This window comes from Synechococcus sp. L2F, from assembly GCF_024345695.1.
Classification (GTDB): Bacteria; Cyanobacteriota; Cyanobacteriia; order PCC-6307; family Cyanobiaceae; genus MW101C3.
In genome coordinates this window covers 1-55,386 of sequence record NZ_JAGQBP010000001.1, presented here as the reverse complement: position 1 = coordinate 55,386, position 55,386 = coordinate 1, and the positions used below count along the sequence as shown (strand labels likewise).

Genomic DNA, 55,386 nt, shown 5'->3' with positions numbered 1-55,386 from the left:
AGGCTGGATCAGATCCGCGACGGCTTCGCCGAAGCGATGCAGCAGGAGCTCGAGGCGATGTGGGCCAGCAAGCTCGGCCTGATCTCCTACGACACCACGTTGGTGAACGAGCTGCTGCAACTGATGGTGCACTCCAAGGTCGACTACACGATCTTTTTCCGCAGGCTGTCTGCCATTCCCGAGCAACTCTCCGCTCTGAATGAGAGCTTCTACCTGCCGAATTCAGATGAGCTCGATGCGCAATGGACGCAGTGGTTGCAACGTTGGCGTGCACAAGTCACGGCCAATGGCAACCTCAACGAGACATCTGCAGCGATGAAGCGTGTGAACCCTGCAGTGACCTGGCGTGAATGGCTGATCGCACCGGCTTATCAACAGGCTGCCGAAGGCGACACCACAGCGATCCAGGAGTTGCAGGCGGTGTTCCGCCATCCCTACGCAGAGTTGAGCCCGGAACTGGCGGCCACCTACGACCGCCTCAAGCCCAGGGAGTTCTTCAACGCCGGAGGAGTGTCCCACTACAGCTGCTCGTCCTGAGCCGAACCTGTCCACACCCAGCCGTGTGTCCATGCGGGGCAACAGCGAGTCCGTGCGCGTTCCCGCGGAGCTTCGCCAAGGTGATGCTGAGCTTCGATCAGGACTCAATCTCCTGCTCAAGCATTCCCTTCTCGGTCGTGTAGGCCAAGCCGTCTGTGCCGAGGCGCCGGTGGCGGGCGAAGCGGCGGGCGAAGGATCGTTTGCGATCGAGGCGCCCTGTGGGGGAGCTGGCGCTGCGCGCCCAGCCGGTGCGAAGGCTGTTGCGTTCCTCAATGGGCCGGTTGCGCCAGCGCAGGGCCGCCAGCCGCAGCAGCGGGATCGCGATCAGCAGAAGGGCGTAACCGATGCTGAACCAGGCCAGGCCCGCCAGCAGGGGCGGCGTGGGCCGAAGGATATCGAACAGCATCGGGGCGAGCAGAAGCAGGGCGCCGCTGAGCACGGCGTAGGCCCAGCGCACGTCCGAGCCTGCACGGCTGAAGACACACCGCCGCTCCCTCAGCGGTGGTGAGGGGCGATCCGCAGCAAGGGCCTGGCCACGGTCGTGTGCAGGCTTGGCGAGCCCGGAGCACACCTGCAGGCTTGGGAAGTGATAGGCAAACTCGCCCTGTTCACTCACCTCCGGGCGGCCATCGAAGCGCAGCAGCACCGGCAGCATCGCGGCATCGGCGATCTCACCGGCCCGTTCACCGTCGGCGGGCCGGCGGGGCAGATCCAGCAGAGGGGCCAGATCCTCGGCAATCACGGCTCCACCACGATGGGCGATGAAGCAGCCGATGCGGCGCCAACGCCGCTGCTCCAGGTTGCGGTTGGGATCGCCATCGCCGAAGAGCACCGAAAACAGCGACTCCAGAAGCTCCAGGTCGTCCTGGATGGCTTTCTGCCGTTGCAAGGCGACCGGATCATCATCCTGACGGCGGCGGCCCCTGGCGAGGCCGGCCACGCTGTCGCCCACGCCCAGCACAACGTGCAGCAGCAGACCAGCCATGGCTTTGAGGAACTCCGCGGAGGCCGGAATCCGGCCGGTCACCATCAGGCCAGTGACCAGCAGCAACGCCAGCAACGTCAGGAGCGTGCCGATCACAAGGCGAACCAGCCGGCTGGACTGCAGCCAGAGCCAGCCGAGCGTGACCCCCAACCGCAACCGCCAGGAACGCGCCAGCAACCTTCGCCAAAGATGGCGTGGGAAGTGATAAGCCACGCTGCCGTCGTCGCTCACCCGCAGAGTGGCCCCAACGGCTACCGCCAGCTCCAGCAGCTGGCGCTCCATCAGCTCCAGGGAGAGGCCCGTGCGGGATGCCGCCTCTCCAGCGGTGAGCGCCCCACCGCGCTCCCCCAGCAACCGCAATAGCTCAGGTTGAGCCGCAGTGAGACGGATCATCGAGGTTGTGGCAGTGGAGGATGGAACCGAGTATCAGCACCGCCGCGGAGTTCGGGTGGGAACGATGCTGCCCGGCGCGCGCCCAATCCCACGGGCCAACAAACAGGAAAGACAGCAACACCACCCCCAGCTGCAAGCAGGGCGGCAGCCACACGGGGGTTATCGCTGAGATGGTTGATGTCCGCGGTTGGTTGATGCGGTTCGTGAACACCTTGGTGGCGAGGGAGGACACCTGAACCAAGCTGCTGGTCTGGATCTGGATTCAGCGTTGGGCCCTTCACTGATGCTCCCACTCTGCACACGGCACCTGGGGATGATGACACTGGCCTTCTTTCTCGCTGGCTGTGAGCATCTCCTGAAGCCGAAGCCCTTTCTGCTGCGTTGCCAGCTCGAGGAAGGTTCGCTGAAGACCGTCCGCGTCAATCCCCGCCAGCAACAAGTACAGGAACTGGATCCCCGTACGTTGGACAGGACGAACACCTTCTGGAACTCCGACATCCCAGATCCGGCTGCGCGAGGTCTGGTGGATGAGATGCTCGTGAGGATCACCTCGCAGGAGGTTCACTGGGAGGTGAAACGGTATCGCCCCCAGATGGAGTGGGAGACCAACACCGTCGATCTCCAAAACCTCAGCTACAAGGGTGAAACCGGTTCGTTCACGGATCTTGAACCCGCCAAGTGGAACTCAAAGGGTGTCTGCCAGAAGCTCGATGATGTTCCTGACGCTTCTACCGGGGCTGAGTAGGGTCTACACCTTTTCGGCGACCAAGGCGTTGGCGGGTGGCCAAGCGGCCGTTCACCCTCGTGGCTCTCATCGCGGGCAAATCCCAGACACCGGAACGGCTCGGTGACACCCCCGGCCCGGCCGGCCTCGCGCCGGTGTTCTGGCTCTGCCAATGGAACCGAGAGGGGCCAAGGGCCAGGTCGCAGGTGCGGGTGGTGGGGGAGAAGAGGGCTTAGCTTTTGCGCAGGGTGATGAACAGTAGGTCGGTCGCGCAGGTCCGGTGCCAGATCACGCCTTCGCGGTGGATGCACAGGGCGTCGGCGGTGAGAGTGGCAATGGCTAAGTGGTGGGAGGATCCTTGTCCAACGCTGCCAAGAGAGAGCATCTCAGGCCAGGCAGGTCATTCTGGATCGAATCCCAGAGAATCAGCTGATCCACGGCTTCGTACACATAGATGATTCTGTTCCGTGTTCCAACGATGCGACGTACATCTGGAATGATCACGAGCACACTGGGATCGCCTTCAAGGGCCCGCTTGAGAGCCTCTCCGATGATTTCAAATTTGCGCTCCACAGCTGATTGGATCAGCTCATCGTCAAGGTAGTGGTTAAGCGTGCAGTTCTGGATGAAGCGTTCAATCGCCTCAATGGCCTCAAAGGCGTCAAGCAGGCGTTTCAGCGCCTCCCTTCGCATTTCAGAGTTCCAGGAGAAGCCGGCGTGAAGCGTCCACGTCGTTCCGGAAATAGGGATTGTGGATCATGGCTTCCGTCAAGAGATCTACCGGACGGCCGAAGAGGGCTTCCAATTCATCAGCGAAGGAACAGAAGCGCCGGGCGTAGCCCGGTTCCCGTTGGCCCGTCATCTGCACGATGAAGTCCAGGTCACTGCTGGCAGGGTCGAACAGGCCCTTCGCCGCCGAGCCGAACACTTCGAGACGATCCACGCCGTAACGGTTGCACAGGTGCCTGAGCGGCTCCAGCCGATCGGCCAGCAAGGGCAGCAGCGGGGCAACCGTTTCCATCGGGTCAGGCTAATGGGGCCCGGGTTTCCTTCACACCGCCAACGCCAACTCCGGCACAAACGCCGCCGGAATCGCCCTCTGCAGCCGCCAGCGAATCGCCATCGGCCGCTCGCCCTCATGGCTCACGTAATCCGCGAACCCCAGGCCCAGAAACGGCAGCGTCACCCCGCCGCGCTTGTTCTCCTCGCGCACGAACAGCATCACCCGACTGCCGCGCTCGTGGTGGTGGATGTATCTCTGCCCGGTGGCGGACGCTTCCCGGGTGAGGCTCTGGCTCTCCCAATGGAACTCCCACGGCGAGATGGCGACGTCGTTGTAGCGGGTGGTGGGGGAGAACAGGCGCTCGGATTTCTTGAGGGTGATGAAGAAGACGTCGCACTGGGTGGCTTCGTCAAAGAACACCCCCTCCCGGCCGGGAAAAGGGCGGGCCTCTTTCAGCAACCCAAACGCGGCGAACACCTCGGCGCGGGAGTAGCGACCGTGGAGTTTGAGGGGGATAGGGGGCGGATCGGCGCGGCCCCAGTCGAGCGGCGCCACCAGGTGGTCGGTGCGCTCGAGCAGCAGCGCGAACAGCTCCACCAGTTCGGCGCGGAGGTCGGCGGCGGCCCAGAGCCGGACGAGGGCCTCGGCCAGGGGCAGGTGCTGGCGGCCGCTGCCCCACAGCTGGGCCATCAGCATGCGCCAGCTGCGTTCCGTCTCCGGTTCGAAGCCCGCCGGATGGGGCGCGATGGCCCGCTGCAGCTGATCCACCAGCCAGCGCAACCGCTCCGGGTCATCGAGATGAAGCAGGCCGCTGGCAATCCCCCGCCCCAGCCGCTCCTCATCGCCGGTGGTCGCCCCCGCCGCCAACCACCCCAACTCCCGCTGCAGCAACGCCCAGGAGCCCGCCACCTTGTAGAACTCCCCCAGTTCCATCCCAAGCCCCTCCAGCAACCCGGCCAGCGAACAGCGCCTGAGGCGGCGGGCTTCGGCGAGCAGCTGCGGCCGGCGCGTGGGCAGCGACTCGCGCAGATTGGCCAGCACCCGCTCGCTCGACACCCGATCGAGCTGCAGGCTGCAGCCGGCCGGCAGGAAGGGAAAGCCCTCCTTGATCTGCTGTTCCAGCTGGTCGCGGGTGCCGCCGAGCAGGGCGCTGTAGCGCAGGTCGAAGCGGAAGCTCCGGTGGGCCTGACCGATGAAATCCAGCACCGTGAGGCAGCTCTTGCCCCGGCAGAGGCGCAGCCCGCGGCCGAGCTGCTGCAGGAACACGATCGCGCTCTCGGTGGGCCGCAGGAACAGCACCGTGTCGATCTCTGGGATGTCGAGGCCTTCGTTGAACAGTGGCTGTTTGCAGAAAAACCATCGCGAAGAGGATCTGCAGCTCGCCGCAGCGCAGGCGGCGGATCTGCTCGGCGCGTTGCTCCCGGTGGCTGGAAGCATCCAGGGCAGCGGCGCGCAGGCCGGCGGCCACGAACTTGCGGGCCATCCAATGGGCGTGCTCCACGCTCACGCAGAAGCCCAGGGCCCGCATCGAATCCAGGTTGGTGACCTTGTCTGCCAGTTCGCGCAGGACCAGGCGCAGGCGGGCATCGTCGGCTGTGTAGAGGTTGGTGAGAGCTTCGCTGGCGTAGCCATTGCGGCGCCACTCGATCTGCGACAGGTCGGTGCCGTCGTGGAGGCCGAAGTAGTGGAACGGGCACAGCAGGCCCTGCTCCAACGCGCTCCAGAGGCGCAGTTCGGCGGCGATGCGGCCGTCAAACCAATGGAGGATGTCCTCGCCGCCGGTGCGCTCGGGGGTGGCGGTGAGGCCCAGCAGCAGGGACGGCCTCAGGTGGGCCGGCCAGCGCTCGTAGCTGGCGGAGGCGGCGTGGTGGAACTCATCGACGATCACCACGTCGAACGTGCCCGGCGCCAGGTCCGCCGGATCCAGCCCAGCGAGCGACTGCACCGAGGCGAACACATGGCGCCACTGGCTGGGGCGCTGGCCATCCACCAGCAGTTCGCCGAAGGAGCCATCGCGCAGCACCTGCTGCAGGATCTCCTTGCGGTGGGCGATGAACAGCAGCCGGGGAGGTTCGGGGATGGGGAACTGCTCGGGGCACTAAGGGAAGGGGCGGCGGCCAGCTGAAGGTGAGTGATCCAGTCTCTTAACGGACGTCGGTAGATGTATTTAACGCTGAGGGTGAGCCCTTTCCGGCTGCCATGGACTGCCAGAATGAGCCCAGTAGGCGCCAGGGGAGCCAGAACCGCGTCTATTTGGGCAAATAGACGCGTTAGGACTTGACGGAGGCGTCTCCAGGGGCCACAATGGGGAGAATGCCGCTCCCAAACATGAAAAGCAGCCCAAAAGAAGCCACAAACGCAGAAAAATTCGTAATTCTTGCCGAAAAGCGTGTGCAAAAAGCCCTAGATGCCATTGAAAGCATTGGGAGGCTGAGCAACCGCTCTAATTATTCTTATAATGATGATCAGGTGAAAAAAATAAAAGCAGCCCTTACTGGGCAAGTCAACTCCGTGATGGCGCGCTTCGCGCCATCTGCTCCGGCATCCTCTGGCTTTTCTTTAAAATGAAGCAGTTCTCGCATCATATACTAGAAAGACAAATTGGGCTTTCGAGTGGTAATAGTGCTTCAAAGTCTTTATTGTCTCAGGGCTCAACTGCGCCGCTGTCCAGCAATGATAAGTTTGTACGCGAAACACTACAGAACTCTTGTGATGCGCAACTTCCAGGCTCACCGCAAGTGTTAATGGTGTACAGGTATTGCACTATTGATGTTCAGCACAGTCAGCTGATTCATAGCATTCTTGGATTTAATTCTGAAATACTGCCACGCATTATAGACGCAATTCCTGGTCTTGAAGAGACCACTAGTATTGATAGGATACTCTATATTGAAGACTATGGGACGACAGGCCTTGAGGAGCACTCTGAGAGCGGCAACATTCTAGATTCTAAGTTCGGAAGATTCTTTTATGGAGTAGGAGATAATGACGAGTCATCTGATAGCGGAGGCTCGTTTGGATATGGCAAGGCTGTCTATACAGACAAAAGCAAAATCAGAACCATTGTAGCCTACTCTTGTTATCAAGACCAAGAAGGAAACTCTCATAAACTGCTTTTTGGGGTTACAAGAAATAAGTCATTCACTTTCAAAGGCATTAAGTATCCCGGCTTCATTTTTCTATGCAGCAAAGAAGTTGGCCTGGCGTATGAAATGACCCCCTTTTGTGATAATGAAGCAGATGAGCTTGCAAGTAAGCTGGGCTTTGAAGTACGAACAGCTGAACAGACTGGTACTTCTGTTGCAATTTTTGGACCCCGCGAGACAGGTGATTGTGATCTAGATGAGATTAAAGCATCAGCAGAGAACTATTGGTGGAAGAAGATCATTGATGGTGAGCTTACCGTTTCAGTGTCTGATGATGGATTTGATGAAGCCTACGCTGATCCAACGTCAGCAAACCACTTAAAGCCATTTATTGATTGCTACCATATTGCCAGTGGTCGAAGAGATCCGCAAGAACCGATGGAGAAGAAAAAGATTTTAAAGGCTAGCTCTGCAACAGGGCTTTCTCCGGGAGTTTTTGCATACAAGCAAATAGATGTTAGCTCAGCTGATGAATGGACAAATGACTGCCTGTATACCAACAGTGTGGCGTTGATTCGAGCATCAGGAATGGTTGTCGAATACTGGAAGCCTCCATCTAGTGGAAGTTTTTTGAGCCCAGTCGCAGGTGTATTTTTTGCGAATAAAGAGCTAAACAAGTTGCTTCGATCCTCTGAGCCTGCTAGCCATTGGGGCTGGGACTCAAAGAGTGATCGCATTGAAGAGCAAGAGGAGTACCTTTATCTTCCCAAACCTGTTACACTTGAAGACGCGAGAAAAGAGATAGAGAGTATCGTCCGTCGAATTAATACTCATTTCCGGGAGTTTGCTGATGCATGTGCTCCAGCAAAAAAGGTGTCTAATGAAGATTTCAGGAAGATTGGCAAGCTATTAACCGAAATATTTGGAAGGGGCCTAAAACGGACCACATCTACCGCTAGTAGATTATGCAGTATTCAATATCCAGGACCCGCCGTAGGGGAAAACCCTCTTGGTGATCCACAGATGCCTTATTATGAAGAAACGGTCAGGGTATCGCTTAGTCCAAAGGTAAGTGACAGCGAGAGGGTGCTGTTGGTCTAACACTGGCTTGATGTGATGGGCGATGATAACGGGAGGCATAAGGTAGAAAAGCATTTAAGTGCCTTGATCAGTACAACTGCAGACACTGTTTCAGATGGTGATACAGTGATGTTCCGAATCACCAAGGATCCTGTAACCTTTGTGTTTCGCACAACAAGTGTTCCTTCCAGATTTAATCGCGAGACTCGAACGGAGGTACTTGAGCCTTGAAAACTTCCTTTATCGGCAGTGAAACAGGATCAGTTCTCTTTGCTGATGGAGCACAAGAGAAGTATCAACTCTTTAGTCCCTCCTACATTAAGCAGGATGCAGAGTCTTTAGTTGACCCTGCTCAGCTGCAGTTTGATGTAGCACCAGAGGACTTCTTTTCGAACGCGCCAAGACTAGTAGTCAGTTATGATATTTCAGTCTTGAACAAATTGCTTGCCCAGAATTCGGGATGCATAGACATGGCGATTATACTTAAGGAGCAACTATCCAGAAGGGCTACGTGCATTCATGAGCAGACTATAGACAGTAGTAGCTTAGAGACCGGCAATCTTGAGATTGACTTTGTTGAGGATCATTTTGGAGCCTTTAGCTTGACTGGCGATGTTTATGTGGATATTGTCGCTACAGTTGCGGATGAGGCATGGGTGAAGAGGCTAATCGGTTTTAAACGATTTAATCTTATGTTTGGCATTGGGAAGGGCTTGTTTACCCCAATTCCCAAGCCTCCTGACTTCTTTGAACAAAATGGGGCAGGTAAGGATACATTATGGCTTGTCAGTCTAGTGGCTACAGGGCCCTCATCCTTCACGGATATTATGGCAAGTGACATAATTCAAGTTTTCATAAACGAAGATTCCGCAGTCAAGTTTGGGAGGCTCTGTAATGCTGGTGTCGCAGGAGACCTATTGGCCCGTCTATTTGTAGTTGACGTAGTCTCTGAAGCAGTAAGTGCACTCTTCAGTTTCTGCACAGACTTGCCAACAGAAGTCATAAGTGGTTCAATCTGTTCAAAGCTATTAACACGGATGGGTCTAGATAAACCAGAAGACTACATGGAGTTTCGGAACCGATGGATTAATAATCCTTCCATCGTAAGGGCTAGGGTTCAAGACATGTGCACCTTGTCAAGTACTGCACGAACAACTACACGCTAGACTATGTACTCCATCATCCCATCTGAGAATGTTGATCACGCTTTCTCTCGTCTTGTCGCTGATCCGGGTTCCTTCAGGGTTGAAGAGTTTGCCGTTTCAGCAGTATCTGAGGTAAATATTGATAATTCTATTATAATTAGGTTAAAGTCAGAGATAACCAAGCTCTATGAGGGGGTTGAGATCAAGACGGTTCGGTCTGATGATTGGAACGAGATTGACGGCCAAACTGCGGCGTTGCTTCATCAAGGCTTGCCAAACCTATCGTCAAAGATTGCGGTATCGCCTAACTTCTGGATCTTTGTCTCTCTTTATATGAGAGATATTGTTTATCGGCGCTATTGCTATGGTTCATGGGATGAGCTAAGTGGAGTTCATTTTGGTGAGCGAATATACGACTCACTGTTGCCCCGTCTTTGGCACCGTGCCTCTCTTTCAATAGATTGTAAGAACGATGATCCTTATTGGCTTGCTAAAAGGGGAGGAAGCGACTACTGGAGCTCATTTGTTTTAAGAGCAATCTATTCGCAGTCTCCACAGCTAATTCGGGCATTAACACGCTTCTTTTATGATCCTGAGGAAACCCAGTTTCGAACTCAAGATGTGACCAGTAAGTCAGAAATCATTCGGATGTTGGGCCCTGAGATCCGCAAGCAACACTCAATTACACCATTTGAAGTTCTAACAGAGGCTGAGTGCGATACCGTGATTCATGGCTTAGCTGCTAGTCTTGGGATCACCCGGGTTGAAGAGCGTAATCAGTGAAACAAGCAATCGACATTGAATACTTCCTTTCGTCAAAAGGGCTGTTTCAAGAAATATCGTTCCAGACTGAGAAAGGCCTATATAAATCTGAATCCTACATCCCTGGCGCGAGTGTACGAAGTGGAGAAACTTTTATTGATGCATGGGATCGACTAATTCTGCAGGGGCATTGCTCACAGCCCCTAGCTCGTCATCTGAATCCCATCAGAGTTGTTGACTTGTTCTGCGGCTGTGGTGGGTTCACCGAAGGCATAAAGCAAGCATTTAACTCAGCAGGATTTAACGTTGAAATTACAGCAGCCGTTGATATAGACGAAAGTGCTCTTTCTCTTTACACCCTGAACCATTCCCCGCTGGTCTCATTCTCAAAGGACGTCAACGATCTAGCGCGGTGTGTTTTTCGCCAGAATATTGACAACACTCTTTCACTACATGATCCCAGCTTTCAGAATATCGGTATTGAAACACTTGAAATCCTAATGCAGGGTTGCGATGTCTTGTTGGCTGGCCCACCATGCCAGGGACATTCGAACCTGAATAATCATTCAAGGCGCAATGACCCGAGAAATAACTTGTATCTGGCTGTTGCGACTTATGCCGCTTTGCTCTCTCCCAAGGTTATTGCCATAGAGAATGTATCTAGTGTTCTCAAAGATCGCAGCGGAAATGTTCATAAGACACATATGCTTCTGGAGTCACTTGGCTATTCGGTCCACTCTGTTCTGGTAAAAGGAATTGAAGTTGGCTTGCCGCAGACTCGTAACAGACACTTTACAATTGCTTATAACTCCGAGGGTATTAACCCTAGAGCATTGATGAAAAGTTATTCTTCGTACTTTCTTAGGCCACGAAGTGTTTCATGGGCGCTGCAAATGCCGCCAACCGTATGTGATCTGCAAAATTGCTTTTACACTCCTTCTGCCCCAAGTAAGCAAAATCTGGAGCGCATCAACTGGCTACATGATATGAATGTGTACGATCTCCCGTTCGACCATCGACCAGTATGTCATCATGAAAATCATAACTATAAGTCTGTTTATGGTAGATTATGTCCTGATCTGCCTAGTGGAACTATAACTACGGGCTTTAACTCGCCGGGGCGAGGTAGGTTTGTCCATCCATCAGAACGACGAGTTATCACGGCCTGCGAGGCCTCCTTGATTCAAGGCTTCCCAACGAGCTATAAATTCTATACTGATGGACTTATGCCTTCTAGAAATGTTCATTCTAAGGTCATTGGTGATGCTGTGTCTCCTATGATGGCACGGGCAGTTGGCAACCTTCTGGCTGTGCAGATTGCATCTGAGTTTTCTTCGGAAGACACTAACCCAGATCTGCTTTCAGTTGCTGCTTAGAGCCGCTGACACGATTCTGAAGCAGTGGGCATGGCAGTGCCATTTTGCAACCCTCATATCCACCGTCTAACCCGTGGAGGGTGTTGGATCCCAATCAATTTCAAGAATTGCTAACGATTGGACACGTCAGGAAGTCGAAGTAACCGTGGCTGATTATTTCGCCATGCTTGCCGCAGAACTCGCTGGGGTTCCCTACAGCAAGGCGGCGCACCGGCGTGGGCTCATTCAGCACCTGACTCATCGATCTGAGCAGTCCATTGAGTTCAAGTACGCCAATATTAGTGCGGCACTGATCGATCTTGGATTTCAGTACATTCGAGGCTACAAGCCACGGTCGAGTTATCAGGGGCTACTGCTTGAAGTGGTTTCGGAGAGTCTTGCATCAAACAAGCAGCTTCAGAGTATCGCGGCAGTAGATTCGGAACGTCCAATTGTGGTGCCTGAGGTTGATAACATACTTTCAGTGGTAACTCGGCCTCCGGCCCGGCGGCCTCAAGACGTAGGCCATAGGTCCAGGCAGGATATGAAGCTTCGCGTCTGCAGTTCAGTAAACTATTTGGAGAGAGAAGCGCGTAATCGCTCTCTAGGATCTGCCGGCGAGCTTTTCGTCCTTCACTATGAGCGGGCGAGACTAAGTAGTCTGGGCAAGGAAGGGCTTGCCGCTAAAATTGAACATACCTCCAGCGACCGTGGGGATGGTGCTGGTTTCGACATTCTTTCCTATGATGAGACAGGGGCTGAAAGGCTGATTGAGGTAAAGACTACGAAGTATGGCAAGGAGACTCCATTCTATGTGTCGCAAAATGAGCTTGCCGTCTCAGAGTCCGAGGCGCATCGCTACCATCTCTATTGCTTATTTGGGTTTGCCGTGAAGCCACGTCTTTTTACGTTGCCTGGGGCTCTCTCTGCGACATGCCGGCTTTCCCCTTCAACCTATCTGGCTATGGTCCAATAGTTTCAAAACATTATGACGAAGCAGGTTCTGCAGTTCATTCTTCGGCGCTAGGTGTTCGCAGACTTCACCAGTGACTAATTGCTTGTCTCATTGCCACTGTTTCTCCGAAATAATTTTCCGCACTCCACCCTGTGGCTGCTCACAATCCCCCTCTCGCCTAGGAATCAGATGCCAGTGCGCATGAAACACCTTACGCCCGGCCGCTTCGCCTGAGTTGAGCCCCACATTCCATCCGCTGATCATTGCGTCCAGAGCACTGAGCTGCTCCCTCCGCGCCTTCAGAAGTTCTACCACCGCGTTCCACTCCGGCTGGTGCAGCTCCACCCCGTCGGCCACATGCCGACGCAGGATCACCTGGCTTTGCCCCTCTCTCACCGGGTAGGCATCGGCGATGCAGAGCGCCAGCTCGTTCTCCAACAGCACCCGGCCGCTGTCCTCCAGCGCGCAGAACACACAGCCCGCTTCGCGGTGGCCGTTGCTGGACAGCAGACCGCGGAAGTCGGTGGAGTCGGTGTCGCGCTTACCGGCGTTGCAGCGGAAGCAGAGCGCCTGCAGGTTGCTGATGGCGTCGGATCCGCCCTGGTTTTTGGGGATGATGGGTGCCACCTCCAGGGCGCGCTGGTGCTCGTGCGCACCGCAGCACTCGCAGCGGCCCCGGGCGCGGGTGAGCACCTTGTATTTCACCGAGCCGCTGACCGGGCTGCGGTGGCGGCTGCGGTGGGCAAACACCTCTTCGCCGCGCTGCTCGCGGAAGGCATCGAGGCGCTGGCGGCACAGCTGCTGCAGCTCATCGCGCTCGGCATCGCTCAGCTCGTCGCCGCCGATCAGGCTGTAGGCGCCGTTGCCGTAGGCGGTGATGCCGTTGCCGGTGAGCACCTTGCCCACCATCCGCTTCACCCGCTCGGTGTAGTAGTCGATCTGGGTCACGTGTTCGCCCAGGATCCGCCGAGCCACGTCCTGCGCTGGGGCGGGGCTGCGGCGGCCGAGGAGCTCCATCAGCATCAATGGCTGGTAGATGTGGCTCATTCGCATGCGTTCGGCGATGTAGTGCCGCAGGCGTTCGTAGGTGGTGGAGGGGGGCGGGGACATGGGGGCATCCTGGCCGCCTGGGACGGGGGGTGGCACTTGTAGACGAGAAGACCATCACCCTCCGATGGTCGTCCCACACCAATCGGCAAGCCCAGCCGCGGTACCTACGATGCGACCAGTGAAGGCCGGCCAGATCGTGCGTACCTACTCCGCCGTGATCGAACGCTGCAGCGAGACAGGTCTGCTTGTGGGCCATGTGCCTGGCTTCCCCGGCGCCCACAGCCAGGGGGCGACGCTCGACGAGCTGCAGGCCAATCTCCAGGAGGTGATCGCCATGCTGCTGGAGGACGGCGAGCCGAGCCTGGAGAGCGATTTCGTCGGCCTACAGCAGATCGTTGTCCCGGCTTGAACGTGGGCTCGACACCGGTTCTCAAGCCCTCGGAGGTGGTCGGCATCCTGCGGAAACTGGGTTTTGAGCTTGTCCGTCAACGCGGATCCCATCTGCAGTTCCGCGATGGACGTGGACGCGGCACCACCGTTCCAGCCCATCAGGGCCGCGACATCGCGCCACCGCTGCTTCGTCAGATCGCCAAGGACATCGGCATGACCATGGAGGAATTCCTTGGCTACCGGTGAACCTGGCAGCTGCCCATAGCCCTTGGGGCACAGCTCTGGAAGCTCATCGCTTGCCCCTCAATCACCAGGTCGGCAACGGCGATGCAGAGCGCCAGTTCGTTCTCCAGCAGCACCCGGCCGCTGCCCTCCAGCGCGCAGAACACACAGCCCGCTACGCGGTGGCCGTCGCTAGCCAGCAGGCCGTGAAAGTCGGTGCGCCCTCTTGCGTAGGCACACAGCCGTCGCGCTTGCCGGTGTTGCAGCGGAAGCAGAGCGCCTGCAGGTTGCTGATGGCGTCGGAGCCGCCCTGGCTTTTGGGGATGAGGTGGTCCACCTCCAGGGCCCGCTGGTGCTCATGCGCGCCGCAGCTTTCGCAGCAGCCCCGGGCGCATCGGTAAACCCGGTACTTCGCTGAGCCGCTGATCGGGCTGCGGTGGCGGCTGCGGTGGGCCAACACCTCGTCGCCGCGCTGCTCGCGGAAGGCAAGGCATCGAGGCGCTGGCAGCAGAGCTCCAGCAGCGCGTCGCGCTCGGCGTCGCTCAGCTCGTCGCCGCCGATCAGGCTGTAGGCGCCGTTGCCATAGGCGGTGATGCCGTTGCTGGTGAGCACCTTGCCCACCATGCGCTGCCCTGGATCCGCCGGGCCACGTCCTGCGCTGGGGCGGGGCTGTTCTGTTCCTCCCCAGCAGCTCCATGAGCATGAGGGGTTGGTAGATGTGGCGCATGCGCATGCGCTCGGCGATGTACTCGCGCAGGCGCTGGTAGGTGCTGGAGGGGGGCGGGGGCATGGGGGAATCCTGGCGGGTGTGACAGGGGGTGGCACTTTTAGGGGGAGGAACACAGGCAAGCCAGGCCGCCATGTCAGCGCGTGATCGCCTTAGCCCGGCCCCACTGCCTGGCGTGCCTACGTCCAGCGGGGGTAAGGTGACGGTGTGATCAGGTCGTTTCGTTGCCGCGACACCCAGGCCCTCTTTGAAGGGAAGCCGGGGCGCCGCTTTGGAAGCTTCGCTCGCGTGGCGTTCCACAAGCTCGCCATCCTTGATGCGGCCGCCTGCCTCAACGATCTACAAGTTCCACCAGGCAATCGCCTGGAGCCGCTCAGGGGTAACCGCCATGGCCAGCACAGCATCCGTATCAACGACCAGTTCCGGCTCTGCTTTGTCTGGACGGAAGCCGGGCCAGAGGAGGTCGAGATCGTTGACTACCACTGAAGTGATGCTCGTGCCCCCGGGCGAGGTGCTGCTGGAGGAGTTTCTGCGGCCAATGGGGATCAGTCAGTACCGGTTGGCGCTGGCGATCGGCGTACCGGAGAGCCGCATCAACGCAATCGTCAAAGGACGGCGGGCGATCACTGCCGACACCGATCTGCGCCTGTGCCGTTTCTTCGGTCTGAGCGAGGGCTTCTGGCTGCGGATGCAAGGGAGTCATGATCTGAAGCAGGCCAAGCAGGTCTTGGCAAGCGTGCTGCCGGCGATCGTGCCAATCCAATCAATGGCGTGAGCGGGCCTGGCGGTTCAGTGCCAGCAGATGCCGCCCTCTGCGTCGCTCAGCTGCTCGCCGCCCACCAGGGCGACGGTGCCCTTCTCGCAGCGGGTGATGCCGTTGCCGGTGAGCACCTTGCGCATCCCATGATCCGGCGGGGGCCACGTCCTGCGCGGGGGCTGGGTTGCTCCTCCCCAGCAGCTCCATGAGCATCAGCGGTTGGTCAATGGGGCTCATGCGCATGCGTTCGGCGAAGAACGCGCGCAGGCGAAGGAAGGCAGCGGAGGGGCTGGAGGCCATGGAGTGATGGTGGCGGCTGCAGCCAACCCGGCTCCGGGTGTTGGTGTGCCGCCGCAGTCCCTTACCCCTGCTCTCGTCCGTCGCGTGGACAAGGGCCTGTCGTTGTGAGGGTGGACGGCAGGCAGACGGGAGAGAACCGGGATCCAACAGCCTGTCCCGAGGACGGGGGCCTTCTGGTTCGGAGATGCCCCAGAGAGCTGATGTGTCACCCCTTCCCGCCAGGCCCTGCGCCGCTGGGGCAACAGCCTCGGCACCCGCTTGCCCGCCTCCATCGCCCGGGAGGCTCAGCTTCAGGTGGATCAGAGCGTGGAACTCTCCGTTGTGGAGGGAGGCGTGATGATCCGGCCGGTGCAGCCTCGCCTGTCCCTGGCCGAACGGCTTGAGGCCTACGAGCCCATGGCTGGCGAACCCACCGAGGCCATGGCCTTCCGTCCGGTTGGTGCAGAGGTCATCGAGTGAGTCCCCGCCGTGCCGTCCAAGGCTGGGTTCCCATCGCTCTGTGCTCTGCCAGCAGCCCAAATCCCTCGACTGGCGCGCCAGGGGCGCTCGCCCCCATCCGATCGGGCGACTGAACGACTCCCAGCTGGAGGAGGTGATGGCGATCGTGGGGCAGATCCTTGGGTTGGTGGTGTAGGCCTTCGCCAAGGTGGCCGCACGGGAGCTCCTCGCGCTCGCTATCCGATCACGTTCACGGTGTTGCCGTAGCGCCGCAACCGGCGGTCCGCTGTCAGCAGCAGCATGGGTTCCGTCCTGCTCTGGCACACCAGCAGCCGATCAAAGGGATCGCGATGGTCGGCATCGGCCTCTAGCTCCGCCACCGCCAGCAGATGGGCGTTGCGAATCGGCAACCAGCGAAAGCCCTGCAGCGGCACCTGGCGCTCCAACTCGGGCAGATCCACTTGCAAGCGGCCGATCGACACCTTGATCGCCATCTCCCAAAGCGAGGCCTGACTGACGAACACCTCCGCCTCCGGGGCCTGCACGCGCTCCACCACAGGCTCCGGCAGTCGCGGATCGTCATTCAGCCACCACAGAACCACGTGGGTGTCGAGCAGCAGCCGCGTCACTGCAGCGCCTCGAACAGGCCATCCAGTGGCGCATCGAAGTCAGCACCGAGCTGGATCTGGCCGCGCATGGCCCCGGGCGCTGCCACAGGCTGGGCTTGAGCCTTCCAGCTCACCAGCCGTGCAATCGGCACGCCGGCCCGGGCAATCACCACCTCCTCTCCCTGCTCCACCACATGCAGCAGCTGGGAGAGCTGGGTCTTGGCCTGGTGGATGTTCACCGGCTCCATGGGGGATCGCCCTGAACTAAGTCTTAGTTTAGTCCACCCATCGCAGCGGCGACGTCCACTGCGATGCAAAAGAGCCACCAGCCGCTATCCCCTGGAGCGACCCCTCCTGGCGTGCGTCGTTTAGCTCGGCCCGAACGTTCGTCGTCGCCGACGAGGAGAACCCCGTTGCCGGCTATTTCAGCCTCACCGTGGTCCAGAGGTCGACATGGTGGAGGCGCCAGAGCGCATCCGTCAGGGCAGCGGGAGAACCATGGACGTGGCCTCGGTGTCGGGATGCTTCAGGACGCGAGGAAGTTCCTGCGCTGAGCCTCTTCCCCATCATCCGCAGGACCACGTCACTCAGGCGCCTGCCTTCAACGCAGGACGTCCGGCATGCCGGCGTCCCCAAACCGTTGCCAGAGTGGGCGGGCTTACGGCCTTCCATGCCCTTCCACGGCCCGTCCCTGGCCCCACTCGTCGACCTGGATCGCCTCCTGGAGGCCGGCCTGGGGCGCGACCCGGCGGCAGCGGCGCTGCAGGATCTCACCCAAAGCATCAGCTGGGCCGAGCTCGAGCGACAGGCGGAGCAGCTGGCCAGGGCCTATCAGCGGCTGGGTCTGCGGCGGGGCGACCGGCTCGCCTCCCTGATTCCCAACCGGGTGGAGCTGGTCGTCCACTACCTGGCCGGCCTGCGCAGCGGCCTGGTGCTCACCCCGCTCAACTACCGCTATGTGTCCCCGGAGATCGACCATGCGCTGACGGTGAGCGGCGCCGCAGCCCTGGTGTTCCACGGCGAACGGCTGGCCGATCTGCAGGCCAGCGCCGTGGCGGGCCAGCTGCCCCTTGGCTGCCACCGCATCGACGATCCCACCGGGTTCGACGAGCTGCTGGCCGCGGCCCCCGCCGGCGGCGAGGCCCTGCCCTGGCCCCCCCTGGCCGACGACGAGCCCTGCTTCATCTACTTCACCTCCGGCAGCACAGGCCGGCCCAAGGGCGTGACCCACAGCCGGGCCAGCTTCGCCGCCGTGCTCACCTCCCTGATCCAGGCCATCGAACTGCGGGCCGGCGAGGAGGTGCTAGCCGGCAGCTCCCTGGCCCACATCGCCTCCTCCGCCCTCGTGTTGGCCGCCCTGGCCGGCGGCGCCTCCGCGGCGATCGCCAGCCGCATCGATGCGCCCACCGTGGAAACCCTGCTGCGGCGCCACCGGCCCTCGGTGCTGCTGATGCTGCCCGCCGCCCTGTTCGAGCTGCTGCGGGATGACCGGTTGCTGCCGACGGATCTGGCTTCGGTGCGCCTCTGCATCAGCGGCGGCGACAAGGTGCCCCACCAGCTGCAGGAGGAGTTCCGCAGCGCCGCCGGCTTCGGGATCGACGAATGCTTCGGCATGAGTGAGATCGGCTACGCCACCCTGGCGCCCCCGTCGGGCCAGAACCGGATCGGCTCCGTCGGCCGGCTCTGCCCGGGGTTCAGCGCCAGCCTGCGCCACGAGAACGGCAACGAGGTGGCCCCGGGCGAGCAGGGACGCCTCTGGATCCAGGCGCCCTCCCGGATGCTGGGCTATTGGGACAACCCCGAGGCCACTGCCGAAACCATCCAGAAGGGCTGGCTGGACACCGGCGATGAGATGCGGGTCGACGCCGATGGCTTCTTCTGGTTCTGCGGCCGCCGCAAGCAGATCATCGTCCACGACAGCTCCAACATCTGCCCCCAGGAGGTGGAGGAGGCGCTGGCGGAGCACCCAGCCGTGGATCTGGTGGGGGTGATCGGCATCCACGACCCGGTGCACGGCGAAAACGTGCGGGCCTACGTCACATTCCGCCCGGATCAGTCCGCCCCACTCGAAGCCGAACTGATCGCCTTCGCCCGGGCCCGCGTCGGCTACAAGGCGCCGGAGGAGATCCGCGTGCTGCCTGAGCTGCCGCTCACCCCCGTGGGCAAGACCGACCGGCTGGCCCTGCGGCAGCTGGCGGTGGATGGGCTGCATGCCGGTTGAGGCCTCCCTGCTCGACTGGATCGGCAACCGCGGGCGCCGCTGCAGCGTCGGCGAGGTGGCCGCAGGCACCGGGCTGTCCCTGCAGGAAGTCGAGCCGGGGCTGCTGGCCCTGGTGGCCGAAGTGTCCGGTCGCCTGCAGGTGGCCGAGGACGGCACCTTGCTGTTCGTCTTCCCCCCCGCGCTGCGGATGCGGCTGTTGGCCCGCAGCGGCCGCCGGCGCCTGCAGGCCCGGCTGCAGGTGGCCCTGCGTCTCGCCGCCCGGCTGATCCGGCTCAGCTTCGGCCTGGTGCTGCTGCTGGTCACCACCCTGGTGGTGCTGATCCTGTCGGTGCTGCTGATCGTGCGGCTGTTCACCAGCGACGACGCCGACGATGCCGGCCTGGCGTTGCTGCAGGGGCTGGCCCAGGTGCCCCTCTCGATCCTGGATCTGCTCGCCTCCGGCATCCGGGCCCCGTCGCGCCAGGGCTCCGCCTCCGTCACGCCGCAGCAACTGTGGAGCCTGCTCTGGGACTTGCCCGGCGAGGGCGCCGATCCGGCCGCCCTGGGCTTCCTCAGCGCCGTGTTCTCGATCCTGTTCGGCGATGGCGATCCCAATGCCCGCTTCGAACCGCAGCGCTGGCGCCGCATCGGCGCCTTCCTGCGCAAGCGCGGTGGCGTGGTGATCGCCGAGGACCTCGCCCCGCTGCTCGATCTGCCCGACTGCCCCGCCGATCCCGACCGCCGCCGTGACCTCGCCGATGCCGCCATGCTGCCGGTGCTGCTGCGCTTCGACGGCCGCCCCGAGGTGAGTGAGGACGGGGATCTGATCTATGGCTTCCCCTCCCTGACGGCCAGAGCGGCCCGCGCTGATGGGCCGGTGCCGCCCCTGCGTGAGCGGGCCTTTCGCTTCAGTCGGGCCGGACGCGGGCAACGGGTCGCCTATAGCGTCGCCGTCGGGGCCCTGCTGGTGCTCTCGCCGTGGCTGCTGGCGATCACGCCCGCCTGGCTGCCCCCCGTGGCCTGGCTGGCGCGATTCGCCATCGGCTACGCCCTGTTGCTGCTGCTCCTGCCCCTGGCCCGCCTGCCGCTGCAGCACTGGCGCAACCGTGCCATCGCGGCCTGCAATGCCCGCCGCCAGGCCTGGGCCCAGGCGGCCCGCCACGCCGATCCCCAGCTGAAGCGGCGCCGTGCCGCCGCCCGCCGGCTGGGCGCCACCGAGGCTGGCCGGCCGGCGCCGCGCGTCGTGTACGACAGCGGCCGCGATCTGCTGGAGCAGACCATCGACGACCTGGCCGGTGGGCCCCGGCCGACCGCCTGAGACAATCCACCCTCGCCTGTGCCCAGCGAAAACCATGGCCGTTCTCGGCAGAGAGGCGATCCTGCAGGCGATCGAAGCGGGCGCGATCGGGGTCACGCCGTTCGTTCCCGAGCGGCTGGGCCCCGCCTCTCTCGACCTCACCCTCGCCGGCACCTTTCGCGTGTTCCGCAAGGTGCACGAGGTGATCGAGGTGCGCGAGCACACCGACTACCGGCAGCTCACCGAGAAGATCAAGGTGCCCCAGCACGAGCACATCCTGATCATGCCGGGCGAAACGGTGCTGGGCATCACCCAGGAGCGGCTACGCCTGGGGCCAGGGCTGTGCGGCTGGCTGGAGGGTCGCAGCCGTTTTGCGCGGCTGGGCCTGATGGTGCACATCAGCGCCCCCTTCATGGGGCCGGGGATCGACAGCCAGCAGGTGCTGGAGATGAGTAACTTCGGCCCCGCTCCCCTGGCCGTGATTCCCGGCACCGCGGTCTGCCAGTTCGTGTTCCAGAAGCTGGAGGGGAGCGAGATCTATGCCGGCGGCTTCGCTGGCCAGACGGAGGACTCCTTCTGAGAGCCCGGTCGTTCCTGGTGCGGTACGGGGGTGCTGCCGGCTCTGCCTCTGATCTGCGCGATTGGGGGCTGCGGCAGCGACAGTCAGAAAATGCCCAGAGTTTTCTTCTTGCAGTAACCGGCGCCGATGTTCATCCAGCCCGATTCGCAGGGCTTGCCGTAGGTGGGCCTCACTTCGTAATAGATGGGTGAATTACAGTGCTGCTTGAGGTCATTCACATACCCCAGCGGGCACTGGTCGTAGCCCGGAAGCTTGGGGATCCGCTTCTGTGCCACCGCCGCCCCGGGGATCAGCAGCGGCAGTGTGAGCAGCGGCAGGGCCAGGAGCCTGGCGGCCAGAGCGCAGCGTGACGTCTTCATGGCGCGAGGATCCAAGGGCATCATCCAGGAGTCTGATGGCCTGGCGGCAGTCAGCACAACCAACAACCGCACCATCGCCGCAGGGATGGGCCGTGCCCGCCGCACCTCCGTTGCTTTGCTCGCCATGACCCTCCCCCTCCAGGCGATCCCCACCGCACGGGTGGCTATCGCCGCACAGGTGGCTACCGCCGCTTGGGTTGCGCCGGGGCGATGACCAGCAACCCACGCCACCGTCGCGCCAAGCTCCGCCGGCTGCTGCGCGTCCTGCTGTTCGTGGTGGCCCTGGCCGGTGCGCTGGCCTCCCTGGTGGTGTTGCTGCCGCTCACGCTCTGGGGCCTGCTCTACTGCGCCATCAAGACCCCACTCGACTGTCTCGCCTCCCTCGCGGTGCTGCTGTTGCTGTGGCTGGCTGCTTTCTCCCTCGTGGCCCTGGCAGTGCTGGGCGCCAGGCGGTTGCGGAAGCCTGACCCCTAGCGCGATGCCGTGGCCGCAGGTATGGCCTGGGGCAGTCTCACCCCCCAGCCGCTATCGGTGCGTCGCCTGTGTGCCTCAACAGGATGTCCAGATCGCAACTCTGGAGCTGGAACGTTATCCGCAGCCAGCTCGAGCGGCGGAGCAAGGGCGTTCATCAACCAATGTCGCCCCAATGCTTTACCGCATTGACACCCAACCACGCGGCATGCGGCACAATTTCATGATCCGTCACTTCAGATGACAGACAGAGGCGGTGCTTTAACCCCAACCACCAGAAACTCGCGCTTACTGCCTCAAACGTGGCGAACGTTCGGACAACGATTAAGTCCGATCAGCCAATGAACAGGACTTGCTTCACAGGTGGCCAACAAGCCAAACCAGCTTGAGCACACTCAGGCTAACTCATGAACAGAGACATTCCAAAAGCTCTGGGTCTCTGGCAACGTTCCGTGGGTTCAGCCCAGTTCATGCCAGGTGTGCACTTGAATGATCAGATCATGAAGGTCGCCACCACCGCTGCGTGATCGGATGCCGGGTCGGATTTGCGCTCGGTGGGAACCTCATTCACCGATGGCAGCCGGTTCGTCGCCAGAACGGTGCGGGCGTCTGGGATGTTCTTGGGGTTCACGAGGCGGTGGCTGGCAAAGATGTGATCGATCAATTCACCACGGCCCTTGAACACCCGGGTGTAGGGAGGCTCTGCGGGTGGCTCGCCATCCGGCGTGACGTTGAGGCGCGGAGCCAGATTCCACATCCGGTAGCCGTCTCCCTTGTCGCCAGTGAGGAAACCTGCGGTCTCAAGCTCTGAGCCCGTCGGACCCTGAATGATCTGGGTGGTGGCGGCATCGGGCTGGTCGTTGAGGTCCCCGCAGAACACCACGGCCTTCTCACGCCCCAGTCCGTCATCGGGATCGGGCTCTCCGGCACCGGAGGAGAGGATCGCATTGATCCGGTCACGGATCGTCAGCGCCTCCCCGGTGCGGCGGTAGAGCGCGTAGGCCGCATAGCGGTAACGCTCGTCCTCATCCTTCGGGCTGAAGTTGCCCTTGGGCCGGGGATAGCTGATCAGCTTCGATTTGAAGTGGGCGGTGATCACGGTCACCTCCGTACCGTCAACCTCCACCACCACCTCCAGGGCGCTGCGGCCCATGGCGGCGAGTAGCGATTCATCGGCGACGGTGCCCGGCTTGTCGAAGACCGGATCCTTCTGCTGGACCGGACGGATCAGATCCGGAAACGGGCTGATGGACCGGATACCGCTCAGAGGGCGGGTGGAGAGGATCGCCACGCGGATGGCACGGCTCGGTTCTCCGCCGGCTTCCGGGACTCCTTCCGCCGCATGGGGCATCGAATGGGTCAGGGCCTGCTGCAGAGCCGCCAGGGCGCCGTTCGGACCGATCTCCTGGAGAGCCAGCAGATCAGGCTGCTCTTCGTCGATCACGGCGGCGAGCTTGGTGAGTTTGTCCTGGAATTCCTGCTGAGCCTCCGGCTTCGAGGGATCAGGAAGGAACAGGTTCTCCACATTCCAGTTCATCACTTTGAAGGCCGTCATGGAGCTCCCGATCGCTTCAGTCTTCACTGGGATATAGCAACGTCAGGTTAAGTTTGCATGTAAGAAGATGTTCAAGCAGCGCGGTGCTGACGCATCCGCGTTCGCCCGCGGTTGCCGCCGATCCGGGGCGTCGGTGATCGTGTCCTGCGGCCGGCGTCAAGGTGTTGCGCTTGCTTGGTTAAGGGTGCGGGTCTGGGCGCCACGCCTGTCAGCACGCTTTCAGCGCGTCGTTGTCACCTGGGGCTCCAGTTGAGGTCGCGCCCGAGCTGACCAGAACCAGATGACTTCTGATAGTACGGGTGTTCTCTGTGCTGGTGTTGTCGTGGCTGCTTCCCCGCCCCGCAGCCGCCATCGTCTGTCGCTGAGCCGGGAAGAAGCACTGAGGCTCTGGGCTTAAAAAGCGCCAGCAGGGTTGGCGGCCGACCATGGCTCAGTGGCAACCACCACCGATGGATCAGGAGTAACTCCTTTGCGACCCCGTACAGGCCAGAACACTGACGCCGCCTCCAAGCCGCAGAACCAGGTGTTGGGCCTGATCGGCCTGCTGGGCCTTGATACGGGTGTCGCAAGGCGGCGAATTGATCCGCCCGGCACCCCTAGGCTGTTGCACAAAGCGGTTCACGCCTGACCCGATGGTCATCGGCGTGCGAATGGAGGCTGAACTGGAGCGGCAGCTCGATCGGCTCGCCCAGAAGCAGGGCAAGACCCGCAGTGCCTACATCCGCGAGGCCATTCATCAGTACCTGCTGCGCCATGGCGACAGTGAGGGGGCTCGCCGCCAATCGGAGCACCTGGCCCAGCTGGAGCAGCCGAACTGGAGTGAGCAGGTGCCCGACTGGAGCGACTGGACCGCATGACGTCGGCTGCCCAGGAGCTGAGGGCCACGCTGCGCCGCGGCACGGTGGTGACCGTGGCCAGCCCCGGCGTCTATTCCGGCAAGCCACGGCCCGCGGTGGTGGTGCTGGGTGGATCTCTGGCTGCAGGCCCATCCCAGCGTCACCCTCTGCCCCCTCACCAGCACCCTGATGGAGGCTCCGCTGGTGCGCATCGCGATCGAACCCTCGCCTCGAAATGGGCTGCGCAAACCCCCGCAGCTCATGGTCGACAAGCTGTTCACCGTGCCGATCGCAGCGGCAGGACCGAATCAAGACGCTGCGGTGGCCTACTCGCAGCTCCAGGCCTTGATTCGGTCCGGTGTGCCCCTCAGATGGTGATCGGGATCTGGTTGCTTTCGATGCCGTAGATCCCCGCCCAGCCGGCACTCTCGTTGGCCATGCTGGCGTTGAAGGCCAGCAGGTTGCCGCGGAAGCCATCGCGCTCCAGGCCCACCGAGGTGATGGGCAGTGGGATGTCCGTGCCCGGGACCGTGCCCGGGACGATGGCCTCGGGATCCAGAATCGTGCCGTTCATGCCGGTCTCTACCACCGTCTGGATGGGGGCTTTGTTGGCGCGCTGGACGTAGAGACCTGTGATGCTGTCGACATTGGGACCCCTGGTGGCCTTGAAGGCCACCTGCTGGCCGTCGACGGCGATGAACTGGGCGGAGCGCCAGCGTGCGAATTCTCCGTCCTCCTCATCCGTGCTGCCGGGAACCTTGCCCGAGAAGTTCCAGTAGAGGAAGGTGGAGAACTCATCCGCATCGAACGTTCCATTGCCATCGGTGTCACCGGTCTGAGCCACCAGACGGGTGACACCGGTGTTCACATTGGTGAGGAAGATCCCCTGATTGACAGGAACTTCAAACTCGAAGTTTCCATCGGCACTGCCGTTCACCTCGCCATCGTCCTGCTGATCATCCAGGAGCAGGGCATAGTCCCTCAACTCCTTGCGTCCGTCACTCGGGATGGCAACGGTCTGGGTGAAGGTGTCAGTTCCCCAGGAGCCCCAATAGCCCACCGTGTCCGTGGATCCGAAGATCAACGACGGCTTGCTGCTGAAGGAGAGACCTTCTCCGATGCGGGTGACTCCGTTGGCATCCTTGACAAGCTTCGCCAGATCCCCGAGCTCGACGATCGGCTTGATGTTGGTGGGCTTGGACGTGAGATTGGAGAGATAGATCCCCCCGAGCGTGGGTGATTCCTCGTTGTCGAGGCCAAGGAACACGGCCTTGTTACCTGCGGCGCTGGGCGGAGCCGTTGAGCCGAAGGCAGTGGAGGTGCCGGGGATGAGCGTCTGGGAGTCGGCGATCAGCTGAACAGGTGCCTTGCCACCGTTGGCAAGCAATTCACGGAAGTAGACCCCGGTCCTGCCGATGGGGTTCAGCGGGTTGGAGTTGTCGGTCCAGTTGCCCTTGAAGACCGTCCAGCTCTGGCGAACGAGCTGCCACAAGGGCGTGTACAGCCACTGGGTGACACTAGTCGGGGAGGGGGCCCCTGGAAACTGGTCAAATTTCGTGCCCGCAACCGTGTTGGGAACGCTGAAGGAACTGAACACCGGGACTGCCCCCAGCTGCGTCATCGCTGTGGTCAATGAGCCACTGGGAGTGCCGTAGATGCCGGCGGTTCCCACTTTTTCCACGATGGCGCCCGTGGAGTCCAGCACGTTCCACACTGGCTGCGACTGTCCGCGGAAGGCGAGGAAGGAGGAGGATTGATCAATCCTGGGGAAGGATGGGAACTCGTTGAAGGTGCTGCTGGCGTTGTTGGGATCAGGAACCAGGCCATCCCGTAGCGCCACAGCGTTGATCACGATGGGGGAGGGCAACCTTGAGAGCTGGCGTGTGAAGATCCCGGTCTCAGGTTCTCCCCCCCCCTTCCCTCCCTGACTGCGGGCGCGGAAGACAATGAGGCCGGATGCATTCACCGATGGCTGGTTGTAGCTGTTGAACGTTCGCTCCGACCCAGGAACCAGAACGCCGTTGTTGACAACAACCTTGAAGGCTGATTTGATCTCCATGGTGAGTCACCTCCGTGAAATCAGTATCAAAGAGAGAGCGACAGAAGACGCCGCGCCAATAAACCAGAGACACAACCCCCGAGTCCGCGGATCGGCCTCTATGGACGCCAGTCGCTGGGTGCCGACAAGGACCTAGGTCCTCAATCCACTACTAGCCCACCCACAGCAATACGCCATGCCGATAAAGCAATGATGCAGCAACGATGCAGCACCGATGCAGCGTGTAAAAAATGTTTTATTACAATCTTACATTGCATATAGTGTGGGTGCGCTAGGTGAGTCGTCTCTGCTAAGGAACACCACAAGCCGTCCAGCTAAGGAGGTCGTCCACCGATTCCTTCGGAGGTGATGCTGCGGATCCACCTACTGCAGCAGTGGTTCTTTGGAATGCGTTGCCACAACCGCCACGCGGAAGCCAAGGGCTACAGCTTTCATGCCGCCTCTGGCCTGGTCCACTCTGTTGAGAGCACCGCCCACATCGGTCAACCCCACTGCGTGCGCGATCAGCACATTGATTCGATCGGGGAGGCCTGGACGTCTGCCACCCACTGGGCTGATCAAGCAAACAGGCAGGTGGAGCCCGAAGGCTGTTTCACTGAGGCGTGACCGGGCCAAGCCGCGGCGCCTTGTCGGGATCCACGAGGGGCGGCAGGGCTGCGTTGGACGCGGGTTGATCGGCGTTCTGGGTGTAGGCCACGGTGTAGAGCTGAGGCTCGGCCTTCAGAACCAGTCCCTTCAGCCGCTCCAGATGCTGCGCAAAGGCAGGGCTGGCGCGCATGGCCAGATAGGCCTCGACGGAGCTGAAGTGGGCGTAGTTGACGGCGCGGGTGCGATCGAGGCTGAGGTGCAGGTTGGCGCTCAGGCTGCCCGGAAAGACGCCTTGTAGGCGCTTGTATTCGCTCACCTGGGTGGCCACGAAGGCCTCGGCCTGATCTGGATCCAGATGAAACACGTTGATCAGCACGATGCCGTCGCCGACGCTGATCGTGTTGACGGGAAAGCCGTTATCAGAGCTGGCAGTTGTTCCGGTCATTGGATGACGTGCAGGGAAGGTGTCAGAGGATGCCGCCATTCACCTGAAGCGTCTGTCCGTTCACCCAGCGGGTGTCATCGGAGGCGAGAAAAGCCACCACATCCGCCAGATCGGCGGGTTGGCCGAGGCGACCCAACGGAGTGGCAGCGATCAGATGGGCCAGGGCATCGGCTGGCATCACCAGGCCGTCTGTGTCAGTGACCCCGGGGCCGATCTGGTTGACGGTGATGCCACGGGGGCCGAGCTCCTTGGAGAGGGCCATGCCGAACTGCTCCACCGCCGCCTTGCTGGCGGCGTAGAGACCTGCGGCGGGCAGGGCCTGGCGGGTGGCACCGCTGGCCAGATTGATGATCCGGCCACCGTCGGCCACGTGGCGGGCCGCCTCCTGCAGGGCGAAGAACGTGCCGCGGGCATTGGTGCCCATCACGCGGTCATAGTCCTCTTCCTCGATGTCAGTCGTGGGTTTGAACACGGATACCCCGACGTTGTTGACGACGATGTCCAGATGACCGAATTGCTCGAGCACGGCAGCGAACAGGGCCCGGGTCTGGCTCACCTGGCTGAGGTCGGATTGGTGTGCCAGCGCCCGCACTCCACCTGCTCGAATCGCAGCCGCCACAGCCTCTGCCTTCTCGTGATTGCCGGCGTAGGTGAGCACCACATCGGCTCCATCACGCCCCAGCCGCTCTGCGATGGCCCGGCCGATGCCGCGGGATCCGCCCGTGACCAGGGCCACCTTGCCTTGCAATCGCGTCATCGTCGTTGTGGTGCGCCGGGGACGGTGGGGATCGATCGGCAACCTATGGCGGCTCGCCATGGAAAGGAAGGGCTTACTTTCAGGTGCGTTGCCGGGCCAGGCTCGCCATCTCCAATGAGCGCAACCCTGCCGACGGGGACTGATCCCATCGAAGGCACCACCTTCGTGAGAGCTGCCCTCAAGGTGTTGCAGGGCAAGTGGACCTTGCCGATCCTCTGGCAGCTGCGGGAGACCCCTCAGCGCTACGGAGATCTGCGCCGCGCGATTCCAGAGATCAGCGACAAGGTGCTGACCCAGCACCTGCGCGACCTGGAACGCGGCGGGTTGGTGGAGCGGGAGGTGATGCCTGCCAAACTGCCGCAAGTGAGTTATCGCTTCAGTGCCTACGGCCGCAGCCTGATCCCATTGATTCAGTCACTCTGTGCCTGGGGGGAGCAGCACCTGCAGCGCCAGGATCGCTTCGAATGATCTCCCAGTTCCGGTGGGCCTGCATGCCGCCGAGCTGTTCGGATCCAACGCATCGCTGATCAGCACGTTCAGCCGAGGCCCTGCAACCGGGCCTAGCCCTTGGCCTCTGCAAAGCACTCGGCTGTTCGGCTCGGGACGGCATCCGATCGGGTGAATTGGTGGTTGAAGCGCATGTCCTGGCTGCGGTCTGCTCGACATCGCTGGGTCCGATCTGCTTGCAAGTCATGAACTCGCTGAGTGCCATGTGTGCCTCCAGTCTGGCTGGAAATCTATTGTTGACTTAACACTTGATGCTGGCCTCATCGTCTGGAATGGATCGGCAGCACGGTGATCGAGCCGTTGTTCTCCAGAATGGCCACGTGCACATCGTTGATCGATCTGTCGTTTGCCCGTTACTCGTAGCAGAACGAGCAGAAAGATGTAAACGATTGCTCCGCGAAGCACGAACTCCCAGATCGGAATGGCAAGTTTCCACATCCACCACTCCTAATGGGTATGCCGGCAAGCTTAGGCCCAGGCTCCAGGAGTTCTTTGCCAATCAAGCATCGAGCTGCTGGCCACTGTGGTTCGTCCACTGAGGCTCTGGGGAGCCTGCCCAACGGCAAAGGGATCACATTCATCTTGGGCCGCCATCGGCTGGGCTGCTGCCTCGCTTCCGGCACCTGCCGGCCTCGCATCAATGGTGAGGGAACGTTCGTGGACCTTCGCGACTGATTCGATTGCGTCGGCCATACCGTCGCACCGGTGCCGGCGGTGGGTGGCTTGGTGCGCTGGCTGTAGCAGAGGGTCGTGTTCTGAAAGCAACTGGAGAAAGCGATCAGGCAATCAGCAACACAACGTCATCAGCGAATCTGTCTGTTGGTCTCCACACTCTGCCCTTCATCTGCAGGAATTGGGGAGTCAGCGTGGGTAGACCGGAGGCCAAGGAAGCCCAATTGTGCTGCATACATTCCCAATGCTGGCTGCCACCTGTCTGGCGGGATTCGCCATGCTGCAGCTGCGGTTCAGCATCGGATCTTCGTGATCGGTCTTTGGCACGTGCCAAATGCGGCTGACTCAAGCCGGAGCGCCCCCACCCCCTGATCCGGGGCCCGGTGGCCGGATGAGTTCATCGGTGAGCTCGGGGCGGCGCTGGAGAGGCTGGAGCCGCGCCCCTGAGCGTGGTGAAGATGGAAGGGCGGTCGGGCCCTCAGACTGAGCTGATGACCCCAGCCTGGGCCCACAGGCCGCTCCGTGGTGAGCTTGGACCCTGGCGCCTGGCCGGGCTCCCTGATTCACGGTGTCTACAGTGAAGAGACAACGGCATAGCGCTTGCAAACTTGATGACTGTCAGCGTTATCACTCCAACCAGGCTTCTGCCAGATCGGCTCAGCATGTTGGTGGAGTTGAATGAGAGCCTGAGGTATAACGATTGCTTGGTCGAACACGTTGTTGTTGTTGATGGTGCCAGCCGGGAAGACCTTCCGCCTGAACTCTGCGAACGGGCGACTGTTATTGCAACAGGGCGGTCCATCGGCCAAGCCGCCGCTCGCAATTTGGGCTTGGTGGTTGCAAAAGGCGAATGGATTACCAGCGCCGATGACGATGACTGGCTTCATCCGCAGTCGATTGATAAACGACTGGATGCAATCCGCAGTCATCAAGGTGCACTTTGGTCTGCGGGATACTGCACGGATGATTCCAAGATCGACCCAGGAATCGTGCCAGCAGGCCCCAGCTCCCCCGGAGACATCTGGCGTGCCTGGCCAACACCGAAGGCCAGCATCCCCTTGGGGCCAACAACGCTGCTCGTGGAAGCCAACCTTCTGAAGCGGGCTGGAGGCTGGATGGGCTTACCTCAAGGAGAAGATCTTGGCATGATGATGGCCGTGACCTGCATGGCACCCGGGGTGGTGATTGATGCCCATGTTTATCATATTCGGTTGCATGGGGGCCAGATGACGAAAACAACCTGGTTTGACGACCTGGAGCTTCTTTCAAGACGTTGTGCATGGGAAAGAGGTGAGCGGATTCTGCTCCAATCAACCCATGCTTCCGCGTCTTGGGCCCTTCGTTCTGCTCAGATGATCAGCCCGGTTGAACTTGATCGTCGATTCTCTGCATCCAGCATGACTGTCGGGTGATTCTGCAGGAAGCCGCAGTTGATCCTGAGTAGCCCGATGAACCTTCTTCAGCTCATGCTCTCGGGTCTGTTCCTGGCGGTGCAGGTGGCCCCGGCCGCCATGGCCGGACCCGAGGTTCGCGCCACGGTGCTCTCGATCGGTGACGGTGACACGATCCGGGTGCAGCAGGGCCAGCAGCGGCTCACGATTCGGCTGGCCTGCATCGATGCCCCCGAGATGGCGCAGGCTCCCCATGGCGTCAACGCCCGCCGTTACCTGCAGAGCCGGCTGCGGCTGGGCTCCAGCGTGACCCTCAGGCCCCAGACGGTGGATCGCTTTGGCCGCACGGTGGCGGAGGTGATCGGGGATGTGAACCTCAACCTGGCGCTGGTGGAAGACGGCATGGCGTTTGCCTACCGCCCATACCTGGCCCAATGCAACGCCAAGGAGTATCTGGATGCCGAGTTCCGGGCGTCCCGGAGACGCTTCGGGGTGTGGAGGGTGCCGGGCGGCATCACCCGTCCCTGGGACTTCCGGCGCGGCAGAACGTCGGGCCGAGCAGGCAGCGGCACCGAGTCGATTCCTGGTGGCCGGAGGTATCGCTGCAGTGAGATCGGCTCCTTTGCACGCGCACAGGAACTGCTGCGCCAAGGCCACACCTACCTGGATGGAAATGGTGATGGTGTGGCCTGCGAAAGCCTCCCCTGAGGGGACGGACACCCGCACCTTCTTGCTCTGGCCACCAACAGCCTGATGGTTGTGGTCCAGCCGATTGATGCTCCATCACCATGGCCCACCGGATCTGAACTGCTCGCCAAGGTCAAGGAACTGGCTGAAGTCTCCAAATCAGATCTGGTGCGGGAGGCGGGTACTGTCTGCACCAAGAAGGATGGTGGTGAAGGCCTGAACTTCACGGCGTTCTATGAGGCGCTGCTGGAAGCCAAGGGCGTGAGCCTGGGTGATGGCAACAGCAAGAGCAAAGGCAAGGGTGGCTGGACCTTGAGCTATGTCGCCACTGTGTAGGGCAACGGCAACCTGCTGATCGGCAAGGCGTACTCCGCCCTGCTGGACCTCAAGCCTGGCGATGAGTTTGAAATCAAGCTGGGCCGCAAGCAGATCCGCCTGGTTCCTGCTGGTGGGGCTGACGACGAGGAGTGAAGGTCGCTGGGCTGGATCCTCTGCGCTGATAACGGCTACAAGCTCACCCGTCGTTCCGGCGTCAGCAAGGCGGAGATCTGGGCCATCGGAGTGGCGGCTTGAAGGCCTGGTCGATGGGGAGCGAGCCTCTCAATCCAGCCCGCCCAGGCGGATCAGCGCTCCCACCACCACAAAGGCGATCGCCAGGGCAGTGGTGCCACGGATGTGCCAGGCCAAGCCACTGAGGTTGTCGTCTCTGAGGTTGGGGATCAGCCGCAGGCGGGCATGCACGGCCAGTGCCGCGGTACCGACCAGCAGCAGCAACTTGGTGCCCACCAGCAGGCCGATCGGGTTCTGTGGGTTGAAGAGCCCCTGGAAGTGGGGAAGGTAGATCCAGCCCATCCACAGGCCGGTGACCACCTGGATGGCGAAAGCGGTGAGGCCCAGCGGCTCGAACGTCTCCTCGAAGGCGCGGATCGGCGCCGCCCGACCCTCGCGCAGGGCGCGGGGCAGCACGCCCAGATCCACCACCAGATGGCCGCCGGTCCAGACCGTGGCGGCCAGGGCATGCACAATCACCAGCAGCGAGAACACAGCCGTCTCAACGAGGACTCGGCTGCTTGCACGATGGAGCCCGTTCGGGCTGTCTGACCATGACGGTGATCGTCGATCGGCGTGCGGCGCCGTTCATCCTGGGCTGTTCAAGGGCGCTGGGCAAAGCACCGATGACTGTGGGTAGGTGGCTGGGCTGGGCCGGCTTGGTGGCGCTGGGCTACGGCGGTGTCTCCCTGCTGGTGTTCCTGTCCCAGCGCTCGTTGATCTATTTCCCCCAGCCCGCCGCAGATCCATCCGGCCGGCTGGAGCTGCAGGTGGAGGGCAAGCGCGTGCTGGTGGCCCATCGCCCCCATCCGGGTCCTCGGGCGCTGATTTACTTCGGGGGCAACGCCGAGGACGTGTCCCTCACCCGCGCCGAGCTGGCCGCTCTGCTGCCCGACACAGCCCTCTACCTGCTTCATTACCGCGGCTACGGCGGCAGCGAGGGCAGACCCAGCGAAGCGGCCCTGCGCGCCGACGCCCGGGCCCTCTATGCCCACGTGGCCGAGCGCCACAGCGCGGTGACGGTGGTGGGACGCAGCCTTGGCACCGGGCCCGCGGTGCATCTGGCTGCCACCCGCCCGGTGCAGCGGCTGTTGCTGCTGGTGCCTTTCGACAGCCTGCTGGCGGTGGCCCGCGGCACCATGCCGTGGCTGCCGGTGGATCTGCTGCTGCTCGATCGCTGGGATGCGGCCGCCGAGGCGCCCCTGGTGCGCGCGCCCACCACGATCGTGGCGGCGGCCGTCGATCGGGTGGTGCCCACTCGCCACGCCGTCGCCCTGCACCGCGCCTTCCAGCCCGGTGTGGCAGAGCTGATTCTGGTGCCCGACCTCGACCACAACACGCCGATCCTCAATTCGGGGGCCTTTCGCGCTGCCCTGCAAGGCCAGGAAACTGGCCGTCCCCACAGCCGCTAGCAGTTGCTGAAGCTCGGCGGAGGTGACGCAGGAGTCGGTGGCTGTGGTGATGCGTGTCCTGGCCACGCAGGTGAGATTCTGCGGGAGCAGATAGCTCACCTTCTTGCAGCCGTTGGTCGCGCTGGGCTGCAGCACCACAGTCAGGTCTGGAATGGCCAGCTCGGCGTCGCTCGTCATCGGCACGACTAAGACTGTTGGATAGACAAGGTCAAACAGTGCGCTGTCCTGCACGACCACTGCCGGTCTGAGCTTGTTGGGCTCCGGGGGGTGTGGGTCTCGATCGGGGTCGCCTGGATCTTTGCGCCAATCGACCGTGACGATTTGCCCCGCCTTCAGCTCCACGCTTGTGCTCAGCGGCCGAAGGGCTCAGGTGTGGTCCAGTTGCCGATGAAAGACTTGGCGTCCGGATCGGCCGCGATGTGCTCGGCCACGGTTTTGCTCTGGGCCCGAATCCGTGCTCGCAGAGCCTCCATGGCGCTCAGCGAACTGCTCACCTGCAGGACGCTTCTCCCCCCTCGTTGCCGGCGGCGTACGGAAAAGGGAGCGTCGAGCTTTTGGTTGGTTTGATCAGCTGGGGTCATGACGGCAGCGGCTTTCGCCAACCTCATGGTCTGATGCTTCAACGTTAGACGTCATTCCGGTCTCGGCTCGATGGTGACGGCACCACCTGGCTTGGCCAGGTCAGGCATGGGAAGGCTGAGCACGACAAAGCCCGGTGACTTCGTCACCGGGCTTTGAAGGAGTTTGGCTAATCGGGCGGAGTGGCTGACGCTGGCACCTGGGGCCAGGTGACTAGAGGGACTTCCCGTTTGGTCCGGGGCACCTATAGCGGTGCAATGGACGGCGACGGCGTAACACGCCAGGGAAGCCAGAGATCCGATGAGAGTGTTGGAGCAGGGGCCGGATCGTCAGCGCGCTCCTCACACCTGCTCGGGTGGGGTGTCATCCATGCTCTGGAGCCTCCCGGTTCGTGATGCATTCACCATCGATCCGCCGGCCGCAGGCGGCAAGACTTTCCTGTCAGGAGGACACCGCTTGTGATCTGCGGCAACGGCTCTTCATGAACCGGTCGCTGTTCATGCCAACGGCCGCCCCTTCCAGGTCCAACCACGGCCGCTGAGGGTGCGCCACACCGACACCGGACCGATCGCGGCCACCACCAGGCCACCGGCTCCCATCAGCCACCAGAGGGTGAGCGGCACCTGGAACTGGCGGCGGGTCCACAGGCGCAGGACCAGTTGCAGGGCGATGCCCACCAGGGCGAGGGCCAGGGCAACCAGCAGAACCAACCGTTGGCCGGGCAGCAGCGCGGCCGCAATCGCAGCGGCCGGTGTCAGCAACCAGGGGCCGCTGAACATGAGCAGCACCACCGACGAGGCCGCCAGGGCCCTGGCCACATCGCCATCGAGGCCCAGCAGCCAGTTCTTGGTCCAGCCCTCCCAGAGGGAGGCGAAATCGCTGTACATGCGCAGCTCGAGCGCATCGAGCCCCAGCAGGTAGCGCAGGCGATGGCCGCCCTGCTTGATTCGCCGCGCCAGGGCCAGGTCCTCCACCACCTCTGCCGCCAGGGCCCGGTGGCCGCCGATCGCCAGGTAGGTGCTGCGGCGGAACAGCATGAACGGCCCGGCGGCGAAGGCCACCGGACTGGCGGGATCATTGGCGGCTTCGATCGGAAAGCCGAGCCCCAGCAGGCTGGCCATGATCGGCTGCACCATCCACTCCGCCAGGCAGCCGCAGCTCAGCCGCGGCGCCAGGCTGAACAGGTCGGCCCCGTCTGCGATTGCCTGGGCCAGGGCGCGCCGCAGGGTGGCCGGCTGCAGACGCACATCGGCATCGACGAACAGCACCCATTCGCTCACAACGTGCTCCATGGCGCGGCTGCAGGCCCAGTTCTTGCCCACCCAGCGCTCGCCCACCGGCCGGGCCCCGGCATCGAGCAGCGAGAAGCGCGGCTCCGTGGCGCCACAGGCCCCTGCCGCCTCCAGGGCGATCGCCACCGTGGCATCGCTGGAGCGATCGTCCACCAGCAGCACCCGCCAGTCGCCACAGGGGTCCTCGCTGCTCAGCAGGCTGGTGAGGCAGGCGGCGATGTTGGCCGCTTCGTTGTAGGCCGGCACCACAACCGTGAGCGAGGTGTTGGCCAGGGTCGCTGATGCGTCCGATCCCGGCTCCGGCCGTTCCGCCAGCCTGGGCGCCCGCGCAAACACCCGCGCCAGGCCGGCGATCAGGATCACCAGGCCAAGCGCGGCGGCGGCCATCGACAGCAGCGCCCAGGCGAGGGCCGTGGCTGGATCCATGGCGTAGCCCTCAGGATTGTTCAGCCCATGGTGGCCCGGCTCACGCATCACCCTGAACCGATCCAGGATTGGCGGATGACGACTGAGGCCCCCACTTCCGCGCCACGGTTGATCGGTGGTCCCGATGCCGCGCCGGCCACCGTGCTGCTAGCCCACGGGGCCGGTGCACCCATGGACAGCGCGCTCATGGCGGCCATCGCCAGCGGCCTTGCGCAGCAGGGCTGGCGAGTGGTGCGCTTTGAGTTTCCCTACATGGCCCGGATGCGCGAGACCGGCCGCCGCCAGGGGCCTGATCGGATGCCGGTGCTGCAGGAGGCCTTCCGCCAGCAGGTGCGGCTGGAGAGGGGCGAAAGCCCGGAGCGGCCGCTGTTCATCGGCGGCAAGTCGATGGGCGGGCGGGTGGCCAGCCTGCTGGTGGATGAACTGGCCGCCAGCGACGGGGTGAGCGGTTGCCTGTGCCTCGGCTATCCCTTCCACCCGCCCGGCAAGCCGCTGCAGCTGCGCACCGAGCACCTGGCCGCCCTGCACACCCCCACCCTGATCCTGCAGGGGGAGCGCGACACCTTCGGGCGGCGGGAGGAGGTCGAGACCTACAGCTTCTCGCCGCAGGTGCAAGTGCGCTGGATCCCCAGCGGTGACCACAGCTTCAAGCCCACCCGCAGTTCGGGCCTCAGCGAGGCGGAGAACTGGGCCACGGCGGTGGCGTGGAGTGATCAGTTTGTGCGGGGGATGCTGGAGGGGTGAGCCCTGGTCTGCCGGAAGGGAATCGGCACCATGGGTTCCATCCACGCCACGCCATCGTTACCGGCAGGATCCGCTGCCACTGGGAACGGAAGCCCAGCGCTCCCAAGTGTTCGGCCCCTCTACCGCGAGGTCCCGCCTCTGCCGCTCTGTGTCGGTTGATGCCCAATCGGTACGGGGGCCGGGCCTCCAACGGGACGTCTATATGGCTAAAGCCCTGACAGGCCTCAAGCCTGCAAGCAGCAGCAACAGATCAAACAATGCAGCGAATGCATGGCCCTGGCGGGAAGGGTGTTGTTGCCCATCCATAGGATCAACTCGCCATGACAGGCGGGCGCAATGATCATCTACCTGGAAACCCGCGAGGTTTTCCTGGAGCATGTGCGCCGTAATCGCATTGAGGAGGAGGTTGGAGAGCGGCTCAAGGCCCTTGCCGGTCGGCGGGTCAGCCCGGCAGAGGTGCGGGCCTGGCGTAATTCCTTTCAGTACGTCAGCCAATTCCTGCTGGCCCCCCAGATCCCTGCGGGGCTGGGGGTGGCGATCGAGTAACAGATCCACAACACCTCGCGCCGGATCGATCTGCCGCTCCCCGGACGAGCGACATGCGGCGGTGATCGTGGAGCTCAAGCAGTGGGAAACCGTGGATGCCACAGCCATGGATGGTGTGGTGCGCTCCGTCGTGGGTGGCGGCCCACGGGATCTCACCCACCCCTCCTACCAGGCCTGGAGCTACTCCTGCCTGCTGGAGGACTTCAACACCGCCGTACAGGAGCACGCCATCGCGATCACCCCTGCGCCTACCTTCACAACTGCAGCGACGGCAGCGGGGTTCTCGCGGACTGCTACCAGGACTACCTGGAGCGGGCTCCGGTGTTCCTCAGGCATCACACCGATGAACTGGTTGGCTTCCTGACCCGCTGCCTTACGCAGGGCGATGGCGGCGAGACGATCAAGCGGACCCGTGATGGCCGGACCCGGCCATCACGGCAGCTGGCGGAAGTGTTCGAGCAGATGGTGCTTGGAAACAGTGAATTCACCCTGATCGAGGAACAGAAGGTCGTCTATGAGCGAGCCCTGCAGTTCGCGAGAAAGCTGCGGCCCGGCAAGCGCACCGTGCTGCTGGTGCGGGGCGGCCCTGGGACCGGCAAGTCAGTGGTGGCGATCCACTTGATGGCGGCCATGCTGCAGAAGGGGCTCAGCATCCGCTACGTGAGCAAGAACGCCGCCCCGCGCACAGTGTTCAAGGCCAAACTCACCGGTCAGCTTCGGCGCACCCGTTTCGACAACCTCTTCTGCGGATCGGGTGCCTTTGTTGACTGCCCCCCGGTTTGTACGACACCCTGGTGGTCGACGAGGCCCACCGGCTGAACCGCTTCAGCGGCCTTTATGGCAACCAGGGAGAGAACCAGGTCAGGGAGATCATCAACGCCAGCCACCTGAGTGTGTTCTTCCTCGATGAAGACCAGCAGGTCGCCTGGAAGGACATCGGCACAGAAGCCGAGATCCGCGAGCACGCCAGCCAGCTAGGCGCGCAGGTGGTGTGCGATGAGCTGCCTTCCCAGTTCCGCTGTGCCGGCTCCGATGGCTATCTGGCCTGGCTGGATGATCTGCTCGGCATCCGCTCCACCGCCAACCCGGAGCTCGACCGGGAGGTGTTCGACTTCCGCCTTTTCGATGACCCGCAGAGCCTGCATACGGCGATCCGCCACGCCAATGGCAACAACCGCGCCCGGCTGGTGGCCGGCTACTGCTGGAACTGGGCCTCGAAACGCAACCCGGATCTCAGCGACATCGTGATCCCCGAGCATGGCTACGCCGCCCGCTGGAACCTGGCCTCGGAGGGCAACACCTGGATCATCAGTCCCACCGGCGTTGAGGAGGTGGGCTGCGTGCACACCTGCCAGGGTCTGGAGGTCGACACGATCGGCGTGATCATCGGGCCGGATCTCCAGTTCCGAGGTGGCCGGCTGCTGGCGAATCCCACCACTAGGGCCCGCAGCGACAAGAGCCTGAGCGGCTGGCGGGCCGCCATGGCCACCGACCCGGAGGGCACCGAGGAGCGGCTCAGCCGCCTGATCCGCAACACCTACCGCACCCTGATGACCCGCGGCATGAAGAGCTGCTGGGTGTTTGCCTGCGATCCCCAGCTGCAGACCTATTTCCGCGAGAGGTTGGATCCGTCTGGCGATTCTGGCTAAATCCCCGGCAAGGGCCTGACCCTCACGCTGCAGCCTGCGGCAGCTCTCCCTCCACCAGGAACAACTCCCGGGGGAAGCGATGCACCGTCCCGTTGTCATGGCTCAGGAAGGACGCGTGATCGGCGTTGACCTCGGCGGTGATCTCCACCTGATCAAACGGCGTGGAGACCAGTGCCGCCGGCGTGAACACCCCCACCTGGACCAGCGGCTCACTGCTGCGGGCACTCAGGTATTCAAACGCCTCGATTCCCTCCTCCCGCATCCAGGTCCCCAGCCGTTGGGTCGGTCCGTAGTGCCGTGGGTCCCGCAAGACAGCCTGGGAGGCTGCGTCGGCCAGATCCTGTAATTGCAGTCCCCTGCTGGTTTGCAGCAGCACAGAGAACAGGGTCTGCCGGCGACGTATGGGCGCCTTAGGCGGTTCGCTGAATCCTTCCCAGAACAGCAGCGCGTAGTAAGCCCCCTCCACCAACGAACCGATGCGCGTGCGGGAGCCGTAGAACATCCCTCGATGCTCCAGGCCCCCGAAGCGGGAGCCATGCCGCAGGGGCGGGTAGCGGAACGGGGTGGCGAGCAGCGGATGGCTCGCCAGCAGGGAGGGCATCGGTGGCTTGCTGCGTTCCACCAGGGCCTCCAGCCGCGCCAGCTGGTCCAGGTCATCCACGAGGGGGCCCAGCGCATCGATGCCCTGCTGCTGCACAAGCCGCAGCACCGTTCCCGCCAGGGGGACCTCCTCCGTGGCCTGCACGATGGCGAGCAGATCCATCGCCGTCAGAGGCGGGCGCGCATGGCGTCGAGGTAGTGCACGATCTCCACCAGATCCTCGGTTCGCTGCACCTGCTCCGCAGGCACGCCGCCGGTGTGGCGGTTGGCGGTCTGAAACCAGTGGCGCATCTGCTCGCGGTCATTGCCCACCAGCACCGCCAGGCTCCGGTACAGACGCACCACCAACAGGGCCAGCTCACCGGTCTTGGAGGCAGGGTCGATGCCCTTGCCCCGGGCGAAGAGCGAGCGATCGCGACCCAGCACCCGCGCCAGGGCCGAGCGGCTCAGCGCCAGCTCATCAGAGGCCCGCAGCACCGCCTGGATCAGCAGCTGGGCATCCGTGAGCGGAGCCGCTGCGGCGGCGAGCGGTGGCGAGCGATCAACTACAGCCATCAACCCGATGCAATTGCATCAATGATAGATGGTTTGTGGGGGAATCAGCAGGGAAGAGCCGAAGGCGCGGCCTGATCACCAGCGTTTGGGGCCGATGGAAGAAGGGGGCGTTGGTCTTGAGGCAGGGAGGGCAGCAGCGCCAGCAGGCCCAGACGACGAGCGAAACAACCCTGCCAAAGGCGAACCTCCCCGCCCAGAGCCCATACCTGCTGCCAGGTTTCCCGGCAACGCCAGCGCGCCGTCATGACCCTGCCCCAGCTGATGCCGCTGTTGGCGGCTGCGGCGATCGTCCCATGCCCAGCTCCGGTGAAGGCCCAGCTGGATGGTCTCTACCGCTGTCAGGTGGCGCGGCAGGAGCTGCGCGGTCCGATCGAACTCAAGAGCCAGCAAGGCCGCTTCACCGATGGGCTTTACCAGAAGCTGCGGCGCGCCTGTGGGCTCGATCCAGCCAGCGGGCGTTTTGTCGACTTCGATCTGTTCAGCGGCACCCAGGTGTCGACCTTCGGTGCCTAGGTGCTGGGCTGCACCGCCGCCCCCGGCGGAGGGCTGGAGGCCCTGGTGCCTGTGCAGGCAGACCTGCGCAACCGCCCCAAGGAGGCGCCGAAGAAGCTGCGCTATCAGCTGGTGGGCGGCCCCGCTGGCAGCTGGAAGATTGCCGGTATCATCTATTCCCATCCGGCTGGGTTCCGCCTCTCCAGCTATCTCGACGAGCTGCTGGCACCCCAGCCCTGAAGGCAGCAGCAGCGGCGCCTATCACTCGTTGGCAACCGCCCGCGCTCAAGGGTGGGCGTGACCGTGCTGGAGGTGAGGCGGCAGGGGCTGACCCTGATCGTCGAGCAGCACCACGCTTTCCTGCTCATTGGGGTCGGAGCGGGTGACGATGGCGATCGCTGGCTCGGTGGCGCTGAGGTTCACCGGTTGATGGGGAAGATCGGCGGGAATGAAGATGAAATCGCCGGCGCGGTTCACCACCCGCTGGCGCAGGCCAGCGCCATAGCGGGTTTCCACCGTTCCCTGCAGCAGGTAGATCGCCGTCTCGTAGTTGCGGTGGAGATGGGCTCGGGCCTTGGCACCGGGCGGGATCACGACGCGGTTGAGCGAGAGCGTGCGCGCCCCGCTGTTGGCACCGGAGATGCCCACGAAGCGCCCCAGACCCTGACGGCTGTCCAGCTGCGTGGCCGGCCGAACCGTGATCACCCCGCCGTCGCCAGGACGGCCGATCACCTCGTCCGTACGAGCAGGCGACGCCTGCGCCAGCAGCCACAGCCCACAAGCCAGGGCAAGTGCACGGCCATCCAACACCACAGTCACCTCCGCAATCGCTCCAATCTGCCCCAGATCAGATGCAGACTGACATTTTGGTGGTGGTGGCCACGCAGCCAGTTACGCCTGGTGATCCGGCCAAACAAGAGGTGCGGAGAGGCAAGAGCTTCAATGGCTGGAGCATGAGACGTCATCGTTCCTGGCAGAGGGGGATCTCGAGAAGGACGCCACCCCGCACCATGAAGCGGCCTGGCATCGCCAATTCACAGAGTGCTGTTGCAATCGGGATGGCCTCGACCGGCAGCGTGTCCTGGCTGCCAGGATCGAAACAAGCGCCAGCACGACGTCATGCCACTACCCCTGCTGTTGCAAGCGTTGATGGCTGTGGCGATCACCCCGTGCCCTGCTTCCGCGAAGGCCCAGCTTGATGGCCTCTACCGTTGGCAGGTGGCTCGGCAGGAGCGGCGCGGGCCGATCGAGATCACGAGCCAGCAAAGCCGATTCACCGATGGGCTGTATCAGAAGTTGCGGCGTGCCTATGCGCTCGATCCAGCCAGCGGTCGATTCGTTGACTTCGATCTGTTCAGCGGCACCCAGGTGTCGACCTTTGGCGCGAAGGTGCTCGGCTGCACCGCTCTTCCCGGCGGAGGGCTGGAAGCCCGGGTGGCGGTGCAGGCAGGCCTGCGCAACCGCCCCTCTGAGACACCGCAGCAGCTGCGCTATCAGCTGGTGCCGGGACCTGCAGGCACCTGGAAGATTTCCGACATCGTCTATTCCAGTCCGGCTGGATTCCGCCTCTCCAGCTTCCTGGCCGAGCTGCTGGCACCAAAGCCCTGATCGCTGCAGCCGCCGGTTGGATGCGTTGCTGGTGAAGCAGCAGGAGAATTGTCAGCTTGATGGCCCGCCTTCAGCGACCACTAGATAGCCCAAGGGGCTACCGGCAGCAGTGTTGCTGTGTTCTATTCATGCAGAATAGATCTAGGTAAAAGCAATAGCTCCATCCACTCCAATGACGAGAGTGCCATTAAGAAGATTCACGCTGTCCCCAGAAGTGGCACTGCCGATCCGTTCAATTCCTTGAAACGTCAATACAGCACTAGAGCCAGAGCGCGTAAGCACGCCTTCCGAAATCTGGTAAGTCCCAGCGTCAAGCAGCAGTCGATCAGTGCCAGCTCCGCCATTCGCGTTGACATCGCCAAAACCCAAGATGGCATCGTTTCCATTCCCTAAATCAACGATGCCACCACCTGTAAAACCTCCCAAGATGGCGTCAACCGTGTCATTGCCTTCTCCCATGCTGATAAACCCTTCGTTCCAGATGGCCGCCCCTTCTGCTCCTCTCACTCGACCCACAAGAGAATCATCATCTGCACCAGCATCAATGGTTCCCTGATTAAAAACACCAGCTGAGCCGCCTATGCCGACAATCTGATCAGCACCAGACCCAGCGTTTAGAATGCCATTGTTGATGTTAGAGATTCCATACCCACCAAGACTCTCGCCCTCCACAGCGTCGCCGTCTCGACCCATAAAGACTGAGCCGCCATCATTGAGCAAGCCCGAGGAGCCTCCATCAAGCGAACGTGCAATCAATCGATCGGACCCATTAGCAAAGTTAATCAGGTTAGAATTAACAACCCCAATCCCATTCTCACTATTGCCAATAAGGAGATCATCGCCTACATCAGTGAATATGATTCCGGCGTTAGAAACGCCATCTCCATTATCAGCTTCTCCCGCGATTGTGTCATCCTCGGAGCCAGTGAAGATGCGGCCCGATTCACCAATTGAGATACCAAGGCTATCACCACTGCCAACCACAGAGTCATTTCCTTCTGATGTCTGAATCAGTGATTCGTTCTGGATGCCGCAAGCCCCCCCTATTCCAACAACTTGATCAGACCCTTCGTCAGTATTGATTCCACCTTGGTTAAAGATTCCATAGCCAGCGCCCTCACCTTTAACAAGGTCGTTACCCGGGCCAGAGCCAATCAACCCACTATTCAGGTTAAAGATTCCATATTGGCCGCCCTTGCCAATGATCGCGTCATCACCCCTTGCCAAGAATAGATTTCCTCCGTTGTTTTCAATGCCAGCATCAGAAGTACTTGATCCTCTAACCGTGTCATCACCAGTACCACCATCCAGCAACCCACGATTATCAATTCCATCATCACCCTCGCTGCTTGCATTAACGATGTCATCACTGTCACCTAGAAAGATCACCGATGAGTTGATGATTCCATCACCATCTCGACCGATCGCCCTGATCGCATCGGCCCCAGAGGCCATATTAATGAGGGAGTCATTGAATAAACCAGATGTAACGCCTTCGGCCAGCAATACATCTTCCCCTCCTCCAAAGATAATGGAGCCAGAGTTGGTTACACCGAAGCCAGAGCCGCCTCGCCCAGCCAACACATCATTTCCATCACCTGTATTGACGATACCTAGATTGAAAATTCCGTTTTCGGACGCGCTTGCTGCAAATCTGTCATTACCTGTTCCAGCTTCCAGCGACCCTTCAACCGTCAGGCCCGTTCCAAGCGAATCCGTTACTCTGATGACATCGTCGCCAGCCAGAGTAGTGACGGCTTCTCCTAGAGGGATGAGAAGTTCTTCCTCAGTATATTCATACAAGTTCGAATTTTCGTTGAAGCTTAACAATGCGAGATTAATGCTCATTTCAACTAACTCAAATCTTTTTTAATTTACGCATTTTATTACCATACTGCCTTTCCCGCAACGAAGCCTGTGTTCAAACCAAGGCGTTCCGGATTCTTAACTAGAAGTTAATTGTTACAGGACTATTCCAAAACCATGCAACACCCCTATGGTTAAGTTTTGATTCAAGTGTAGCGTCGTGGATTTTTCTGAAAGCTTCACTAGGAACCAGCCTTGGTGGCCTTCCGCCTCCATTGGCCTTGAAGCAGGAGTGGCTCCCTTCTTCAACGAAGACGATCGCTCTCTCTTGAATCACACTGATTCAGCAAGAACAGATTGGTTACTCGACACTACGAGGATCTCCAATGACACACTCCCAACCCTTCAGTCTATCTCGGGAGTGAAGGTTGCTGGATCGAATCTAGAAGATCAGGTTCTTGAGGCTTATTATTCTATTAAAGCTGCATTCAGTCAGGACGAAATTGACGCCATCACGGGCACGCCAACCTCGATAGAAGGTGGTGAAGGTATGATTTCAGCTCGATTCCAGGAGCATTCTTGGATCACAGATGATGGCATCATTCATATTCTGCCCAACACTGGCGAGCTTACACTATACACAGCTGTGAATGGAGGGGAGACTTGGGATTCTTCGGTAGTCCTGCCAGGCTCAGATGCCTCCTCAACGTCCGATGGCGTGTTGATTGGGGACGAGTTGTACGTTGCATTTTCTACTGACTTTGGATCCATTGCCTTCTCTCAGCTTGCTTACTCTGATAGTGATGCTTCCTGGGAGATAGAAGCCACCGTCGATGTTGCTCGAGATCGATCAATGATCTACGAGAGACCGTCCGTTGCAAAGTCTGATGATGGAACTCTATTCGTTTCCTATACGGCAACTAACCGATTGACCGGTGACGTTAGCTTAATGGTTTCCTACAGCATGGATGGTGGGGCAAGTTGGGTTCAGGCCCCCCGCACCATCCCAAGCTCAACTGGTGATGGCCCAATTTCGGGGGAAGTCATTGTTACTGACAGGGGAGTTGGCTTGCTCTATAAAGATGGGCTGACATTGAAGTGGGCTGAATTCGCCTATCCAGACAGCACTGGATCTCGGATTACGAATCAAGTATTGATTGAGCTTGGCAACGACCAGCGCGATCCCAATGCGACTCATTTCAGCTCCGTAACTGATCCCGAAGGAAACATCCATGTTGCTACCAACAATGGAGAGGGACAGGTTGTCTATCTTCGCTATGATTCTACTGCTAACACTTGGAGCGAGCCAGAGGAGATTGTTAACTACCGAAGCGGCGACTACATGCAAATGAGCATAGCAGATGACGGCACACTCTATATTACTTATAACGCTAGAATAGGTCTCAACACAGTAGCCGAGGTCAGCTCCAGCTCTGATGGTGGTGTGACATGGAGTGTTGTGGCCAGGCTCAGCCAGGATGAAGTTGAGCAATCAGGGAACGTAAGGGTGGAAACTCCTGGATACATTGATGATGAGCTTCCTGTCTTTCAGCAAGTACAGTTGTCTCGAGATGATCAGAGTTTAGTTTTCTACGAAGTAGGCTAGCATACTCGGATAACAGTTTGGCGCTGTTTTCATCATTCTTGCTTGCGATAGAAGCCCGAACCGCACACAGATAATGATCGTAGATCAGCTCCACCAAGCCGAATAGCCGGCCTATGATCTCCGCACGTAACAGCGCGAGTATCGTCATCCGTTCGCGTTAGACAGTTCTTCCGTCCCCGTGGCGGCAAACTCTATAGCGATCATCGGTCGATTAGGATGAGATGGGTCTGATTCGCGACAAATTCACAGTCACCCAGAGTTCAGCCAATGCACTGAATGTGCTGGTAATGGATCCGAATAGCTCTGGGAGCCTCTATGTGCTTGTACCTACTGGCTGCAGCTTCTCATGGGGAATGAGGTGGCCAGAGGCTCCCCATGGACGCTCTTCTGTGATCGAACTGCTGCAACCAGAGAATTTGCTATCACGCCGTTGCTGCTGCTCCCTTTGTGTGGAGTGAGTCCATGCGTCACTATCTCAGGAGGCCCTACTCAAGACTTATCTTGTTGGCGCCATTTTAGATTGGCTCGGGATTTCACTCACAGGCCCCCAGTGCCACTCCACTCTTTGTGCCCTCTCGAGAAGCCCAATGCTATGGGAATGCCTTTCACCAGGAGTTAGGGCAGAGATGGTTTCGGCAATCAGGCCATCATTCGTTCCATCTGCCTGGAGCCGAGAGTAGCCAAACACATCAAAGTCCACAGCATACAGAGTATTCGCGAGATTTACTTCCTCCGGAGTGACGGCCTCCTCGGTGTTGCCGGCAGGATCTTGGGCTGCAAGAGTCTTGGTCGCCAGATCCTCGATTTCTGGCGGCAAATTCAGTTTTTGCGCAAGATTGCACACGTCGTTTCGTAGGCTTTCGCAGCGTACAATATGGTCAACCCACGGTTCTTGACCATAGTGAGAGAACCAGTGCATTGGCATTGAGTGAACGAACCGAGGATCGCGTAGACCGTGCCTGATCGGGACTTCTCGCATGTAAGTTGATCTGGATAACATTGTGGGTCCACTTTGATTTGCAATTCGTTCGTCTTCTTTGGAGTATTGACGGCAATACTCCTTGATCGCAGAGCGTAGTCTTTGATAGGGATTGCGCACTGCAGCAATGACGGTGTAGTTTCTTAAAGAGTGGTAAGCAGGGAAATGGATTAAATCATCAATGGGCAGGTGGGCCAAGTCAACGTGCCGTTTAAGTTTTTGACTGTAGGCAAAGTTGAAGTAACTTTCCATATCCTCAGGTTTTGAGCCTGCAGAAAAAACTGCACGCAACTCTTTGCCTGCGCACTTCGGGATATGAATAAAGACCAATCTGAGATCGTGCCTAATGATCATCGTCGAACGATTATTTCGTGTTGCAGTTCGATGATGATAGAGGCTTCCCTTGCCATTCTTCTGATCCAAAGCAAGCTTCGAAACAAATGATCCAGCCCTTCTGAAGCCTCCCAGGGAAACTCAGCAAAGGGCATCGCATCAACTGAGCCATGACCCTGCGATCGCAGGGAAGGGCTGGATTCATGGGAGGTCCTGCGGCTTGGGTTGGTGCCTACCAGCACGTGCACGATCAGGCAGCGCTCCAAGCGTCAAAAGATCATGGCGGAGAGGATGAAGCTGCCGCCTGGCAGGTGCTGATCGGTCTTTGCGAACCTTTTAACTGACATGGCACGAGTGAGGCCAACAGGGAACCAGGAAGACCACAAGGAAGGTTCCGAACCATTCATTTCGGCCTGGTCAAGCCGCTGGCCAGCCCCTGCGTACCGCTCACTCAACCAGATTGTTGGGCACCAACGACGGTCACACAACAGGCGAACTCCCGTATCTCTTCCCCCATTTCCAGCAGCCTCCTGAGCGTGTCCAAAGAGGCATCACGTCCGATCCTCACCCCTCGTCCCAACCGAATCCCTGATCGTCCCAGGCTTTCGGATCTTCGAGCGGTTCCAGGTGGGTGAGCACGTGGGTGCGTGGCAGCGACTGGGCGATCTCCCTCTCCAGCCGGTCGCAGAGATCATGGCCGGCCTGCACGGTCCAGTGGCCTGGCACGAGCACGTGGAAGGCCACGAAGCGGCGTGAACCAGCCACGCGTGTGCGCAAGGCGTGGAAATGCAACTCCGGCGTGGCGTAGGCAGCGAGCAGGTCTTCCAGTTGTTTCTGGTCGGGCTCGGGCAAGGCCCGATCGAGCAGTCCGGAGGCGGTTTCGTGCAGCAGCTTCCAGCCGGTGACCAGGATGTTGAGCGCCACAGCAATGGCGATCAGCGGGTCGAGGATCGTCAGACCGGTGAGCTTGACCAGTCCGATTCCCAGCACCACACCGAACGAGGTCCAGACGTCGGTGAGCAGGTGGTGGGCATCGGCCCGCAGCGTGATCGAGTGGAAGCGACGCGCCGCCCGCAGCAGCAACCAGGCCACCAGGCCGTTCAGGGCCGTGGCCACCAGGGAGAGCGCCAGGGCGATGCCGAGTTGCTCCAGGGGCTCCGGGTGCTGAAGTCGTCCCACGGCCGCCGTGATGATCGCCAAAGCCGCCACCACGATCAGAACACTCTCCAGCCCGCTGGAGAAGTACTCGGCCTTGAAATGGCCGTAGGGGTGAGAACGGTCGGCTGGCTTGGCGGCGAGCGTGAGCGCCCAGAAGGCGCCGAGCGCCGCCACCAGGTTCACCCCAGATTCGATCGCATCGGAGAGCAGCCCCACCGACCCGGTGAGCTTCCAGGCGGCGGTTTTGAGCACGATCGTGGCCACGGCCGCCCCTACCGAAACCAGGGTGTAGGTGCGAGGTGAAGCGAATCCCATTGATACTGGGCGCGGTGGCAGAAAGGCGCTCCCTGGCGATACTGATGCCGCCGGAGGGGATTGCCAAGCACCAAGGGTGCTCTGCGATGCAGGGCCTGAGGTGCCGGTGCCGCCTCAGGCGTGGGTGCCGCTTCTGGCGAAGGGTTCAGCCCGTCTGCCGGCTCTGCTGGTTGAGCTCGGCGGAGCTGCCCGCGCCACTCACGGCCTGCCCGCCAAAGGTGGCGGAGGTGAACACCATGACCAGCACCATGGACACCACCGAGAGGCTGCGGGTGACGGTCAGCAGCGACGTGCGAGAGGCGGAGACGTCGAAGCTGGGGGAGTCGGTGCAGCTGGACATGGAGTGCGGCGACGTAGCAGGGCGATGGGACGGTGTCGTTCTCCCCTTTGCTGGGACCATCTGCCTCCGTTGGCCCGGCTGCAGGCGCGGAGCCTTACCCGGAGCGAGGAGGGAAATCGGTTGCCGCCATAAGGGATGGGCTGAGTCCATCAACACCACGATGGGGTGTCCATTCACCAGAAGCCGAGAAGGCGGCTGTGACATCATTCCTCCTGATTCATGACCACGCAGGCGTTGCAGTTCTGAGCGGGTCGTACTACTTCTGCGTCATTTCGGCGAGTGCAGGCTCTGGGAACAGCCTGATCGTGGATGCGGATCCCCACGCGGCTCGGTTGAGGTGCCGCAATGGGGACCCGAGCGCGGCAGCAGACATCTCCCCACCCCAACCGGTCGGCCGCCTCGGTATGGGGCGAGGTCTATGCGTTGGCTGCGTTCGGGCAGTCCAGCGCGCTTCCCTTGGATCCCAGGTTGATCCAACAGATTGGTGCTGATCACAGCTGAGCCTTCCAGGCTCTCGCTTGCCGTGCTGGCAAGCACTGAGGCAAGGGCGTGGCGTGATCAATGGGCGCTGAAACCTGCTGCTCTCACAGGGATTTAGGGGTTGCAGGCTTCCGGTGGTGCGTGCGGTAGGGTTGGCTCGACGGGGCGTGGCGCAGCTTGGTAGCGCGGGTGCTTTGGGAGCACTAGGTCGCAGGTTCGAATCCTGTCGCCCCGATTGACTTTTCCGGGATTCGCCAACAACTGAGTACGACGGTTGTACGACGGGAGAGGCCCTTCTGGTCTCCTTCGTAAATCCGGGGCGGCCGCGCTGAGTTCAGAACCGCTCCCCATCCATCGCTCATCGCATTGCACCCTCTTGCTGGGCGCATCCCGCGAGCCCTCTTCATTCGCTCCATCTTCTCCTTCTCCTCTCCTGCTGTCGTGATGGCACCGCGACACCTTGACAACACTCTCTGACGTGGTGCCCACCGATCTCTCCACCCGAGATCTGGAGAAGCGATGGGGAATCAGCCGCAACGGCCTCAAGTCCCGAGCCCGTGCTCTCGGGGTTGGGCTGATCCGCGTCTCCTCAATCTTCACCACCTGGCCAGGAGCGTTCATCGAGCTCGGGGGAGGCTCCACGACCACCTCCAGTCAGGACAGCCCATAGGCACCTTCCCTGGCCTAAGGCCGGCGGCGGGTGATGGCAGTGCGAAGTCTGTGACACCATTTGGCGCCTCGGCGATCGTGAAGCTCCCTGGCAGCGACCTGGCAGCTGTGGTGGCGGCGATCCGGGAGGCGGCCTCAGCACCAGCATCAGATCCCTCCTCCGGGCTCGGGGGGTGGCGGAGGCTGCCGATAACACGCTGGTGCTCAACACCACCGATCTGGCCGCCCTCCTGGGCCAAAGGAAGACGTTCTAGCGGAGCGGACATGAGGCTTACGGCTTTCGCTTCGAGTGACACCACCAAGGCCGTCAGGTGATGTGGACGGTTTGCCCGCGCCATCACCCCAAGCTCCCCAGAAGGCGTGCGTTCCCTGCCTGGAGTCAATTCAACTCCCAGCAGTGAGCGGCGCGTCTGATTTGCGGCGGCGGCGTTTATCGATGTGGCCTGGCGGATGGCTGACACGACAGGGACCCGGCTGCTCCGGCAGATCCGCACCGGTTGAGCAGGGGGGGTAAAGGAGGCAGAAGTCTGCGCAGGGTGTGGATTGCCCCGCTGGAGCACCCACCCATTCATGAACATGTCACGCCGGCTCAGCCGAACCTCGCCCATGGGTCCTCATCCGTCTCGCTCATGAGTCTCACGCCCTCGGGGGGTAGGGGCGGTCCCTGCATCATCCCGTCGACCTGGACCGTGAGCATCTCCTAGCTCTCGGGGCCAACCCGGCTCTGCCCCTCCTCGCCGGGCCTCCCTCCTCCCTCGCGTGGGGTGCGGCGGAGTCGGGACAGAAACCTTCAACGTCCGCGGGATCCATTGGTGCACCCAGGTCGCAAGTTTCTGTCTCCGTCGGACAGAAACCTCCCTCCCCCTCGCCGGGACAGAAACTCTCAACGCCCTCGGGGGACTCACCTGGAGGTTTCTGTCCATTGGGTCCTGTAGGAGGTTTCTGGCCGATTCTCACGCCTACGGACAGAAACTTAGAAACCAGTGGGGGCCATGAGTCTCGGTCGTCCAGGTCAGTTTCTGTCGTACTTCCCCCTCCCCTCGCACACGCGAGGCTGAAGTGCTTCGTAGGCCGACCCCCCTTCTTCCCCGAGAGCTTGATCTCCTGCACCTGGACCATCCCGTCCACGACCCACCCGTCTAGGTACTTCCGGATGGCCTTCTCCTTCGGGATCCGGTCGTGCCCCTCGGCCTGGAGGTACTCCTTCACCCCGGCTTGAACAGCTTCCTTGCTCATCGGCTCCAGAGACGCCCTCAGCACCTCCAGCACCACCCCCGCCGGATCGAGGTCCCCATTCCTGTTCACCCCCATCCGGTACAGCGTCGGGGTCAGGTCCTTGATCTCGTAGTTCAGGTTGTGGTCCCTGGTAACCAGCAGCCTGTCCCGAGAGCGATCAAACCGGCTCTTCCCAATGGTCAGGATCCGGCTGTTGACCCCGTGCTCAGCCTCCTCGTCCTCCGTGAGCTCCTTGAGCCCCCAGGTCTCATCAACCGCATTCAGCAGCCGGTCCGTCCCCCGGAAGTCCGTCCCATCCTTCTTGTTGTGGTGGATCCAGATGATCGCTGCTGAGGGGAAGCCGTCCTCCATGTCCACCGCCCCGTTCCGCCTGGAGATGTCGTAGAGCGGTGCCGCATAGGCCCCCTCATTCTCAGACGGATCCCCGAGGTCTGAAACCGACCCTAGAGAGTCCACCACGATCAGAGAAGGCTGGACTGCCTTGACGATCTTGTTGAACTCATCCGGGAGATCGATGCGCCAGTCGCTGACAAGGTGGAACCAGGGGTCTGACCCATGAGACTCAATCCCCATCCGCATCAACTGAGCATTGAGGCGGATTTCACTCTGGTCCCCTGAGATCCAAAGCACATTCCCCTTCACGCACTGCACCGGGATCCCCCGGATGTTCATCACCTCCCCCCGGCCTACGGCTTTCGCCAAAGCCATCACCGACTCCGTCTTCCCCACCCCCCCTCTGGAGTGGATCAAGATCTGAGAAGGCTTCCTAAGGAATCCAGGGATGATGTACTCCTCCTCAGACACCGTCGTTTGCCAGTTCTTCGGCCGTAGCAGCGTGTTGCCCTTGTTCCTCTGGAACTCATTGTCGCGAGCAACCAGAGCCCTGATCTCCGAAGCCTTGTACTTGTACCTCCCACATCGTTCAGCAAGATCGATCAATTCAATCGACTGTTCAGCAGGGTTCGTCACTTCTTTAATGATCTTTCTGCATCGATCGAGGAACTCCCTAGAGTTGATCTCATCCCTCGGCACCTCCATCGTCCTCTGCGTCTCCCGCAGAGCCTCCGGATACATGAACCCCAGCTTCTCCGCTATCTCACTCACATAAGTCTCAAGAGCCTCCGGATCCGGCCTACCTGCATACATGTCCCCCGTCCGGATCTTATGGATAAAGTCCAGTTCATCACCCGAGACTTTGCAAGCCTTGCAGTCCCACACCCCGGTGTTTTTCGCATACTGAAACGACGTCCCTGAACTGCTCTTATGCCAGGGGCATCCGTTCTGCATCTGGGGATTCTCCCCACTTCCCTCCACCCAGTTGTAGTTTTCAAACTCCTTGTGGTTGAAAACCAACTCCTGCAGCCGTGGGATGAGAGCTGCTCTCACATCCTGATTGCTGAAGAACCAGCCCCTGATCTGCTTGGGCGGAACCTGCGTCTTCCCCGTATCATGCTTGATGGCTTTGAGATCCTCCTCATCTAGGAACTTCGACCCCCCAGTCGCCTTCGACTTCATCACGTTGATCAACCACTGCGGAGCTACCGCAGGCATTCCTCCGTTGTAGCTCAAAAACTTGTACCGCTTCCTTGTATCCGGATGGATACTCCCCGGCAGCACGCTCATACACTTGTTGTACCGGATAACAAAGTCCTCCCCCAGTCTCCCCTCATTTCTTCGATCTTGTTTGGAGTTAGTATCATTGAAGAACTTTCCATTCCAAGTTGCTGTCAGCGTAGTAATCCGCGCAAACAACGGCAGCAGATGCTCTGGAACCCTATAAAGCAACTGCCTCCTCCCTGGCTTACCCGACGTCCAGGCCATCGTCTTCTCCTCCCCATACGGCTCATACGCATCCCCCGCAGCCGTCTTAAATGCATCATCCGCATGAAAACCATCAATATCAATGGCCACCAATCCCCCCGAGAACGATCCCGTAACCACCCCCATCCCGGTGGCCTTGTAGTACGTCAGCACATCGGCAATGGCATCGACCTGCCTCTTCGGCTCCGTGCTCCACGCCTTCTTGAATGCATCCTTTCCCCGCACCCCCATCAGGTTCCACTCCTTCGGGAACACACCCAGCCTCGCCATCTGCACAGCCAACAGCCCCCGCCAGTTATGCGGCAGCGGCTTACCTTCGGCATTGGTCTCTACCTGCGTCTCGTGGGACGCATTCACGGCTGACTCCCATTGGGATGTCGGCACGTCCTCTTCAGCCGCTGCAGCTACAACATCAGACGCAGCTGCGGCTATATCGCTTGCTGCGGGGGGCGTCTGCATGATGGGGACCTCGGGGGGATCTTGTGAAGGGTCGATCGGCGATCTAGTCGTCATGATCAGAGATGTAGGTGAACGACGGAAGTGGACTTAGTCGGTGATCAGTCTTGGACTACATCTTGGTGATGAATCAAGACATCTATGTGCTTCAACCCGAAGCAGATCAGGTTCCTGGCCAGAAGCGATTTGCTGCAGCCCAGATCGGCGCAAAGCCGTTCCAGTGTCTGCATTTCAGTTCTGCCTAGGCGGACTCCGAGAACCGGACGACGGCCACAGGGAGTGGAGTAGGAAGAACGCGCATCGATCGAGTGGGTGAGTAGTCTTTGGGCGGGAATCATGGCGGGTGAATCACTGCTCAGGTAAACCTAGCCCCGGCAGAAAATCCATCAACTACAAGCTAGTCTCTACCCCCATAACATCAAGGAGTCTTTGGGGTGTAGCTCAGATGACACTGCTTTCTACATCCTGTATTCCCCTTGCCTAGCCATTGCCTTGCTCGTGTAGTCCATGAGGAGTGATGAACTACGTTGATCCCAAGACTCATACGTGTTAGAATCTACTAACTGAGACACAACTCGAAAGCGTCAACAACGCCATTCAGATGAGGTCATTTTGCTTCAACCCTTCAGCCGTGTTGCTCTACTCGACTACTGATGACATTGGCCTGATCAACACTGCTTCAAGCGTTGCTCTACTACAGCTGCCAACTGCCCCAGCACTATCAGTGTGATCGCTCCCCCGAGAGCGACGCGGAGAGCAAGCCACAGAACGACAGACCCTGACTCCCGCCCACTCCCCGCGAGGAAGAGCCTTTCCGACAGGCCAGGTAGGGGGTAACTTTGAGTATCAGATTATGTGTTCCATTTTGGCCTGTAAGTGCCTGGAGCCAAGGCACGTATTCCGCATCTGACCCTCCAACCCGCCCATCAACCAGGAAGACCAGTGGGCTAAAGCTGGAGCTGTGAGCAGACGCAGCAGGCACGAGATGGCCGAAGGGGATGTCGCCACTGCTGGATGGCCCGCTAAAACTGACGAAATTCAACTCGAACAGAAGCTGCAATGGCCTCAGCCACCCTGAAACCCAGACAACGGAAGGCCGTTTTGATGACGGCGGAGGGGATGCAGCTGCGTCACATCGCGCAGCAGCTGGGCGTTGGCTACACGACCCTTCTGTCATGGGGGCGGAACCCTGCGTATGTACGAGCGGTTGATGAGGCCTTGCAGCACATTGAATCCGAGGCAACGAAGGAGTTGCAGCAGGGCTACGGAGATGCGGTTCAGAAAGCCAGAGAGCTGCTGCAGTCACAATCCGAATCGATTGCTTTAGGGGCTGCAAAGCTGATCATCAACACCATGAACCATGTGGTCGAGCGTCGTGAGTCTGCTACTCGCTGGGCAGAACTATCGGAGCAGATTGAGTCCTTAGAGAAGCGTCTGGCACACAGCGAGGTCATGGCCTCGGCGCACGACGTGGACCTGGGCGAACGGGCGATCCAAACGCGCAGCATTGCCAATCTGGGTTAGAAGCCAATTGCACAGTGCTTCTTGCGGCCACATTCCCAATCGTATCGATCTGCGGGAACTGATCGTGGGAATGGCCAGGGCACTACCCCTTTGAGTGGTCTTCAGATTGCAGACATGACGTTCCTAAGGACATCATGCCAATGACTAGCTCAGTTTCCTTCTGATCTTGTTGATCCACAGGATGGCTGGATCCAGTCTTCCGTGTCTGAGCGTTTGCATGGCTGATTCTGGAGTGGCGAAACGGGCTCGTGCAATCCGTGTCAGTCTTCATTCAGCTGTGTAATCAAGAAGTTCCCCTCGCTTATCTCCCTAGTTCCTCTCTTTTACTCATATACATTTGCAAGTAATTATATGTCTTGTCTGCTCCTCTAGACATCATTCAGGGTCTCAACTACCGCCCAGTCGGCAGTCATCTAGTTCTCCTGAATTGCTTGACGATCTGCTCGCTTTGCCCTTATGTTGCTTTCAACCGATGAGACAGGACTGCGCCGCAGTCGCTCACTCTCGCCGGTCAGGCTCACAGCCTTGATGCTTGGAGCCAAAGTGTCTAATCCTTCTTTCAACAACAGCGCAACTTGCGCACCAGGCCTATGCATCATTGCTAGCGGCATTCTTTGCTGCGGCTCAACATAGAAACGCTCCCCCGAGGTCGTACGGAATCCAACCTTTACTGGTTGTGGTGCCGTCAACCGGTAGGTGCAAACGAGACGCCTGACGGTATTCAATCCGTTCAGCGCAGGGCATGCGGCCCCGTAGAGACACTCGTTCGGCCAAACGACGGAGGGGTTTAGCGGGAGGACGAGGGCAGCAGATGCCCGAGGACGGATCAAGCCGGTGCGCACCGTTGTGCGGGTCAACAGGCTTCCCGTGACTAAGTAACCTCAGCGTTGCGCCAACACACAACAGGCGCCCATACATGCGCAGGACAGTATCAATAGACGCTAAGTCTTCCTCCTGCGGGGCCTTGCGGCCCTGACGCGCTACGCCTTTCCTATGCCCACTGGGGCCCGGTGCAGCCGTCGCAGCGAGATCGAGCACGATCTCCATCCCTCTCCCCATCTCCCCAATGGTGGTTGAGCAGGGATGCGGTGCAAAACCGGCTTCCAGTCTCCGGATGGGACTGAAAAGAAGGGCAAGAACACCCGACGAACACCATCCACATCCCCAATCCACCTGCATGCCTTCCAGACCTCTTGGAGGTCACCGCGTAGCAGGCAAGGCGCAGCGAGCGTCCCCCTGTGTCTCTGCCAGGGGGCGTCTTGCTGTTTGGCGGTTCAAGTCCGCCTGGAT

Annotated in this window: 59 protein-coding genes, 1 tRNA gene and 3 pseudogenes (1 of these 63 only partly in view); 36 read left to right on the top strand and 27 right to left on the bottom strand. The window is 60.8% G+C overall.

Going from position 1 to position 55,386, the window contains the following annotated elements; all coding sequences use genetic code 11:
• Positions 1-537, top strand: the 3' end of a protein-coding gene (locus KBZ19_RS00310) for a YdiU family protein (RefSeq protein WP_255100009.1). Its footprint begins 1,197 nt before the window's first position; the window shows 537 of its 1,734 coding nt (coding positions 1,198-1,734); the start codon falls outside the window, past its left edge; it ends in the stop codon at positions 535-537.
• A gap of 97 nt (positions 538-634) precedes the next feature.
• Here the strand turns inward: KBZ19_RS00310 and KBZ19_RS00305 are convergent, their stop codons facing one another.
• The gene (locus KBZ19_RS00305; RefSeq protein ID WP_255099261.1) at positions 635-1,915 is read right to left on the bottom strand and encodes a hypothetical protein; all 1,281 of its coding nucleotides are present in this window, start codon (positions 1,913-1,915) and stop codon (positions 635-637) included.
• A complete protein-coding gene (locus tag KBZ19_RS00300; protein WP_255099260.1) occupies positions 1,887-2,147 on the bottom strand; it encodes a hypothetical protein in 261 nt (86 codons plus the stop codon). Before KBZ19_RS00300 ends, KBZ19_RS00305 begins: the two co-directional genes overlap by 29 nt.
• 84 nt (positions 2,148-2,231) lie before the next feature.
• Between KBZ19_RS00300 and KBZ19_RS00295 the strand changes: the two genes are divergently transcribed.
• The gene (locus KBZ19_RS00295; RefSeq protein WP_255099259.1) at positions 2,232-2,660 is read left to right on the top strand and encodes a hypothetical protein; all 429 of its coding nucleotides are present in this window, start codon (positions 2,232-2,234) and stop codon (positions 2,658-2,660) included.
• Positions 2,661-2,978: 318 nt separating this feature from the next.
• On the opposite strand, the gene KBZ19_RS00290 is transcribed toward KBZ19_RS00295, so the two are convergent.
• The 4 genes and pseudogenes from KBZ19_RS00290 to KBZ19_RS00275 form a co-directional block, all read right to left on the bottom strand.
• A complete protein-coding gene (locus KBZ19_RS00290) occupies positions 2,979-3,332 on the bottom strand; it encodes a DUF86 domain-containing protein (protein WP_255099258.1) in 354 nt (117 codons plus the stop codon).
• A 1-nt stretch (position 3,333) separates the two neighbouring features.
• Positions 3,334-3,633, bottom strand: a complete 300-nt coding sequence (locus KBZ19_RS00285) for a nucleotidyltransferase family protein (RefSeq protein ID WP_255099257.1) — start codon at positions 3,631-3,633, stop codon at positions 3,334-3,336.
• 57 nt (positions 3,634-3,690) lie between these two features.
• Positions 3,691-4,941, bottom strand: a complete 1,251-nt coding sequence (locus tag KBZ19_RS00280; protein ID WP_255099256.1) for a DUF3427 domain-containing protein — start codon at positions 4,939-4,941, stop codon at positions 3,691-3,693.
• 544 nt (positions 4,942-5,485) lie between these two features.
• Positions 5,486-5,665, bottom strand: a pseudogene (locus KBZ19_RS00275) (DEAD/DEAH box helicase family protein); the annotation flags it as partial.
• Positions 5,666-5,970: 305 nt separating this feature from the next.
• Between KBZ19_RS00275 and KBZ19_RS00270 the strand changes: the two are divergent.
• The 6 genes from KBZ19_RS00270 (at position 5,971) to KBZ19_RS15050 (ending at position 12,046) form a co-directional block, all read left to right on the top strand.
• Positions 5,971-6,210 carry a hypothetical protein gene (locus KBZ19_RS00270; protein ID WP_255099255.1) on the top strand — a complete coding sequence of 80 codons (240 nt, stop codon included), beginning with the start codon at positions 5,971-5,973 and terminating at the stop codon, positions 6,208-6,210.
• Positions 6,207-7,829 carry a hypothetical protein gene (locus KBZ19_RS00265; protein ID WP_255099254.1) on the top strand — a complete coding sequence of 541 codons (1,623 nt, stop codon included), beginning with the start codon at positions 6,207-6,209 and terminating at the stop codon, positions 7,827-7,829. Before KBZ19_RS00270 ends, KBZ19_RS00265 begins: the two co-directional genes overlap by 4 nt.
• A gap of 206 nt (positions 7,830-8,035) precedes the next feature.
• Positions 8,036-8,974 (top strand): hypothetical protein, encoded by a 939-nt coding sequence (locus tag KBZ19_RS00260; RefSeq protein ID WP_255099253.1) that lies wholly within the window; start codon positions 8,036-8,038, stop codon positions 8,972-8,974.
• 3 nt (positions 8,975-8,977) lie between these two features.
• On the top strand, positions 8,978-9,736 hold the full coding sequence (locus KBZ19_RS00255) for a DUF6339 family protein (protein ID WP_255099251.1): 759 nt from the start codon (positions 8,978-8,980) through the stop codon (positions 9,734-9,736).
• Positions 9,733-11,091: a DNA cytosine methyltransferase gene (locus tag KBZ19_RS00250; protein WP_255099250.1), complete on the top strand. Its 1,359-nt coding sequence runs from the start codon at positions 9,733-9,735 to the stop codon at positions 11,089-11,091. Before KBZ19_RS00255 ends, KBZ19_RS00250 begins: the two co-directional genes overlap by 4 nt.
• A 73-nt stretch (positions 11,092-11,164) precedes the next feature.
• The gene (locus KBZ19_RS15050) at positions 11,165-12,046 is read left to right on the top strand and encodes a DUF3883 domain-containing protein (RefSeq protein WP_255099249.1); all 882 of its coding nucleotides are present in this window, start codon (positions 11,165-11,167) and stop codon (positions 12,044-12,046) included.
• 87 nt (positions 12,047-12,133) lie between these two features.
• On the opposite strand, the gene KBZ19_RS00240 is transcribed toward KBZ19_RS15050, so the two are convergent.
• On the bottom strand, positions 12,134-13,135 hold the full coding sequence (locus KBZ19_RS00240; RefSeq protein WP_255099248.1) for an HNH endonuclease: 1,002 nt from the start codon (positions 13,133-13,135) through the stop codon (positions 12,134-12,136).
• A 109-nt stretch (positions 13,136-13,244) separates the two neighbouring features.
• On the opposite strand from KBZ19_RS00240, the gene KBZ19_RS00235 reads away from it, so the two are divergent.
• The gene (locus tag KBZ19_RS00235; RefSeq protein ID WP_255099247.1) at positions 13,245-13,484 is read left to right on the top strand and encodes a type II toxin-antitoxin system HicB family antitoxin; all 240 of its coding nucleotides are present in this window, start codon (positions 13,245-13,247) and stop codon (positions 13,482-13,484) included.
• Between the two features lie 35 nt (positions 13,485-13,519).
• Entirely contained in the window at positions 13,520-13,711 is a 192-nt protein-coding gene (locus tag KBZ19_RS00230; RefSeq protein WP_255099246.1) for a type II toxin-antitoxin system HicA family toxin, read from the top strand.
• Between the two features lie 151 nt (positions 13,712-13,862).
• Here KBZ19_RS00230 and KBZ19_RS00225 read toward each other — a convergent pair whose 3' ends face one another.
• Positions 13,863-14,477, bottom strand: coding sequence for an HNH endonuclease (locus KBZ19_RS00225; RefSeq protein ID WP_255099245.1), 615 nt, complete (start codon positions 14,475-14,477; stop codon positions 13,863-13,865).
• 225 nt (positions 14,478-14,702) lie between these two features.
• On the opposite strand from KBZ19_RS00225, the gene KBZ19_RS00220 reads away from it, so the two are divergent.
• The 4 genes from KBZ19_RS00220 (at position 14,703) to KBZ19_RS00205 (ending at position 16,105) form a co-directional block, all read left to right on the top strand.
• The gene (locus KBZ19_RS00220) at positions 14,703-14,900 is read left to right on the top strand and encodes a type II toxin-antitoxin system RelE/ParE family toxin (protein WP_315856303.1); all 198 of its coding nucleotides are present in this window, start codon (positions 14,703-14,705) and stop codon (positions 14,898-14,900) included.
• A 4-nt stretch (positions 14,901-14,904) separates the two neighbouring features.
• Complete coding sequence (locus KBZ19_RS00215; protein WP_255099242.1) at positions 14,905-15,189, top strand: HigA family addiction module antitoxin; 285 nt, start codon at positions 14,905-14,907, stop codon at positions 15,187-15,189.
• A gap of 507 nt (positions 15,190-15,696) precedes the next feature.
• Positions 15,697-15,930: an AbrB/MazE/SpoVT family DNA-binding domain-containing protein gene (locus KBZ19_RS00210; protein WP_255100008.1), complete on the top strand. Its 234-nt coding sequence runs from the start codon at positions 15,697-15,699 to the stop codon at positions 15,928-15,930.
• 40 nt (positions 15,931-15,970) lie between these two features.
• Positions 15,971-16,105, top strand: coding sequence for a hypothetical protein (locus KBZ19_RS00205; protein ID WP_255099241.1), 135 nt, complete (start codon positions 15,971-15,973; stop codon positions 16,103-16,105).
• Between the two features lie 40 nt (positions 16,106-16,145).
• Here KBZ19_RS00205 and KBZ19_RS00200 read toward each other — a convergent pair whose 3' ends face one another.
• Positions 16,146-16,538, bottom strand: coding sequence for a type II toxin-antitoxin system VapC family toxin (locus KBZ19_RS00200; RefSeq protein ID WP_255099240.1), 393 nt, complete (start codon positions 16,536-16,538; stop codon positions 16,146-16,148).
• Entirely contained in the window at positions 16,535-16,765 is a 231-nt protein-coding gene (locus KBZ19_RS00195; protein WP_255099239.1) for a type II toxin-antitoxin system Phd/YefM family antitoxin, read from the bottom strand. Before KBZ19_RS00195 ends, KBZ19_RS00200 begins: the two co-directional genes overlap by 4 nt.
• A gap of 422 nt (positions 16,766-17,187) precedes the next feature.
• Here KBZ19_RS00195 and KBZ19_RS00190 point away from each other — a divergent pair, with 422 nt between their 5' ends.
• The 3 genes from KBZ19_RS00190 to dcd are packed head-to-tail and all read left to right on the top strand — an operon-like array spanning position 17,188 to position 20,594.
• Positions 17,188-18,738, top strand: a complete 1,551-nt coding sequence (locus KBZ19_RS00190; protein WP_255099238.1) for a class I adenylate-forming enzyme family protein — start codon at positions 17,188-17,190, stop codon at positions 18,736-18,738.
• Positions 18,728-20,035: a hypothetical protein gene (locus KBZ19_RS00185; RefSeq protein WP_255099237.1), complete on the top strand. Its 1,308-nt coding sequence runs from the start codon at positions 18,728-18,730 to the stop codon at positions 20,033-20,035. The genes KBZ19_RS00190 and KBZ19_RS00185 overlap by 11 nt, the downstream gene beginning before the upstream one ends.
• Before the next feature lie 34 nt (positions 20,036-20,069).
• Positions 20,070-20,594, top strand: coding sequence for a dCTP deaminase (gene dcd / locus KBZ19_RS00180; RefSeq protein WP_255099236.1), 525 nt, complete (start codon positions 20,070-20,072; stop codon positions 20,592-20,594).
• 83 nt (positions 20,595-20,677) lie between these two features.
• On the opposite strand, the gene KBZ19_RS00175 is transcribed toward dcd, so the two are convergent.
• A complete protein-coding gene (locus tag KBZ19_RS00175) occupies positions 20,678-20,953 on the bottom strand; it encodes a hypothetical protein (protein WP_255099235.1) in 276 nt (91 codons plus the stop codon).
• Between KBZ19_RS00175 and KBZ19_RS00170 the strand changes: the two genes are divergently transcribed.
• Positions 20,952-21,167 carry a hypothetical protein gene (locus tag KBZ19_RS00170; RefSeq protein ID WP_255099234.1) on the top strand — a complete coding sequence of 72 codons (216 nt, stop codon included), beginning with the start codon at positions 20,952-20,954 and terminating at the stop codon, positions 21,165-21,167. The genes KBZ19_RS00175 and KBZ19_RS00170 overlap by 2 nt on opposite strands.
• A complete protein-coding gene (locus KBZ19_RS00165) occupies positions 21,164-21,427 on the top strand; it encodes a hypothetical protein (protein ID WP_094510581.1) in 264 nt (87 codons plus the stop codon). The genes KBZ19_RS00170 and KBZ19_RS00165 overlap by 4 nt, the downstream gene beginning before the upstream one ends.
• A 490-nt stretch (positions 21,428-21,917) precedes the next feature.
• On the opposite strand, the gene KBZ19_RS00160 is transcribed toward KBZ19_RS00165, so the two are convergent.
• A complete protein-coding gene (locus tag KBZ19_RS00160; RefSeq protein ID WP_255099233.1) occupies positions 21,918-22,979 on the bottom strand; it encodes an endonuclease/exonuclease/phosphatase family protein in 1,062 nt (353 codons plus the stop codon).
• Between the two features lie 632 nt (positions 22,980-23,611).
• Between KBZ19_RS00160 and KBZ19_RS00155 the strand changes: the two genes are divergently transcribed.
• Complete coding sequence (locus tag KBZ19_RS00155) at positions 23,612-23,836, top strand: ribbon-helix-helix domain-containing protein (protein WP_255099232.1); 225 nt, start codon at positions 23,612-23,614, stop codon at positions 23,834-23,836.
• Between the two features lie 108 nt (positions 23,837-23,944).
• Positions 23,945-24,193, top strand: a complete 249-nt coding sequence (locus tag KBZ19_RS00150; RefSeq protein ID WP_255099231.1) for a type II toxin-antitoxin system PemK/MazF family toxin — start codon at positions 23,945-23,947, stop codon at positions 24,191-24,193.
• Here KBZ19_RS00150 and KBZ19_RS00145 read toward each other — a convergent pair.
• The 3 genes from KBZ19_RS00145 to KBZ19_RS00135 all read right to left on the bottom strand — a co-directional run bounded on the left by KBZ19_RS00145 (position 24,183) and on the right by KBZ19_RS00135 (position 27,664).
• A complete protein-coding gene (locus tag KBZ19_RS00145) occupies positions 24,183-25,682 on the bottom strand; it encodes a hypothetical protein (protein ID WP_255099229.1) in 1,500 nt (499 codons plus the stop codon). The two genes, KBZ19_RS00150 and KBZ19_RS00145, sit on opposite strands and share 11 nt — an antisense overlap.
• Positions 25,683-26,466: 784 nt before the next feature.
• Positions 26,467-26,907 carry a putative quinol monooxygenase gene (locus KBZ19_RS00140; RefSeq protein ID WP_255099228.1) on the bottom strand — a complete coding sequence of 147 codons (441 nt, stop codon included), beginning with the start codon at positions 26,905-26,907 and terminating at the stop codon, positions 26,467-26,469.
• Positions 26,908-26,929: 22 nt separating this feature from the next.
• Positions 26,930-27,664, bottom strand: coding sequence for a glucose 1-dehydrogenase (locus tag KBZ19_RS00135; protein ID WP_255099226.1), 735 nt, complete (start codon positions 27,662-27,664; stop codon positions 26,930-26,932).
• A 114-nt stretch (positions 27,665-27,778) separates the two neighbouring features.
• Here KBZ19_RS00135 and KBZ19_RS00130 point away from each other — a divergent pair, with 114 nt between their 5' ends.
• The 4 genes and pseudogenes from KBZ19_RS00130 (at position 27,779) to KBZ19_RS00115 (ending at position 31,392) form a co-directional block, all read left to right on the top strand.
• Positions 27,779-28,132, top strand: a complete 354-nt coding sequence (locus KBZ19_RS00130; protein ID WP_255099225.1) for a helix-turn-helix domain-containing protein — start codon at positions 27,779-27,781, stop codon at positions 28,130-28,132.
• A gap of 1,322 nt (positions 28,133-29,454) precedes the next feature.
• Entirely contained in the window at positions 29,455-30,255 is an 801-nt protein-coding gene (locus tag KBZ19_RS00125) for a glycosyltransferase (protein WP_255099224.1), read from the top strand.
• A gap of 36 nt (positions 30,256-30,291) precedes the next feature.
• The gene (locus KBZ19_RS00120; RefSeq protein WP_255099223.1) at positions 30,292-30,942 is read left to right on the top strand and encodes a thermonuclease family protein; all 651 of its coding nucleotides are present in this window, start codon (positions 30,292-30,294) and stop codon (positions 30,940-30,942) included.
• Positions 30,943-30,987: 45 nt separating this feature from the next.
• A pseudogene (locus tag KBZ19_RS00115) lies at positions 30,988-31,392 on the top strand (AbrB family transcriptional regulator).
• Between the two features lie 129 nt (positions 31,393-31,521).
• Here the strand turns inward: KBZ19_RS00115 and KBZ19_RS00110 are convergent.
• Entirely contained in the window at positions 31,522-31,950 is a 429-nt protein-coding gene (locus KBZ19_RS00110; protein ID WP_255099222.1) for a CopD family protein, read from the bottom strand.
• 74 nt (positions 31,951-32,024) lie between these two features.
• On the opposite strand from KBZ19_RS00110, the gene KBZ19_RS00105 reads away from it, so the two are divergent.
• The gene (locus KBZ19_RS00105; protein WP_255099221.1) at positions 32,025-32,882 is read left to right on the top strand and encodes an alpha/beta hydrolase; all 858 of its coding nucleotides are present in this window, start codon (positions 32,025-32,027) and stop codon (positions 32,880-32,882) included.
• 48 nt (positions 32,883-32,930) lie between these two features.
• Here KBZ19_RS00105 and KBZ19_RS15155 read toward each other — a convergent pair.
• From KBZ19_RS15155 to KBZ19_RS00095, 3 genes and pseudogenes are all read right to left on the bottom strand, one after another.
• A pseudogene (locus KBZ19_RS15155) lies at positions 32,931-33,224 on the bottom strand (type II toxin-antitoxin system PemK/MazF family toxin); the annotation flags it as partial.
• Between the two features lie 8 nt (positions 33,225-33,232).
• A complete protein-coding gene (locus KBZ19_RS00100) occupies positions 33,233-33,376 on the bottom strand; it encodes a hypothetical protein (RefSeq protein ID WP_255099220.1) in 144 nt (47 codons plus the stop codon).
• Positions 33,377-33,958: 582 nt separating this feature from the next.
• Positions 33,959-35,179, bottom strand: coding sequence for a glycosyltransferase family 2 protein (locus KBZ19_RS00095; RefSeq protein ID WP_255100007.1), 1,221 nt, complete (start codon positions 35,177-35,179; stop codon positions 33,959-33,961).
• 75 nt (positions 35,180-35,254) lie between these two features.
• Here KBZ19_RS00095 and KBZ19_RS00090 point away from each other — a divergent pair, with 75 nt between their 5' ends.
• The 4 genes from KBZ19_RS00090 to KBZ19_RS00075 all read left to right on the top strand — a co-directional run bounded on the left by KBZ19_RS00090 (position 35,255) and on the right by KBZ19_RS00075 (position 38,118).
• Positions 35,255-35,923, top strand: a complete 669-nt coding sequence (locus KBZ19_RS00090; RefSeq protein ID WP_255099219.1) for an alpha/beta family hydrolase — start codon at positions 35,255-35,257, stop codon at positions 35,921-35,923.
• A 336-nt stretch (positions 35,924-36,259) separates the two neighbouring features.
• Positions 36,260-36,469 (top strand): hypothetical protein, encoded by a 210-nt coding sequence (locus KBZ19_RS00085; protein WP_255099218.1) that lies wholly within the window; start codon positions 36,260-36,262, stop codon positions 36,467-36,469.
• A gap of 321 nt (positions 36,470-36,790) precedes the next feature.
• Entirely contained in the window at positions 36,791-37,288 is a 498-nt protein-coding gene (locus KBZ19_RS00080) for a DNA/RNA helicase domain-containing protein (RefSeq protein WP_255099217.1), read from the top strand.
• Positions 37,249-38,118 (top strand): DUF2075 domain-containing protein, encoded by an 870-nt coding sequence (locus KBZ19_RS00075; RefSeq protein WP_255099216.1) that lies wholly within the window; start codon positions 37,249-37,251, stop codon positions 38,116-38,118. Before KBZ19_RS00080 ends, KBZ19_RS00075 begins: the two co-directional genes overlap by 40 nt.
• Positions 38,119-38,140: 22 nt before the next feature.
• On the opposite strand, the gene KBZ19_RS00070 is transcribed toward KBZ19_RS00075, so the two are convergent.
• On the bottom strand, positions 38,141-38,881 hold the full coding sequence (locus KBZ19_RS00070; RefSeq protein ID WP_255099215.1) for an RES family NAD+ phosphorylase: 741 nt from the start codon (positions 38,879-38,881) through the stop codon (positions 38,141-38,143).
• Between the two features lie 5 nt (positions 38,882-38,886).
• Positions 38,887-39,273, bottom strand: a complete 387-nt coding sequence (locus KBZ19_RS00065) for an MbcA/ParS/Xre antitoxin family protein (protein WP_255099214.1) — start codon at positions 39,271-39,273, stop codon at positions 38,887-38,889.
• 243 nt (positions 39,274-39,516) lie between these two features.
• On the opposite strand from KBZ19_RS00065, the gene KBZ19_RS00060 reads away from it, so the two are divergent.
• Together KBZ19_RS00060 and KBZ19_RS00055 are read left to right on the top strand one after the other, a co-directional pair.
• Positions 39,517-39,786 carry a hypothetical protein gene (locus tag KBZ19_RS00060; protein WP_255099213.1) on the top strand — a complete coding sequence of 90 codons (270 nt, stop codon included), beginning with the start codon at positions 39,517-39,519 and terminating at the stop codon, positions 39,784-39,786.
• Positions 39,787-40,005 (top strand): hypothetical protein, encoded by a 219-nt coding sequence (locus tag KBZ19_RS00055; protein WP_255099212.1) that lies wholly within the window; start codon positions 39,787-39,789, stop codon positions 40,003-40,005.
• Positions 40,006-40,050: 45 nt separating this feature from the next.
• On the opposite strand, the gene KBZ19_RS00050 is transcribed toward KBZ19_RS00055, so the two are convergent.
• Positions 40,051-40,584 (bottom strand): cupin domain-containing protein, encoded by a 534-nt coding sequence (locus KBZ19_RS00050; RefSeq protein WP_255099211.1) that lies wholly within the window; start codon positions 40,582-40,584, stop codon positions 40,051-40,053.
• A gap of 300 nt (positions 40,585-40,884) precedes the next feature.
• Between KBZ19_RS00050 and KBZ19_RS00045 the strand changes: the two genes are divergently transcribed.
• The gene (locus KBZ19_RS00045) at positions 40,885-41,373 is read left to right on the top strand and encodes an ABC transporter substrate-binding protein (protein WP_255099209.1); all 489 of its coding nucleotides are present in this window, start codon (positions 40,885-40,887) and stop codon (positions 41,371-41,373) included.
• A gap of 141 nt (positions 41,374-41,514) precedes the next feature.
• Here the strand turns inward: KBZ19_RS00045 and KBZ19_RS00040 are convergent, their stop codons facing one another.
• Positions 41,515-43,221: a hypothetical protein gene (locus tag KBZ19_RS00040; protein ID WP_255099207.1), complete on the bottom strand. Its 1,707-nt coding sequence runs from the start codon at positions 43,219-43,221 to the stop codon at positions 41,515-41,517.
• A 178-nt stretch (positions 43,222-43,399) separates the two neighbouring features.
• Here KBZ19_RS00040 and KBZ19_RS00035 point away from each other — a divergent pair, with 178 nt between their 5' ends.
• Positions 43,400-44,785 carry an exo-alpha-sialidase gene (locus tag KBZ19_RS00035; protein WP_255099206.1) on the top strand — a complete coding sequence of 462 codons (1,386 nt, stop codon included), beginning with the start codon at positions 43,400-43,402 and terminating at the stop codon, positions 44,783-44,785.
• 496 nt (positions 44,786-45,281) lie between these two features.
• Here the strand turns inward: KBZ19_RS00035 and KBZ19_RS00030 are convergent, their stop codons facing one another.
• The 3 genes from KBZ19_RS00030 to KBZ19_RS00020 all read right to left on the bottom strand — a co-directional run bounded on the left by KBZ19_RS00030 (position 45,282) and on the right by KBZ19_RS00020 (position 47,910).
• Positions 45,282-46,187, bottom strand: coding sequence for a sulfotransferase family 2 domain-containing protein (locus KBZ19_RS00030; RefSeq protein ID WP_255099205.1), 906 nt, complete (start codon positions 46,185-46,187; stop codon positions 45,282-45,284).
• A 474-nt stretch (positions 46,188-46,661) separates the two neighbouring features.
• Positions 46,662-47,570 carry a cation diffusion facilitator family transporter gene (locus tag KBZ19_RS00025; RefSeq protein ID WP_255099204.1) on the bottom strand — a complete coding sequence of 303 codons (909 nt, stop codon included), beginning with the start codon at positions 47,568-47,570 and terminating at the stop codon, positions 46,662-46,664.
• Between the two features lie 145 nt (positions 47,571-47,715).
• Positions 47,716-47,910, bottom strand: coding sequence for a hypothetical protein (locus KBZ19_RS00020; protein WP_255099202.1), 195 nt, complete (start codon positions 47,908-47,910; stop codon positions 47,716-47,718).
• A 641-nt stretch (positions 47,911-48,551) separates the two neighbouring features.
• On the opposite strand from KBZ19_RS00020, the gene KBZ19_RS00015 reads away from it, so the two are divergent.
• A tRNA-Pro gene (locus KBZ19_RS00015) sits at positions 48,552-48,625 on the top strand.
• A 1,103-nt stretch (positions 48,626-49,728) separates the two neighbouring features.
• Here KBZ19_RS00015 and KBZ19_RS00010 read toward each other — a convergent pair.
• A complete protein-coding gene (locus tag KBZ19_RS00010) occupies positions 49,729-52,575 on the bottom strand; it encodes a bifunctional DNA primase/polymerase (protein WP_255099201.1) in 2,847 nt (948 codons plus the stop codon).
• Between the two features lie 1,056 nt (positions 52,576-53,631).
• Between KBZ19_RS00010 and KBZ19_RS00005 the strand changes: the two genes are divergently transcribed.
• On the top strand, positions 53,632-54,096 hold the full coding sequence (locus KBZ19_RS00005) for an RNA polymerase subunit sigma-70 (RefSeq protein WP_255099199.1): 465 nt from the start codon (positions 53,632-53,634) through the stop codon (positions 54,094-54,096).
• The last annotated feature ends 1,290 nt before the right edge of the window (positions 54,097-55,386 follow it).

Coding starts and splice junctions, on each gene's coding strand:
- KBZ19_RS00305 (WP_255099261.1), bottom strand. CDS start 1,915: ATGATCCGTCTCACTGCGGCTCAACCTGAGCTATTGCGGTTGCTGGGG.
- KBZ19_RS00295 (WP_255099259.1), top strand. CDS start 2,232: ATGACACTGGCCTTCTTTCTCGCTGGCTGTGAGCATCTCCTGAAGCCG.
- KBZ19_RS00290 (WP_255099258.1), bottom strand. CDS start 3,332: ATGCGAAGGGAGGCGCTGAAACGCCTGCTTGACGCCTTTGAGGCCATT.
- KBZ19_RS00270 (WP_255099255.1), top strand. CDS start 5,971: ATGAAAAGCAGCCCAAAAGAAGCCACAAACGCAGAAAAATTCGTAATT.
- KBZ19_RS00265 (WP_255099254.1), top strand. CDS start 6,207: ATGAAGCAGTTCTCGCATCATATACTAGAAAGACAAATTGGGCTTTCG.
- KBZ19_RS00255 (WP_255099251.1), top strand. CDS start 8,978: ATGTACTCCATCATCCCATCTGAGAATGTTGATCACGCTTTCTCTCGT.
- KBZ19_RS00240 (WP_255099248.1), bottom strand. CDS start 13,135: ATGTCCCCGCCCCCCTCCACCACCTACGAACGCCTGCGGCACTACATC.
- KBZ19_RS00235 (WP_255099247.1), top strand. CDS start 13,245: ATGCGACCAGTGAAGGCCGGCCAGATCGTGCGTACCTACTCCGCCGTG.
- KBZ19_RS00225 (WP_255099245.1), bottom strand. CDS start 14,477: ATGCCCCCGCCCCCCTCCAGCACCTACCAGCGCCTGCGCGAGTACATC.
- KBZ19_RS00215 (WP_255099242.1), top strand. CDS start 14,905: ATGCTCGTGCCCCCGGGCGAGGTGCTGCTGGAGGAGTTTCTGCGGCCA.
- KBZ19_RS00195 (WP_255099239.1), bottom strand. CDS start 16,765: ATGGAGCCGGTGAACATCCACCAGGCCAAGACCCAGCTCTCCCAGCTG.
- KBZ19_RS00190 (WP_255099238.1), top strand. CDS start 17,188: ATGCCCTTCCACGGCCCGTCCCTGGCCCCACTCGTCGACCTGGATCGC.
- KBZ19_RS00185 (WP_255099237.1), top strand. CDS start 18,728: ATGCCGGTTGAGGCCTCCCTGCTCGACTGGATCGGCAACCGCGGGCGC.
- dcd (WP_255099236.1), top strand. CDS start 20,070: ATGGCCGTTCTCGGCAGAGAGGCGATCCTGCAGGCGATCGAAGCGGGC.
- KBZ19_RS00170 (WP_255099234.1), top strand. CDS start 20,952: ATGGCGCGAGGATCCAAGGGCATCATCCAGGAGTCTGATGGCCTGGCG.
- KBZ19_RS00175 (WP_255099235.1), bottom strand. CDS start 20,953: ATGAAGACGTCACGCTGCGCTCTGGCCGCCAGGCTCCTGGCCCTGCCG.
- KBZ19_RS00165 (WP_094510581.1), top strand. CDS start 21,164: ATGACCAGCAACCCACGCCACCGTCGCGCCAAGCTCCGCCGGCTGCTG.
- KBZ19_RS00160 (WP_255099233.1), bottom strand. CDS start 22,979: ATGACGGCCTTCAAAGTGATGAACTGGAATGTGGAGAACCTGTTCCTT.
- KBZ19_RS00155 (WP_255099232.1), top strand. CDS start 23,612: ATGGTCATCGGCGTGCGAATGGAGGCTGAACTGGAGCGGCAGCTCGAT.
- KBZ19_RS00140 (WP_255099228.1), bottom strand. CDS start 26,907: ATGACCGGAACAACTGCCAGCTCTGATAACGGCTTTCCCGTCAACACG.
- KBZ19_RS00135 (WP_255099226.1), bottom strand. CDS start 27,664: ATGACGCGATTGCAAGGCAAGGTGGCCCTGGTCACGGGCGGATCCCGC.
- KBZ19_RS00130 (WP_255099225.1), top strand. CDS start 27,779: ATGAGCGCAACCCTGCCGACGGGGACTGATCCCATCGAAGGCACCACC.
- KBZ19_RS00125 (WP_255099224.1), top strand. CDS start 29,455: ATGACTGTCAGCGTTATCACTCCAACCAGGCTTCTGCCAGATCGGCTC.
- KBZ19_RS00120 (WP_255099223.1), top strand. CDS start 30,292: ATGAACCTTCTTCAGCTCATGCTCTCGGGTCTGTTCCTGGCGGTGCAG.
- KBZ19_RS00105 (WP_255099221.1), top strand. CDS start 32,025: ATGACGGTGATCGTCGATCGGCGTGCGGCGCCGTTCATCCTGGGCTGT.
- KBZ19_RS00095 (WP_255100007.1), bottom strand. CDS start 35,179: ATGGATCCAGCCACGGCCCTCGCCTGGGCGCTGCTGTCGATGGCCGCC.
- KBZ19_RS00090 (WP_255099219.1), top strand. CDS start 35,255: ATGACGACTGAGGCCCCCACTTCCGCGCCACGGTTGATCGGTGGTCCC.
- KBZ19_RS00085 (WP_255099218.1), top strand. CDS start 36,260: ATGATCATCTACCTGGAAACCCGCGAGGTTTTCCTGGAGCATGTGCGC.
- KBZ19_RS00070 (WP_255099215.1), bottom strand. CDS start 38,881: ATGGATCTGCTCGCCATCGTGCAGGCCACGGAGGAGGTCCCCCTGGCG.
- KBZ19_RS00065 (WP_255099214.1), bottom strand. CDS start 39,273: ATGGCTGTAGTTGATCGCTCGCCACCGCTCGCCGCCGCAGCGGCTCCG.
- KBZ19_RS00060 (WP_255099213.1), top strand. CDS start 39,517: ATGACCCTGCCCCAGCTGATGCCGCTGTTGGCGGCTGCGGCGATCGTC.
- KBZ19_RS00045 (WP_255099209.1), top strand. CDS start 40,885: ATGCCACTACCCCTGCTGTTGCAAGCGTTGATGGCTGTGGCGATCACC.
- KBZ19_RS00040 (WP_255099207.1), bottom strand. CDS start 43,221: ATGAGCATTAATCTCGCATTGTTAAGCTTCAACGAAAATTCGAACTTG.
- KBZ19_RS00025 (WP_255099204.1), bottom strand. CDS start 47,570: ATGGGATTCGCTTCACCTCGCACCTACACCCTGGTTTCGGTAGGGGCG.
- KBZ19_RS00020 (WP_255099202.1), bottom strand. CDS start 47,910: ATGTCCAGCTGCACCGACTCCCCCAGCTTCGACGTCTCCGCCTCTCGC.
- KBZ19_RS00010 (WP_255099201.1), bottom strand. CDS start 52,575: ATGCAGACGCCCCCCGCAGCAAGCGATATAGCCGCAGCTGCGTCTGAT.
- KBZ19_RS00005 (WP_255099199.1), top strand. CDS start 53,632: ATGGCCTCAGCCACCCTGAAACCCAGACAACGGAAGGCCGTTTTGATG.